We start from the raw sequence: 57,671 nt of genomic DNA, 5'->3' as shown, positions 1-57,671 counted from the left end.
CAGCTGGTGGTTGCCGGAGCAGGGTTACCAGGTACTGCTGCTGGACTATCGCGGTTATGGGCTGTCGGAAGGCAAGCCCTCATTGCCGGCGATTTATCAGGACGTGGATGCGGCGTTCAACTGGCTCGACCAGGCGCCCGAAACCCAGGGTCAGCCGCTGATTGTGCTTGGCCAAAGCCTGGGCGGCGCGCTGGCGGTGCATTACCTGGCGGAGCACCCGCAGCGTCAGTCCCAACTCAAAGCGCTGGTGCTCGATGGTGTGCCCGCCAGTTATCGTGACGTAGGACAATTCGCCCTGAGCACCTCCTGGTTAACATGGCCCTTACAGGTGCCCTTGTCTTGGCTGGTGCCCGACGCCGACAGCGCGATCAACGCCATGCCGCAACTGACCGGCGTGCCGAAACTGCTGTTCCACAGCCTGGATGACCCGATCGTGCCCCTGGCCAATGGCATCCGCCTGTACCAGGCGGCGCCACCGCCCAGAGTGTTGCAGCTGACCCGGGGTGGCCATGTGCAGACCTTTGCCGACAAGACCTGGCAAACCGTGATGCTGCGCTATCTGGACGACCCGCAGCACTTCAACGGCCTGCGCCGCCTGGGCGAGATTCCGAACTACCCCATTCCTAAAGTTGATCCATCAGAGAGCCCGCAATGAGCGAAGAACGCAACATGATCCCGCTGATCCTCACCGGTATCGGCACCATCATCGGCACCGTCGGCTGCCTGTGGTACTACGGCTATTTGCACTTCGCCAAGCCTGAGGACGCGTTGCTGCTCAGCGACTTCACCATGCTCAAGACCGTGCCCGGTGAGGACTACAAAATCTCCCTGACCCCGGCCGCTCAAGTGGCGCAGTGCGTCGATGGTGTGCTGGTGATGTTCGATACCGAGCAGAAAGGCCTGAGCGGTGTGTTGGTGAACAACAAGAAGCAGGCCGTGCGCTGCCTGGGCCAGGAAACACCGCAGCTGCAGCAATAGCACTTTTTTCACCCTAAAACGCCGGAAATATCTGGAACCGTTTGTCGTAAAGCGCCACTGACTAGTTTGCCAGTACGACTGGCAGATAGCTTACGAATATGGACTCTGGAGTAGATATGAATGGCATTGGCGCTATAAGCAAGATGTTGGGAATGGCAAGGGGTCAGGAAAGCCTGGGGCAGGATGGCGCTCAAGACGTTGGTGATCAGCAGGGGAAAATGGACTCGGAGCTGCTCAAGAAACTTCTCGAAATGCTGGCGGGCGCCGGTGGTGCTCAGGGAGGTGGCGGATCAGGCTCCGGTGGTTCGGGCGATCAGCCCGACGCTGACCAAATCAGAAAAATGATGAGTGGGCGCCAAGGTATGGAGGCGATGATGCCGGACAGCGACAATGGTCGCCAGATCCCTGTCTGACAAGCAAAAAAAACCCACCGTCAGGTGGGTTTTTTTTCAGTGCCGTTCGATCAGTTCGCCATCGACGAACGCGGCTTGACCGGCTGGTTGTCATTGGAAATGGTCACTTCCACACGACGATTCATGGCGCGGCCCGACACGCTGCCGTTATCGGCAACCGGGTATTCCTTGCCGTAACCCTGGGTCACGATGCGCGAGATATCCACGCCTTGCTGGGCCAGTGCACGTTGTACGGAGGCCGCACGGCGCTCGGACAGGCTCTGGTTGTACGAATCGGAACCGGTGCTGTCGGTGTAGCCCTCGACAATCACTTTACGGTCCGGGTTGTCGCGCAGGAACTGCGCCAGTTTGGTGATATTCACCAGCCCCGTGGATTTCAGGTCGGACTTGTTGGTGGCAAACAGCACGTCGCCAAAGGTCACCAGCGTGCCGCGATCGGTTTGCTTGGCGTTCAGGCTGTCCTGCAATTGCTTGATTTGCGCATCACGGGCGTCCAGCAGAGCGCGGGCACGTTCGTCGCCGGCGTTCTTCAACTTGGCTTCGGACTCGCGCAGCGCGATGGTGTCTTTGGCCACTTCAACACGCTGGTTGGTCAGGTAGGCCAGTTGGTCGACCTTCTTCTGGTCTTCCTTGTCGCGGTAGGCCTTGTCAGCCTTGTCCAGCCAGTCTTGTGCGTCCTTGGTTTCAAGGGCCGCTACCTTGGTGGCGTTCGGGTTGGCCTGCAGGGCCGAGAAATTGGTCCGTGCATTTTCCAGGTTCGCGTTCGGCGGGGTGGAGCACGCGGCCAGAGCAACGCTCATTGCCAGCAGGGCAGGGATCATCAATTGTTTACGCATAATCGTGTCGTCCTTTCAATTCGATATCGGGTGCGGTGCGGTTACGGCAAGCGGCTTATTTCTGCTGGATAGCAGCCGGGCGCATGCCTTCCTTACGCAACTCGTCGACAGCCTTCTGGGAATCCTTCACCGCCTGATCAGCCTTGGCGGCCTGGGCCTTACGCTCTGCAACGCGAGCATCCCACTCGGCTTGTTCGGCCAGGCGGCGGGCTTCTTCATAGTTCTTGTCGTGCATAGCGATTTCAGCTTGCTTGAGCTTGTCCTGGGCCGACTTCATTTCTACGGCCGCATACTCGGTGCCGCCGGCGCTGACTGCGCTGTTCACCGCAGACTGCGTTACTGCGTATTGCTCGGTCGGAGGGTTGCCGGCGCAGCCCGCCAGAACGAAGCTGGTGCCGATTGCCAGCGCGGCCAATTTAAGCCCGCGCAGGTGGTTAAACGAGGATTTGGCAGTGCTGGTCTTCATCGTCTTCAACTCCATTGGATAACTCCTGAAAAACTTCAAAATCCATCTCGATTGGCGAACGGCTTCGGGCCCGGCGGTAATGCTCGAAATACCCTTTCAAACGGCCGTTCCAAGTGATGGCTTACTGGCTGTGACCGACGGCTTTTTTGAATAGTTCAGCGAGGATGGCGATTTGCCTAAAAAAATACCTGACTGATCGGTCAGCGTAAAAAAATGGAACTTTTGCCCCGCGCAGGAGTACGCCGAGCCTCGGGAGAGGCCCGGAATACCAGGGGTTTAACGGGTTTGGTGAATCTCGGTCAGTGCTTGGGTTCGTCGGAACCGGCTGATAAATCATGCAGATAGCGGCGCGATAAGGTCAGGAAGCGGGGCGTAGGGCCGACGTCTTCGTAGAGCGGGTCACCCTCTTCATCGGTGGCGATGACCTGCTGACCCTTGATGTACGGAAAGCTGGCTTCCAGCTCTTCGAGGGCGGCGCCGATCAGCTCGCCGAGCAACGCTTCGGGATGGCGCTTGGGGTACATTTCGGCGATGGCCGCCAGCCGCGCGGCGGCCTCAACATCCAGGTGGATCGCATATTTGGTTTCTGTCAGGCGGCCCTTGGCGTTCTCTTCCCAATGCTGGGCCAGTTCTCGGATTTTCATGGCAACCTCAATAAAGCCCGCGCTGGCGGACGGTGATGAGTGACCGGTCGCCACGCTGACAAGCGTGACGGCTCACAGTTGAGACTAGCTGCAAGTCGCAAGGTTTAAAGTCTTGTCATAAAACCAAGCTGGCGGCACTCTGGCAAACCTGCGCGTCCCGGATTTCTGGCTGGAGATTGGCTGATGAGTGATATCGATGCACGCTTGCGTGAGGATGTTCACCTGCTGGGTGAACTGCTGGGCAATACCATTCGAGAGCAGTACGGCGATGACTTTCTCGACAAGATCGAGCAGATCCGCAAAGGCGCCAAGGCGGATCGCCGTGGAGCCGTTTCCGAGAAAGCCGCCGGTGATGAACTGAGCACCCGCCTCAACCAGTTGCAGGAAGACGAACTGCTGCCGGTGGCGCGGGCGTTCAACCAGTTCCTCAACCTGGCCAATATCGCTGAGCAGTACCAGTTGATCCATCGGCGCGACGAGTCGCAACCGGCGCCCTTCGAGTCCCGAGTATTGCCGGAGTTGCTGGCCCGCCTGCAACGCGAAGGCCACAGCAACGAATCCCTGGCCCGCCAGTTGGGCCGCCTGGAGATCGAACTGGTGCTCACCGCCCACCCCACCGAAGTGGCGCGCCGTACCCTGATCCAGAAATACGACGCGATTGCCGCGCAACTGGCGCTGCAGGATCACCGCGACCTCACCACAGCCGAACGCGAACAGATCCGTCAGCGCCTGCAACGACTGATCGCCGAAGCCTGGCACACCGAAGAAATCCGCCGTACCCGGCCCACCCCGGTGGATGAAGCCAAATGGGGCTTTGCCGTCATCGAGCATTCGCTGTGGCACGCCATCCCCAGTTATCTGCGCAAGGCTGACCAGGCCTTGCATGCCGCCACTGGCCTGCGCCTGCCGCTTGAGGCGGCGCCGATTCGCTTTGCTTCCTGGATGGGCGGTGATCGCGACGGCAACCCGAATGTCACCGCGCCGGTCACCCGCGAAGTGCTGCTGCTGGCGCGCTGGATGGCCGCCGATTTGTACTTGCGCGATATCGACCACCTGGCCTCCGAGCTGTCGATGCAAAAGGCCAGCCCGGCGTTGCAGGCCAAGGTCGGTGACAGCGTCGAACCCTACCGCAGCCTGCTCAAGCAGCTTCGCGAACGTCTGCGTGCCACGCGCCAGTGGGCCCATACCGCGTTGGGCAGCAACACGCCTGCACCGGCCGAGGTGCTGCAGAACAACCGCGACCTGTTGGAGCCGCTGGAGCTGTGCTACCAGTCGCTGCATGAGTGCGGCATGGGCGTGATCGCCGATGGCCCGTTGCTCGACTGCCTGCGCCGGGCCGTGACCTTTGGCTTGTTCCTGGTACGCCTGGATGTTCGGCAGGACGCCAGCCGCCATTGCGCGGCCATGACCGAAATCACCGATTACCTGGGCCTGGGTCGCTATGAGGACTGGGACGAAGCTGCACGTATCAGCTTTTTGATGAAGGAACTGGCCAACCGTCGACCGCTGCTGCCGGGTTATTTCAAGCCCTCGGCGGATACCGCTGAAGTGTTGAATACCTGCAAGGAAATCGCTGCCGCACCAGCGGGTTCGTTGGGTTCGTACGTCATCTCCATGGCCGGCGCGGCGTCGGATGTGCTGGCCGTGCAACTGCTGCTTAAAGAGTCGGGCGTGCAACGGCCGATGCGCGTCGTGCCGCTGTTCGAAACCCTGGCCGACCTGGATAACGCCGGCCCTGTGATCGAGCAGCTGTTGTTGCTGCCAGGTTACCGCGCGCGGTTGCAGGGCCCGCAGGAAGTGATGATCGGCTACTCCGACTCGGCCAAGGATGCCGGCACCACCGCCGCCGCCTGGGCGCAGTATCGGGCGCAGGAGCGGCTGGTGGATATCTGCCGCGAGCAACAGGTGGAACTGCTGTTGTTCCATGGTCGCGGCGGCACCGTCGGGCGTGGCGGCGGCCCGGCCCACGCGGCAATCCTGTCGCAGCCGCCGGGTTCGGTGGCGGGGCGGTTCCGCACCACTGAGCAAGGCGAGATGATCCGCTTCAAGTTCGGCCTGCCGGACATCGCCGAACAGAACCTCAATCTGTACCTGGCGGCGTGCTGGAGGCGACATTATTGCCGCCGCCACCACCGGAGCCAGCGTGGCGACATTTGATGGACGAATTGGCGGCGGATGGTGTCAGTGCCTACCGCGCCGTCGTGCGGGAAAATCCGCAATTCGTCGAGTATTTCCGCCAGTCCACGCCGGAGCGGGAACTCGGCCGTTTGCCATTGGGCAGCCGCCCGGCCAAGCGTCGTGCCGGCGGTATAGAAAGCCTGCGGGCCATTCCGTGGATCTTCGGCTGGACCCAGACCCGCCTGATGCTGCCAGCGTGGCTCGGCTGGGAAGCTGCGTTGAGCAAGGCCCTGGCGCGCGGCGAAGGCCAATTGCTGGGGCAGATGCGCGAGCAGTGGCCATTCTTCCGTACCCGCATCGATATGCTGGAAATGGTGTTGGCCAAGGCCGACGCCGATATCGCGCGTTTGTACGATGAGCGCTTGGTGCAGTCCGACCTGTTGCCATTGGGAGCGCATTTGCGCGACCTATTGTCGCAGGCCTGTGGCGTGGTGCTCGGCCTGACCGGCCAGTCGCAACTGCTGGCCCATAGCCCCGACACCCTGGAGTTCATCCGCCTGCGCAACACCTACCTCGACCCCTTGCACTTGTTGCAGGCCGAGTTGTTGGCACGTTCGCGTCAACAGGAAGCGGCACAGGACAGCCCTCTGGAACAGGCGCTGCTGGTCTGCGTGGCCGGTATCGCCGCCGGTTTGCGCAACACCGGCTGAGGTTTTTTGCGTGTTCTCAACGGCTTGCAGCTAAACCGCGACGACCGCCCCGAAACGGGCGGTCGTTGTTTGAACGGTTGGGTTGCACCCAGGCACACCCTACCTATGGCGCATACGCAGCACGGGTTCCTGCGACTTTTGGCGGCTTGTGTGGTTAAGGCCTGCTGTGTATCTTGATCAGCCTTTGGCCGTTTGTGCGGCCCGAATCCTATTTTTACGAGCCGTATTTCTACGAGATTTGCCCCCACGTGGCGAATCCGAGCGTCATCTCTATAAAAAATTGAGGAGCACATCGATGCGCGTCATTCTGCTGGGAGCTCCCGGGGCCGGTAAAGGTACTCAGGCAAAGTTCATCACCGAAAAATTCGGCATTCCACAAATCTCCACCGGCGACATGCTGCGTGCGGCCGTCAAGGCCGGCACCGAGCTGGGCCTGATCGCCAAGAGCGTGATGGACAGCGGCGGCCTGGTTTCCGATGACCTGATCATCAACCTGGTCAAGGAACGCATCAGTCAGGAAGACTGCAAGAACGGTTTCCTGTTCGATGGTTTCCCACGCACCATTCCCCAGGCTGAAGCCCTGGTGAAGGCTGGTGTCGAGCTGGACGCCGTGGTCGAAATCGCCGTTGAAGACGAAGAAATCGTCCAGCGCATTGCCGGGCGTCGCGTTCACGAAGGCTCGGGCCGCGTGTACCACGTCGTCTACAACCCGCCGAAGGTTGAAGGCAAGGACGATGTCACCGGTGAAGACCTGGTGCAGCGTAAAGACGACACGGAAGAAACCGTGCGTCATCGCCTGTCGGTCTACCACTCGCAGACCAAGCCGCTGGTGGACTTTTACCAGAAGCTGTCCGCTGCCCAGGGCAAGCCGAAGTACAGCCACATCCCTGGCGTGGGTTCGGTGGAAGCGATCACTGCCAAGGTGCTGCAGGCACTGAGCTGATCCTTCGATCCGCTTCATACACAACGCCCGCTTGCGGGCCGTTGTTGTTTATACTGGCGCACTTTTTTGACTTGGACACCCACACCGATGAGCATCCTGCTGGCCCTGGATACCGCGACTGAAGCTTGCTCCGTTGCCTTGCTGCACAACGGCAAAGTAACCAGCCACTACGAGGTGATCCCGCGCCTGCACGCCCAGAAGCTGTTGCCCATGATCAAGCAGCTTCTCGAAGACGCCGGCACCACCCTGGCGGCGGTCGACGCCATCGCCTTCGGCCGTGGCCCGGGTGCGTTCACCGGTGTGCGCATCGCCATTGGCGTGGTGCAAGGCCTTGCCTTTGCGCTGGAGCGTCCGGTATTGCCGGTGTCCAACCTGGCGGTACTGGCCCAGCGTGCGTTGCGTGAACACGGTGCCTCGCAAGTGGCCGCGGCCATCGATGCGCGGATGGATGAGGTCTATTGGGGCTGCTATCGCGAAACGGCGGGCGAGATGCGCCTGGTGGGAGTAGAGGCGGTGCAGCCACCGGAGTCGTCGGTATTGCCTGAGGACGCCAGCGGTGATTGGTTCGGGGCTGGCACCGGCTGGGGCTATGGCGAGCGTATCGGCGTGCAGCTGGCTGGCCAGGACGCCACAATGCTGCCTCATGCCGAAGACCTGCTGACCCTGGCGCGTTTTGCTTTCGAGCGTGGCGAGGCGATACCTGCCGATCAGGCCGCACCGGTGTACTTGCGTGACAAGGTTGCGCAGACCAAGGCGGAAAGAGGGATTATTTGACGCCAAAAATGATGGCAATTTGGGCTAAAAGTCGCCAATCGTCAGAATTTGCCGCTGTTTTTAAACCTTTTTCAAATTATGTGTTCTAGTTATCACCAGAGCATTTGCGCGCGACGGACAGTGCTGCCAAAATGCCATTACTGATAGCGAGTTCGCGCCTATGCGTATTGATGGATTTTCCTCACAGTCGTACCCAATCAAGCGTAAGCCACGCAAGGCAAACGTCACGGTAGACGACTCCGTCGAAGATTCGCCGGACTTCATTGAGGTGCAGTCCGACGCGCAGGCCAGTTCTCAAGCACGCATCAGCGGCCTGCCAGCCCGTCAGCAAGATATGGTCTTCCCGCGCTCCATGAGCAAAAGCGTCGCCACCGCCCTGGCCAGCTACCTGACCACCGCCGGCTTTGTCGAATGGGATATGGAAGTGCTGGGCCTCGACATTCATATTTGATGCGCCTGCCTTACTTCATCGGTTGCCCATCCTGGAGCGAAAACGCTTGGCGCGAGTACCTGTACCCCGCCGATGCCCGTTCCAGCGATTATCTCGCCCTCTATTCCCAGGTCTTCAACGCCGTTGAAGGCAATACCACGTTTTATGCCCGACCCTCAGCCGCCACCGTGCAGCGCTGGGCCGAGATCATGCCCGATGATTTTCGCTTCACCGCCAAGTTCCCCGGTGATATCAGCCACGGTGGCGACTTGCGTGAGCAGTTGCCAGCGGCGGAAAGCTTTGTTGGCCTCATGAGCCCATTGGGCGAGCGCGTTTCGCCGTTGTGGCTGCAATTGTCGGCGACTTTTTCGCCGCAGCGCCTGGGCGAGCTGGCCGGTTTTATCGACGGACTGGAGCGCCCGATGGCCGTGGAAGTGCGCCACCCCGAGTTCTTCGCCAAGGGTGATGCCGAGCGCATGCTTAACCGTCTGTTGCGTGACCGTGGCGTGGAGCGTATATGCCTTGACCCGCGTGCACTGTTCAGTTGCACCTCCACCTCGGCGGCGGTGCTGCATGCCCAATCGAAAAAGCCCAAGGTGCCACCACGCCCGGCCGCGCTGACGCTGTTTCCCCAAGTGCGGTTTATCGGCCATCCGGAACTTGAGGCCAACGACCCCTTCCTGGTCCCATGGGTGGAAAAAATCGCCGGTTGGATCGAGGAGGGCCGCACCCCGTACGTGTTCTTGCATACCTCCGACAACCGCCTGGCCGCGCAACTGGCGCTGCGTTTCCACGAAAGGCTGATGGCGCGCCTGCCAGGCCTGCCGGCGCTGCCGACGTTGGATCGCGCTCCCGAAGCGGAGCAACTGGGGTTACTCTAGGCTCTTTTTTCCGCCAGGAGTCAGCCATGGATGCCCAAACCCTTCGCGCCGAAACCTTCAAGGCCCTGCATGAGCGCGACCGCGCGTTCGTGATGCCCAACCCATGGGATGCCGGCTCCGCCGTGATGCTCGCCAGCCTGGGGTTCGAAGCGTTGGCCACCACCAGCGCCGGTTATGCGTTCAGCCTGGCGCGCCCGGATGCCGAAGGCGCGCTGTCCCTGGAAGACACCTTGCTCAACGCCGGCCTGATTGCCCAGGCTACCGCGCTACCGGTTGCGGCTGATCTGGAAAACGGCTTCAGTGACACCCCCGAAGGCTGTGCCCAGACCATCCTGCGTGCTGCGGCCACGGGCATCGTCGGCGGCTCCATCGAAGATGCCACGGGCGTTGCGCACGACCCGATCTACTCCTTCAGCCTCGGCGTCGCGCGCGTGGAGGCCGCCGTTGCCGCTGCCCGCAGCCTGCCATTCCCCTTCACCCTGACCGCCCGCGCGGAAAACTTCCTGCATGGCCGCCTGGATTTGCCCGACACCATTCGCCGCCTGCAAGCCTACGCCGAAGCTGGTGCCGACGTGCTCTATGCGCCCGGCCTGCGCAGCGCCGAAGACGTGCTGGCGGTGGTCAAGGCCGTGGCGCCCAAGCCTGTGAATGTGCTGATGTCCGGCGGGCTCAAACTCAGCGTGGCGCAGTTGAGCGCGATGGGCGTCAAGCGCATCAGCGTTGGCTCGGCGATGGCATTGGCGGCCTATGGCGAGTTTTATCGCGCCGCTCAGGAAGTTTTTGAGTCGGGGACATTCACCTTTACCGAGCGCTCAATGCCGTTCAGCCAGGCCAACCAGTTTTTCAAGGGTTAAGCGGTGCGGTTTTTTAAAATGCTGGGCGTATTGCTGCTGCTTGGCGGCGCTCTGGCGATGGGCGTATGGCGTGGCTGGCTGCCGTTGCCCGATGAATGGAACCCATGGGCACCGCTGGACGTGCGCGCCAGTCCCAACCTGCTGACCCGCTACAAACTGGGACGCCTGCAGGATGATCCCGCGCTGTGCGATCAAGTGTTGGAAACATCCGGTCTGCGTGTGAGCCATCAGGCGGATACGCCTGCCGACGCGGCCTGCCCCTTGCGCAATACCTTGCGCGTACAGAGCGCGGCAGTCGGGTTAAGCAGCAGCTTTCTCGCCAGTTGCCCGCTGGCCGTGGCGTTCGCCCTGTTCGAGCGTCACAGCTTGCAACCGGCGGCTGAGGCGGTGTTTGGTCAGGCGGTGACGCGGGTCGATCACTTGGGCAGCTTTGCCTGTCGCAACATGTATAACCGTGCCGACGGGCGGCTGAGCCAGCATGCCTCGGCCAATGCCTTGGATATCGCCGGGTTTCGCCTGGCGGATGGGCGCAGTATCAGCGTGCTCAAGGATTGGCCGGGGGAGGGTGACAAGGCGCGCTTCCTGCGTCAGGTGCGTGACAGCGCCTGTGATGATTTCAACGTGGTGTTGAGCCCGGATTACAACGCCGCGCACCGCAACCATTTTCATCTGGATATGGGGCGATGGTGGGTGTGCCGCTGAGGGTCAGGCGGCCAGTCGCAGGTTCTGCGTGATCAGTGGGCGTGCCCAGTGATAATCGAAGTCCAGGGCTTTCTGTTGGGCCAGCAGCTCTTCGGTTGGATAAGGCGTGGCGGGCGGTGGCAACAGGTCCAGTTCGAACTCGGCAATCGGCAAGTGCAGCGGGCGTGGCTGCGGCGCCGGGCCTGGCTCAGGCACTGGCTGGCCGGCGGTCAGCACGATGGGGCGAACCCAGGCGCTTTCAAAGTTCTGCTGGCGTTGCTGAGCGACGATCTCTTCTTGCGGGAATGGAATGGCGGCCGGTGGCAGCAACTCGGTGTCGAATTCGGCGATGGGCAGGAACAATGGCTCAGGCGGGGCGATTTCGGTGTCTTTCACATCGCATTCACGCTGGGTGAGGATCTGCGACAGCAGGTCGGCGCCTTCGCTGGGTTCTACCGCCGGATCCACCACAGCCGCTGCTTTAGCCGCGAGCGCGTCCGGCGCGTCGCCAAGTTGCTCGGCCAGCGCCCGGGCGAAGAAGTCCTGCCACACATGGCTCACCCCGCCAGCGCTTGAGTATTGCGCAGGCCGTAGTGGTTGTGGGTCGGCAGTACACCGATGGTTAGGGGGAGAATGTCTGACATTTTTTTCGGTCGACGCTCAGCTCTGGCAAAATACCTGACTGTTGTTTTTATCGGCCGGTATTTGCCGATCCTTAATATTTTTGAGCGTAGCGATTGATGAGCGAACATCCAGCGGCCAGCCGCATCCAGGTCGAGGCTTTGGCCGAAGGTTTCAAGGACCGCGCCGACTATTGGGCGCATCTGCTTGGCTTGCCTTTACAGCTTGCGGATGCGGATTTTTCCCTGCAAGTCGGCGAGCACGGGCTGCAGTTGCAGCAGCTCGGGCCGGATGCGCCAGGGCCGGTTCGCGTGGACTTCGTTGAAGGCGGCGCCGCGCACCGGCGTCTATACGGCGGCGGCAGCGGGCAGATGATCGCCAAGGCCGTGGGCGTGGCCCAAGGTGTGCGTCCGCGGGTGCTGGATGCGACGGCGGGCCTGGGCAAGGACGCGTTCGTGCTGGCCAGCCTGGGTTGCGAGATGAGCCTGATCGAGCGCCAGCCACTGATCGGCGCCCTGCTCGAAGACGGCCTGGCACGCGCTGCGGATGATTTTGAAGTGGCGCCGATCGTGGCGCGCATGAAGCTGCTCAAGGGCAACTCCATCGACGTGATGCGCGATTGGGAAGGTGAGCCGCCCCAGGTGATCTACCTGGACCCGATGTTCCCCCATCGTGAGAAAACTGCCCTGGTGAAGAAGGAAATGCGTCTGTTCCGGCCCCTGGTGGGCGACGACCCGGACGCACCGGCTCTGCTCGCCGCCGCCCTGGCCCTGGCCAGTCACCGCGTGGTGGTCAAGCGCCCGCGCAAGGCGCCGTGCATCGAAGGGCCCAAGCCGAGCCACGCGCTGGATGGCAAGTCCAGCCGCTATGACATCTATGCTAAAAAAGCGCTCAAGCTCTAAGCTGCAAGCTGCAAGCAAATGCGCTGCACACTTGCCGCTTGCAGCTAACCACTTGCAACTGCCCCTCTCCCATACGCCCGCATAAACAACCCCACCACCTCCTGCACGTGTGCTTCGGCGGCTTCTTCACTCAGTTGCCCGCCGCAGCCATACAGCAAACAGAAATTCGCCGTACCCTTGAGCAGACAAAAAAAGTGTTCGGCGGCCCTGAAGGGTTTGTCGATGCTCAGGGTGCCGCTCTGGTCGATCTTGCCGAGCAGGCGCTCCATGCCTTGCAGCATGCGCATGGGGCCGGCCTCGAAAAAGATACGGGACAATTTCGCGTCCTGATTACCGGTGGTCATCATCAGGCGATGCAGGTTTACCGACTCTTCGCTATTAATCAGCCGATGAAAGCCCCGCGCGATGTTCAACAGCACCGTGTGCACGGGCACGTCCGCGGGCAGCTCGAAGAACATCACCGGCAACTGTTCTTCGCACTTGGCCACGACGGCGGCGGTGAACAGCGTCTCTTTGTCGGTGAAGTGGCTATAGACGGTCAGTTTTGATACGCCGGCCTCCAAGGCCACGGCATCCATGCTGGTGTTGGCGTAACCGTTACTCAAAAACAGAAATTTGGCTGCTTCGAGGATTGCCTGGCGTTTTGCCATGTCCTTGGGACGCCCAGGGCTATTGGTGTTGGCGGGATTGTCGGACATTTTCACCTTTAATACTGGACTGGTGAGTTTGGTATTAATAACATACTGACCAGTATAATTATTCCTAGCTCCATTTGCGAAAGGTCCTTCAGCATGCGCAGCACTTTCCTGCCCCTTGCGTTGCCTGTCAGCTTGGTCTTCCTGCTGGCCGCCTGCGGGCATGACGAAGCGGTCCAAACCAGCGTCCGCCCGGCCATGGTGGTGCAGCCGCAGCCATCGGCACAGTCGACGGACAGCTACCCCGGAGAAGTGCGCGCTCGCTATGAACCGGACCTGGCCTTTCGCATCGGCGGCAAAGTCAGCAAGCGGCTGGTGGAAGAGGGGGAGCGCGTCAAGGCCAACCAGGCTCTGGCGGAACTCGATCCCCAGGACGTGCGCCTGCAATTGGAAGCCACCCGCGCCCAGGTGGCCGCAGCCGAGGCCAACCTGAGCCTGGTACGCGCCGAGCGTGATCGCTACAAGACCCTGATGGACCGCCAGATGGTCAGCCGTTCCCAGTACGACAATTCCGAGAATCTCTACCGCGCAGGCGAAGCACGCCTCAAGCAAATCAAGGCCGAGTTCGACGTGGCCAGCAACCAGGCCGGTTACGCCGTATTGCGTGCGCCCCAGGACGGCGTCGTCGCCAAGCGCGCGGTGGAAGTCGGCCAGGTGGTGTCCGCCGGGCAAACCGTGTTCGCCCTGGCCACCGATGGCGAGCGCGAAGTGCTGATCAGCTTGCCGGAACAGGGGTTTGGCCGCTTCAAGGTCGGGCAGCCGGTGTCGGTCGAGTTGTGGAGCCAGCCGGATCAGCGTTTTGCCGGGCGCATCCGTGAACTGTCACCCGCCGCCGATCCCAAATCGCGCACGTTCGCGGCCCGTGTCGCCTTCACCAGTGGCAAGGTGCCGGCCGAGTTGGGCCAGAGTGCGCGCGTATTCATACAGGCCGACGGCGTTATTCCATTGTCGGTGCCTCTGTCTGCCCTGAGTGCGGAGAACGGTGCGTCCTACGTCTGGCGGGTGAAGCCGGACAACACCCTCACACGCATCCCGGTGCGCATCGGCGCCTTCGGCGAAAAAACCGTGCCGGTCCTGGAAGGCTTGACCGCCAGTGATTGGGTGGTCGCCGCAGGCGTGCATGTGCTCCACGAGGGCCAGCAAGTGCGCCCGGTGGATCGCTCCAACCGTTTGGTGAATCTGGCGGCCAAGGAGTAGTCCCGATGGGTTTCAATCTTTCCGAATGGGCGTTGCGTAATCGCCAGATCGTACTGTTCCTGATGATCCTGCTGGCCGTGGTTGGCACTTTGTCCTACACCAAGCTGGGGCAAAGCGAAGACCCGCCCTTTACCTTCAAGGCTATGGTGATCAAGACCAACTGGCCCGGGGCCACGGCCCAGGAGGTATCGCGCCAGGTCACCGAGCGAATCGAGAAAAAACTCATGGAGACCGGTGAGTACGAACGCATCGTGTCGTTCTCCCGCCCTGGTGAATCCCAGGTCACCTTTATTGCCCGTGATTCGATGCGTTCGGCGCAGATTCCCGAGCTGTGGTATCAGGTGCGCAAGAAAATCAGCGACATCCGCCAGACCTTGCCGCCGGATATCCAGGGGCCGTTTTTCAACGATGAGTTCGGCACCACGTTCGGCAATATCTACGCCCTGACCGGCGACGGATTCGACTACGCCGTGCTCAAGGACTACGCCGACCGCATCCAGATTCAACTGCAACGCGTGCCGGATGTGGGCAAGGTCGAGTTGCTTGGCCTACAGGACGAGAAGATCTGGATCGAACTGTCCAACCTCAAGCTCGCCACCCTCGGCTTGCCGTTGGCGGCGGTGCAGCAGGCGTTGCAGGAACAGAATGCGGTCTCCACCGCCGGTTTCTTCGAGACCCCGAGCGAGCGTGTGCAACTGCGCGTGTCGGGCAACTTCAAGACGGTGGAAGAAATTCGCAACTTCCCGATTCGCGTCGGCGACCGCGCCTTCCGTATCGGCGATGTGGCTGAGATCCACCGTGGTTTCAACGACCCACCGGCCCCGCGCATGCGTTACATGGGCGCAGATGCTATCGGCCTCGCCGTGGCCATGCGCGACGGCGGCGACATTCTGGTACTGGGCAAGGCCCTTGAAGGCGAGTTCGCACGCTTGCAGAAGAATCTTCCGGCCGGCATGGAGCTGCGCAAGGTGTCTGACCAGCCGGCAGCGGTGAAAACCAGTGTCGGTGAATTCGTCCAGGTGCTGGCTGAGGCCCTGGCCATCGTGTTGTTGGTGAGCTTCTTCTCCCTTGGCTTACGCACCGGTATGGTGGTGGCCCTGGCGATTCCGCTGGTGCTGGCGATGACCTTCGCCACCATGTATTACCTCGGCATCGGCCTGCACAAGATTTCTCTAGGCGCCTTGGTCCTGGCCTTGGGGTTGCTGGTGGACGACGCGATCATCGCCGTTGAAATGATGGCGATCAAAATGGAGCAAGGCTACGACCGGCTCAAAGCTGCGAGTTTCGCCTGGACCAGCACCGCGTTTCCGATGCTCACCGGTACGCTGATCACGGCCGCAGGCTTCCTGCCGATTGCCACTGCGCAGTCGAGCACCGGCGAATACACCCGCTCGATCTTCCAGGTAGTGACCATCGCACTGCTCGCCTCATGGGTCGCCGCCGTGGTGTTTGTGCCCTACCTTGGGGAAAAACTCCTGCCGGACCTGGCGAAAATTCATGCGGCCAAACACGGCACCGACGGCCCTGACCCCTACGGCACGCCTTTCTACCAGCGTGTAAGGCGTTTGGTGGAGTGGTGCGTGCGTCGGCGCAAAACCGTGATCGTGTTGACCCTGTTGCTGTTTATCGGCTCGGTGGCGTTGTTCCGCTTTGTGCCGCAACAATTCTTCCCTGCTTCCGGTCGCCTGGAGTTGATGGTCGACCTGAAACTGGCCGAAGGCGCCTCCCTGAGCAACACCGCCGACCAGGTCAAACGCCTGGAAGGATTGCTCAAGGCGCACGCGGGCATCGACAACTATGTGGCCTACGTCGGCACCGGTTCGCCACGTTTCTACCTGCCGCTGGACCAGCAGTTGCCGGCGGCCAGCTTCGCGCAATTTGTGGTGCTGGCCAAGACCATTGAAGAACGCGAAAGCCTGCGCCTCTGGTTGATCGAAACGCTCAACGAACAATTCCCCGAACTGCGCGCGCGCGTCACCCGCCTGGAGAACGGTCCGCCCGTGGGCTATCCGGTGCAGTTCCGTGTAACCGGCGAGCACATTGAAGAAGTCCGCGCGCTGGCTCGGAAAGTGGCGGCCAAGGTTCGCGAAAACGCCCACGTAGCCAACGTGCACCTGGACTGGGAAGAACCGAGCAAAATCGTCTACCTGAATATCGACCAGGACCGCGCCAGGGCGCTGGGTGTGAGCACTGCCAACCTGTCGAAATTCCTGCAGAGTTCGCTCACCGGCTCCAGCGTCAGCCAATTCCGGGAGGACAACGAGTTGATCGAAATTCTCCTGCGCGGCACCGTGCACGAACGCACGGAGTTGTCGCTGCTGCCAAGCCTGGCGGTGCCAACGGATAACGGCAAAAGCGTCGCGCTGTCGCAGATTGCCACCCTCGAATATGGATTCGAAGAGGGCATCATCTGGCATCGCAATCGCTTGCCCACGGTGAATGTGCGGGCCGACATCTACGGCAAGGAACAGCCGGCGACCCTCGTGCAGCAGATCTTGCCGACGCTCGCCGATGTACGAGCCGAACTGCCGGACGGCTACCTGCTGGAAGTGGGTGGCACGGTTGAAGATTCAGCGCGTGGGCAAAACTCGGTGAAGGCCGGCGTGCCGCTGTTTATCGTGGTGGTGCTGACCTTGCTGATGCTGCAACTGCGCAGCTTTTCGCGCACGGCGATGGTCTTTCTCACCGCACCGTTGGGGCTGATCGGCGTGACCCTGTTCCTGCTGGTATTCCACCAACCCTTCGGCTTCGTCGCCATGCTTGGTACCATCGCGCTGTCGGGAATGATCATGCGTAACTCGGTGATTTTGGTGGATCAGATCGAGCAAGACATCAAGGCCGGCCTGGCACCTTGGCAGGCAATTATCGAAGCTACGGTCCGACGCTTTCGCCCGATTGTTCTGACGGCACTGGCGGCGGTGCTGGCGATGATTCCGCTGTCGCGCAGTGTGTTCTTCGGGCCAATGGCCGTGGCGATCATGGGAGGGTTGATCGTGGCTACGGCATTGACCTTGCTCTTTCTCCCGGCGCTTTATGCGGCGTGGTTTCGCGTCAAAAAGGAGGCTGGATAATCAGGCTGTCATCTCGGTTGTCGGGGCGTAGATAGTACGCGCCCGTCACCGTTGGCATGCGGCAGAATGAGCACTCTTCCTATGTGAGAGATAGGAAGCTCACTACGCGGGCTAGGAACCTTTCCTTATTGATTGCCACTCAATGTTACCTGGTTGGCAGGTACCTACTGCTCTTGCTCGTCGGCAGAAACAGTAGTGATTGGAATGAATTTAAGGAGTTCGCCATGTGTATAGCTAGTTTGAAGGCTTTTCTGCGTCCGCCCTGCAGGCCAAAACCTCCTGAAAAGTGTAAACCCATGCCTCCTGAGCGTTGTAAGCCCAAGCGTCCTGGGTATTGCAAACCCAAGCCCCTTGAGAGCTTCAGGCCCAAGCCTCCTGAGGACTGCAAACCCAAACCTCCAGAGTATTGCGAACCCAAACCTCCAGAGTATTGCATGCCCAAACCTCCTGAGGAGTGCAATCCCGAGCCCCCTCCGAAGTGTTGCTACATGAAAGCCGTTGAGCTGAGGATTGTCATGAAGTCGGCAATAAATTACTGATTTTGAGGCTCTTTTTACGCAAACGCCTCGAGAATACGAGGCGCTTGTGGGGGGCAGGGCAGATCGGAAGGTTGTTACAGCGCGCCAAACACCTTCTTGGCCAAGCTGGTAGCCGCAGCCGCTGGATTCCTGCGAATCGTTTCTTCCTGCTGCGCAATCATCTTGAACAAACCATCCAGGGCCTGCTCGGTCACGTAGTTCTCAACGTTGGCGCTCTTGGCATCCACCGCGCCAAAGGCCGCGGCCTTGCCGGCCAGGGCGTTGTACTGCTGGGCCACGCCGACTTTGTCGGTGGCGGCCTTGACGATAGGCAGGAACTTGGCGCGAATTTCTTCACGGCTGCTTTTGTTCAGGTACTGGGTGGCGGAATCCTGGCCACCGCTGAGAATGCCCTTGGCGTCGGTCACGCTCATGTTCTTCACAGCGTTGACCAGGATCGGCTGGGCCTGAGTCACGGCGGTTTCCGCTGCCTTGTTCATGCTGGTTTCCAGCTGTGTGACCTGGTCACCCATGCCGAACATTTTCAGCTTGTCGGCGACTTTGCCGAGTTTGCCCGGCAGGCCGATCTTCACTTCGGGGTTGTTGCTGAAACCGCCGGGGGTGCCCAGTTGTTTAACCGCGATCTGCGCGCCTTGGGTGAGGGCGTCCTTGAGACCGCCGCTGGCATCGCCCTGGGACAGGCTGCCAAGGTCCAGGGCCATGGCGTTGGCACCGAGCAACAGGCCGGCACACAGGGCGGTCAGGCGAAGGGAGTTACGGAGCATGGAGGCTTCCTTATGTTCGAATTCAGTGGGCCGCGGCATCAACGCGCAGACGCAGAGGCTGAGGGTCCTGGCCGTTGAGTTGCACGGTGTGCCGCTCGGTGGTGATAAACAGTAGCTTGCCCTCCAGTTCGATGCGAGCACTCACCGAATAACTGTGGCCAGGCTTGACCTGCGCCGGGTCATAGCTGAGGTGGAACGGCAATGGCACCTGGCCTTTGACCGGGCCTTTCTGTTCGGCCAGGGTTACGGCCGGGGCGTCCGCCAGCGAGACGTCCTGCAGGGTGATGCTCAAGATGGCCGTCGGTGGCAGGGCGATGCGTTGTAGGTAGAACACTTCGCCGTCAAGGCTGGCTTTCGGGGCAGGGCTCATGGATTGGCAGGCTCCGAGCAGGGCGCTGAGACCCAGGAGAATGATCTTTTTCATGGTGTCGCTCCTTGTAAACAGCGCCAGCATTCCACCGGCGCCTCAATCAATTTAGCGGGTTTCTTCCGGGTCAGTCGGTTGTTCGGCTGCGCCATCCACTCGGTGCAGCGCCACCTGGCGGATCGACAGGCGAATCTCGGCGGGCAGCACGCGTTTGGCGGCACCTTCGGCCAACTCGCCAAGCAGGTCGTGGTAGCTCAACTTGCCGGCCTCGTCGCGACGCAGTACATCCTGCTCCAGCAAGGTCTGAATAAAATGTCGGAAAAGGCTCTTATCGAAGAACTCCGGCGCATTGAGACCATGCAGGATTGACAGGCGCTGGGCCATGATCGTGCACAAGTCTTCCAGTTCTTCGGCGCTGATGCTGTTCTGGCCGCTGTTGAGCAGCAGCGAGATGGCCATGTAAAAACGCTGCAGGGTCTGGGCGATGCTCTTGGACAGCAGGGTCAGCAACACAAAGTGCCGTGAACTCGGTGCCGGACGCAGGTACAGGTCTTTTTCAAAGCGCAGCAGGCCTTGTTCGACGAACGCTTCGAGCCATTGGTCGATGACCGCGTCAAGTTCTTCCAGCGACCAGCGGATAAACAACTCCGATTGCAGGTACGGATACAGCGCGTGGGTGTAGCGCAGGATCTGCTCGCGGCTCATGCGCGAACTGCTCTGGAAGAAACTCGCCAGCAACGCCGGCAGGGCGAAGATGTGCAGCACGTTGTTGCGGTAGTAGGTCATCAGGACGGCGTTCTGCTCGTCCAGGTACAGGATCTTGCCCAGGGCATCGCTTTGTTCCGACAGCAGGTCCATGTCCTTGACGTGCTTGATCAAGGCCTGGCCGTCGCCTTCCGGCAGGGTGGTGTGCGGTGAGTAGGGCACACGGCGCAGCAGCGCCAGGTACAGGTCCAGCTGGCGAGCCATGGCTTGCTCGTCCAGGGCCAGGCGCGTGGTGGACAGCAGCGCCAGGGCCACCAGGTTCACCGGGTTCACCGCCGCGGCTTCGTTCAAGTGGCGCGCCACCTGTTCGCCGAGGCGGTTGGTGGTTTCGTTGAGCCACGCCGGTTTGTAGTTAGGCCCCAGTTCCTGGGCGCGCCAGTCGGGTTGTTCATGGTCAAGGAACTCGGCCAGCTTGATCGGCTCGCCGAAGTTGACCGCGACCTGGCCGAAACGCTGCTTGAGCGCGCCGACCACTTTGAAAATATCGAAGATCGACTCTTTTTTCTTGCTCGCGCCGCGCAGTTCGCCCAGGTAGGTGCGGCCTTCAAGCACGCGCTCGTAGCCGATGTATACGGGGACAAACACGATGGGCATGCGTGAGGAGCGCAGGAAACTGCGCAGGGTAATCGCCAGCATCCCGGTTTTCGGTTGCAGCATGCGCCCGGTGCGCGAGCGTCCGCCCTCGACGAAGTACTCCACCGGGAAACCCTTGGTGAACAAGGTGTGCAGGTATTCGTTGAACACCGAGGTGTACAGCGGGTTGCCCTTGAAGGTGCGGCGCATGAAAAACGCACCGCCCCGGCGCAGCAGGCTGCCGATCACCGGCATGTTCAGGTTGATGCCGGCGGCGATGTGCGGTGGGGTCAGCCCGTTCTTGAACAGCAGGTACGAGAGCAGCAGGTAGTCGATATGGCTGCGGTGGCAGGGCACATAGATCACTTCATAACCCTGGGCGACCTTTTGCACACCCTCGATGTTATTGACCTTGATACCGTCGTAGATCTTGTTCCAGAACCAGCTCAGCACCACTTCCAAAAAGCGGATCGCGGTGTAGGTGTAGTCCGAGGCAATTTCGTTGCCATAGCGCAGGGCTTGGGCCTTGGCTTTTTCCGGGCTGATTTTTTCGCGCTCGGCTTCATCAAAAATGGCCTGGCGTACCAGCGGCATGTTGACCAGGCCCTTCACCAGGTTGCGGCGGTGGGACAGGTCGGGGCCGATCACGGCGGTCTTGAGGTTACGAAAGTGCACACGCAGGATGCGCTGGGCCATCCGCACAGTGCGTTCGTGCCCTTTATTGTGCTCGATCAATTCACGCAGGTTGATAGGCGCGGAGAATTGCACACGGGTCTTGCGACCCAGTATCAGAATGCTCAACAACCGGCGCAGACGCCCGGTGACGGCCCAGCTGTCGGCAAACAGCAGCTTCCACGGGCTGGACTCGCTCTCGGGCGACTGGCCCCAGAACACGCTGACCGGAATGATTTGTGCATTCTCTTCGGCATGTTCGGTCAGCGTGTTGACCAGGCGGGTCAGGGTCGGCGGCGCGCCGCGCTTGTCCTGGCGGCCGAGCCAGTCGGGCTCCGGCGTGAGGTAGAAGAACGCCGCGGGTTCCATCAGCGGGCCGACCGATACCGGCAGCACCGGGCGTGGCAGGCCGGCTTTGGTGCACTCGGCATCGACCACGGCCAACTCGGTGAGCGAGGGCGATTGCAGGACGTAGAACACCGGCCGGCTGCGGTCCAGGTTAAGGGTTAGGGACGACTGGTTGATCGTCTCCGAGCGGACCCAGAGGTACAACAGTCGGCGCAAGGTGCCAAATACCAGACGGCGGAACGGGGAGCGGGTCATAGGTGAGCTGCTTGAAGTGGAAAAAACCGAGCAGGTGCTCGGGCCGGTAGTGTGCCGTATTCGCCGAAAATCGGCAAAAAAGCAGCGATGTAAACTTGAGTTGATCGTTTTTGCGCCTGTCTTATACTCGGCAGTTCAACGCGAAACGGCTCAACAATAAAAAAACGACGTGGGAGTAAAACAGATGGCAGAGCGCGAAACCGGCAATGTGAAGTGGTTCAACGATGCAAAGGGCTATGGCTTTATCCAGCGCGAAGACGGCAAGGATGTGTTTGTACACTACCGCGCCATTCGCGGCGAAGGCCACCGCTCGTTGGCCGAAGGCCAGCAGGTGGAATACGCGGTTGTGAGCGGTGAGAAGGGGTTGCAGGCGGAGGATGTGGTCGCCTGTAAGGCCGAGCGGCAAGTGTCAAGCTACAAGCTGCAAGCGCTTTGACTTGTAGCTTGTAGCTTGTAGCTGCTTTTAAGCTGTTTTCCAGGTGATCTCTTCTTCCCCATCAACGCTTATGCGCATCCAGCGATCAGCGCTTTCCTCACCTTCCTCTTCGACCCATGTCCCCGGTGCGCAGCGCACTTCCACATTCAGTGCGGCAAAGGCGGCGCGGGCGCAGGCGATGTCGTCGTCCCACGGAGTCTGGTCGCTTTCCAGGTACAGGCTGTTCCATTTGCCGACGGCCTTTGGCAACCAGGTGACGGGCACATTGCCGGCCTTGCACTTGTAGGTCTGGCCCTTCTGGACCCAGTCGGTGCATGGGCCCAAGGCAGCGCCCAGCCAGGCGGCAATGGCCTTGTAGTCGACGTCGGCGTCCTTCAGGTAAATCTCGATATCGGGTTGGCGCATGGATGTTCCTCGTTGCGGGATTCGAAAATCCATTCGCGGATGTAGAAAGTCGGTTATTGAAGCACGAAATAATCGTAGCGCATCGACACGGTGACCTGCAGCGGCTCGGCGGCCTCGATCACCTCGGCGCGGCGCTCGGCACTGGCACGCCAGCCATGGGGTGTCATGGCCAGCAGGTTGGCGCGGTCGCTGGGCTTGGCCAGGCTCAATGTGAACTCCAGGGTTTCGCTGTGCGCCAGGCTCATGCCCTGTGGCACCAGGGCCAGGTGCTTATCGTCGGTGTACTCGCGCACTTCGTCGTACAGGCGCTCGCGCAATTGCATCAGATGGCCACGGGTGGGGCCAACCTTCATCAAGCCGCCGCCGGGGCTGAGCAGGCGCTTGGCCTCCTGCCAGTCCAACGGGCTGAACACACTGGCGAGGAACTGGCAGCTGGCATCGGCCAAGGGCACGCGGGCCATGCTGGCGATCAACCAGGTCAGCGCCGGGTTGCGCTTGCAGGCGCGCTTGACGGCTTCCTTGGAGATATCCAGTGCATAGCCGTCGGCGTGGGGCAGGGCGTCGGCGATTTGCGCGGTGTAGTAACCCTCGCCACAGCCGATGTCCACCCAGCGCTGCGGCGCGCGCTCGGCCGCCAGTTCCGCCAGGCGTCTGGCCACCGGGGCGTAGTGCCCGGCGTTAAGGAAGTCGCGGCGTGCCTCGACCATGGCCAGGTTGTCGCCCGGATCGCGGCTGTTTTTGTGCTGCACCGGCAGCAGGTTCAGGTAACCCTGGCGCGCACGGTCAAAACGGTGTCCGGCCGGGCACACCACGCCATTTTCCACCGCGTTGAGCGGGGCGCTGCAAAGGGGGCAAGCGAGCATCAGGCGAGCAACTTGATCAGGGTCTGGTAGTAGATTTCGGTCAGCACATCGAGGTCGCTGGCGAGGATGCGCTCGTTGACCTGATGGATCGTCGCGTTGACCGGGCCCAGCTCGACCACCTGGGTGCCGAGGGTGGCGATGAAACGCCCGTCCGAGGTGCCGCCGCTGGTGGACGCCTGGGTTTCGCGACCGGTGATCGCCTTGATGCTGGCCGATACGGCGTCGAGCAACGCGCCCGGTTCGGTGAGGAACGGCAGGCCCGACAGTGCCCACTCAACGTGCCAGTCCAGGCCATGCTTGTCGAGAATCGCCGCGACGCGCTGTTGCAGGCCTTCGACGGTGGATTCGGTGGAGAAGCGGAAGTTGAACACCGCCGTCAGGTCGCCGGGAATCACGTTGGTGGCGCCGGTGCCGGCATTGAGGTTGGAGATCTGGAAGCTGGTCGGCGGAAAGAACGTGTTGCCGTTGTCCCAATGCTCCGCGGCCAATTCGGCCAAGGCCGGCGCAGCCAGATGAATCGGGTTCTTCGCCAGGTGCGGGTAGGCCACGTGGCCTTGTACGCCGCGCACGGTCAGGGTGGCACCGAGGGAACCACGGCGGCCGTTCTTGACCACATCGCCCACCAGGGTGGTGCTCGATGGTTCGCCGACGATGCACCAGTCCAGGCGCTCCTTGCGTGCGGCCAGTCGTTCGATCACGGCTTTGGTGCCGTGGTGCGCCGGGCCTTCTTCATCGCTGGTGATCAGGAAAGCGACCGAACCCTTGTGGTCCGGGTAGTCGGTGACGAAACGCTCCGCGGCCACCAGCATGGCCGCCAGGCTGCCTTTCATGTCGGCGGCGCCACGCCCGCAGAGCATGCCGTTTTCGTCGATCAGCGCGTCGAACGGATCGTTCTGCCAGGCCTGCACCGGGCCGGTCGGTACCACGTCGGTGTGGCCGGCAAAGCACAGCACCGGTCCTTCGTGCTTGCCGTGGGTGGCCCAGAAGTTATCCACCTCGAAGATGCGCATCGGCTCCAGCGCAAAACCAGCGTCGCCCAGGCGCTGCATCATCAGCTTCTGGCAATCGGCGTCGATCGGCGTGACCGACGGGCGACGGATCAGGTCGATGGCAAGTTGAAGGGTCGGCGAAAGGTCGGCATGGGCCGTCATGGGAAAACTCCGGAAAGCATGTTTGGAAGAGCAGGGCGGGCAGACAAAACGGCCGTTATCTTATAGCAAAACGCGGCCAGAGGCCGCCGTTTAGTGCATTGCGCCAGTTTTAACTGGCCGGTGCGGGCTCAGGTGCCGCTGCCGGTTTCGGCAGCGACGACAGGAACGCCATGATCAACGCCGCCACGTACGGCAGCGACTGCACCAGCAGCATCACCACCCAGAAGCGCATGTCGTTGCTCGGCAGGCCCTGCACCAGGTAGATCCCCAGCGCCGCGCCCCACAACAGCAGCATGATGAACATTTCTTCGCGGGCTTCGGAAATGGCCACCCAGAAGCCATGGTTATCCGCGTTTTTCGGTGTACGAAAGAACGGAATGCTGGTGGTGAAGAAACCATACAGCACCGCCTTGGCGATGGTGTGGGACAGCGCCAGCCCGGCCAGGGCCGCGCAGAATGCGTCCTTGAGGTTCACACCTACCGCACGGCGGTACAGGAAGATGATCTTGCCCACCTTGAACACGAACAACGCCAAGGGCGGGATCGCGAAAATCAGCAGCGGCGGTCGACCCGCGTCGCACGATGATCATCGCCGCCGACCACAACAGCGCGCCGACGGTGAAGAAAATGTTCATGCCATCGGCCACCCACGGCAACCAGCCCGCCAGGAAGTGATAGCGCTGGCCGCGGGTCAGCTCGGTGTCTTTGCCGCGCAACAGGCTGGCAGTGTGCCGCTTGATGATCTGGATCGCGCCATAGGCCCAGCGGAAACGCTGTTTCTTGAAGTCGATAAAGGTGTCCGGCATCAGGCCCTTGCCGTAGCTGTCGTGGTAATACGCCGCCGACAGACCTTTCTCGAATACCCGCAGGCCGAGTTCGGCGTCTTCACAGATACACCAGTCGGCCCAGCCCAGTTCTTCGAGCACCGAGCGGCGTGTCATGGTCATGGTGCCGTGCTGGATGATCGCGTCGCGGTCGTTGCGGGTGACCATGCCGATATGGAAGAAGCCTTTGTATTCCGCGTAGCAGAGCTTCTTGAAGGTGCTTTCGTTCTGGTCGCGGTAATCCTGCGGCGACTGCACCACGGCGATTTTCGGGTCGGCGAAGTGCGGCACCATGTGCTTGAGCCAGTTGGGCGATACGCAGTAGTCCGAGTCGATCACTGCGATCACTTCGGCATCCTTGGCGGTGTGCGGGATCAGGTAGTTCAACGCACCGCCCTTGAAACCGGCCAGGGGCGCGACGTGGAAGAACTTGAAGCGCGGGCCCAGGGTTTCGCAGTAGTCGCGCACCGGTTCCCAAACCGCCGGGTCCTTGGTGTTGTTGTCGATGATCAGGACTTCGTAGTCCGGATAGTCGAGGGCGGCCAGGGCGTCGAGGGTCTGTTTGACCATCTCCGGCGGTTCGTTGTAGCACGGCACGTGGATCGATACTTTCGGGCGGTAGTCCGAATCCCCTTCAACCGGCAGGAATTCGCGGCGGCGCTTGTGGGTCCACACCGCTTCGGCCAGTTCATGGGCTTCGGTGAGCAGCACGATAAACACGCCCAGGGCGCCGAGCGCCAAGAGGATGCCCACGGTGACACTGAACCAGGTGCTGTATTGCTGACTGTAGTCGTAGCCGATCCACACCAGCACCGAACCGCACAGGAACGCGATAAACGTCAGGAAGGTACGGCCACGTTGGCGCAGGGCCGAGCCGTCGATCATCAGCAGGGTCAGCGACAGCAGCGCGAGCACCACCGAACCGATGGCCAGTACACGCCATTGGGGGATTGCGACGACGGGACCTTCAAAATTGAATTTCTGCTGGCGCGCGGCGTTGAATACGCCCCAATAGGCACCGGCCGAGCCTTCATCGCTGACTTTCCACGGCTGATCGAAAGCCTCGATCACGAAGTAGTTGTAGCCCTGGCGATTGAGCTTGTTCACCAGTGTGCGCAGGTAAATCGCCTGGTCCGCCGGGGACGCTTCATTCCCGCCGCGCATGCGCCCGTTACTTGGCCAGCCTACTTCCGACAGCAGCAGCGGTTTTTTCGGGAACAGTTTCTTCAGGTCCCTGGCACGGTCGAGTACATATTGGCCGGCCTTGTCCATCGGGATGAACTCCCAAAACGGCAGGATGTGCGCGGCGATCAGGTCGACGTGCTTGGCCAGTTGCGGGTTCTTTTCCCAGATGTGCCACTGCTCGGAGGTCGTGACCGGTACTTTGACGGCGGCGCGCACGCGGTCCAGCAGCACGATCAGTGCCTCTGGGGTGATCTCTTCACGGAACAGCGCTTCGTTACCGACCACCACCCGCACGACACTGCGCGAGCTGTTGGCAATTTCGATGGCACGTTGGATTTCGCGTTCGTTGCGCTCCAGGTCCGGGCTGATCCAGATCCCGAGGGTCACGCGCAGGCCGAACTCTTCCGCCAGCTTGGGGATGTCCCCCAGGGTGCCGTCGACCGAATAGGTACGGATGTTGTCCGTCAGCTTGCTCATGATTGCCAGGTCCTGACGCATCTGCTCGTCAGTGGGGTACTGCTCTTTTTGCGGGTACTGGCCTTGCTGGAACGGCGAGTAGGAAAACCCCGAGATCTGCTCAGGCCAGTTGGGAGCGGTGACCGGGCGGTTGATCAGCGCCCAGAAGCCGGTGAACAGTGCGGCAATTGCCAGCACCACCACCAGGTTGAGTCCAAATTTACGCGATGCCATGGTTATGTCGGGTTCCAAAAGGTGTGGAACGAAAAGAGGTGCCGGCCTGCGCCGAACGGCGCGCATCCTACACCGGCCTTTCCCTGACCGTACAGCAAGCAGAGAAAAACCGGACATTGGGCAGCGAAAGTACATCTAAGTTCTTAACTTGTAGCTTAAAACTTGTCGCCGCGTAGCCCATAATGCGCGCCGGTTTTTGGGGTAATGGTCATGAGTACAGAAGATACGCGGTTTGCAGGCGTCGCCCGCTTGTATGGCATTGAAGGCCTGGAACGCTTGAAAGCGGCCCATGTGGCGATCGTCGGCGTCGGCGGCGTTGGCTCCTGGGCGGCGGAAGCCATGGCGCGCTGCGGCGTGGGCGAGATTTCGCTGTTTGACCTGGACGATGTCTGCGTCAGCAACAGCAACCGCCAGTTGCATGCCCTGGACAGCACCGTGGGCAAGCCCAAGGTCGAGGTGATGGCCGAACGCCTGCGGGGCATCAACCCGGATTGCACAGTGCATGCAGTGGCGGATTTCGTGACCCGCGACACCATGGCCGAGTACATCACTGCGAATATCGACTGCGTGATTGACTGTATCGACGCGGTCAACGCCAAGGCCGCGCTGATTGCCTGGTGCAAGCGCCGCAAGATCCAGATCATCACCACCGGCGGTGCCGGCGGACAGATCGACCCCACATTGATCCAGGTGTGCGACCTGAACCGCACCTTCAACGACCCGCTGGCCTCGAAAGTGCGTTCCACGTTGCGTCGCGACTACGGTTTCTCGCGCACCGTGACCCGTCATTACAGCGTGCCGTGCGTTTTTTCCACCGAACAGCTGCGCTATCCCAAGCCGGACGGCAGCATCTGTTTGCAGAAGAGTTTTGTCGGCGACGGGGTGAAGCTCGACTGTGCCGGTGGGTTTGGCGCGGTGATGATGGTCACCGCGACCTTTGGCATGGTGGCGGCGACCAAGGCGGTGGACAAGATTGTGGCTGGGGTGCGCCGGCCTTCAGAGCGGGTCAAACCCGCCTGAATTTCAGCACCTCCCACATTTAGATTTGTGTACGGCTCAACTCGCGCATGCGCTGCAGGACTGCATTCAAGCCGTTGCTTCTGGACGGCGACAGCTGGCGCGAAAGCCCCAGTTGATTGAACCAGTCAGGCAAGTCGACCGCTTGCAACTCAGCCGCCGACAACCCATTGACTCGCGCCAGCAACAACGCCACCAACCCTCGAATCATCCGCGCATCGCTGCTGGCAGCAAACTGCCAACGGCCTTCCAGCAGGCGGCCGACCAGCCACACCAGGCTCTCGCAGCCCTGCACCAGGTTGGCCTCGATCTTATCCTCGTCCGCCAACACCGGCAGGCGCTCTCCCCACTGCATCAGCAGGCGGGCGCGTTGCTCCCAACCGCCAACCGTCTGGAAGGTGTGCAGCGCAGTCACTGCGTCTGTCGGCAGGCTCATCGCAGCATATCCAGCGTGTGATCCAGCGCGTCAAAGAACCGCTCCACATCGGCCGAGTCGTTGTACAGGGCCAGCGACACGCGTATCGCCCCGGTGAGGTTCATCTGCTTGAGCAGTGGCATCGCGCAATGATGGCCGGCGCGCACGGCAATGCCCTGGTCCGCCAGCAGGTAGGCGAGGTCGGCATTGTGCAGGTTCTCGACGGTGAAGCTCGCCAGCGCCACTTGCGGCGAGCCCAGCAGCCGCAGACCATTGCGCGCTTTTAGCCCGCGCAGCAGGTAGTCATGCAGCGCTGCCTCATGGGCGATTATCGCCTGCTGATCCAGCGAACTCAGATAATCCAGGCTGGCGCCCAAACCGATCACACCGGCAATCGGTGGGGTACCGGCCTCGAAGCCCAGCGGCGCAGGGCGGAAACTCGCGCTGTGGTAGTCGGCCTGTTGCACCATCTCGCCGCCGAACTGCCAGTGGCGCAGGTGGTGCAGGGCTTCGTTGCGGCCATACAGCACGCCGACGCCGTCCGGGCCGTAGAGCTTGTGGCTGGAAAACACATAAAAGTCGCAGCCCAGCGCCTGCACATCGTGGCGACCATGGACGATGCCTTGGGCACCATCGATCACGCTCAGCGCGCCATGGGCCTTGGCCAGGGCGAGTAAGGCCTCCAGGGGTTGCCAGGTGCCGAGGACATTGGAGAGTTGGCTCACCGCCAGCAGCCGTGTACGCGAGCCGATCAATTCGGCGGCCGCATTCAGGTCGATCACGCCGTCATCGTCCAGCGGCAATACCACCAGTTTCAGCGCATGACGTTTGGCCAGTTGCTGCCAGGGCAGCAGGTTGGCGTGGTGTTCCAGGGCGCTGATGACAATCTCATCGCCCGCATTGAATAGATGCTCAAGGCCATAAGCCAAGAGGTTCAGCGCTGACGTCGCGCCGTGGGTAAACACGATCTGCCCCGTGTCGCCTGCATTCAACCACTGCGCAGCCTTGCTGCGGCTGTCCTCGAAGGCTTGGGTCGCATGCGCCCCCGGCAAATGCTGGGCCCGGTGCACATTGGCTGCGCCATTGGCGTAGTAATGACTGATGGCATCCAGCAGGACCTGGGGTTTTTGCGTGGTGGCGGCGTTGTCCAGATAGGTCTGGTCTTGCCGTTGCAGGGTGGCGATGGCCGGAAAGTCGGCGCGCCAGGGGGAGGGCACAAGCATGGTGGTCAAGACTCGTATGAACGGGCCGTCCCCTGAAGGCGCGGCCCGTTAGTGGCATCGAGTGGCTGCTTAGTTGTGAGCGTGCAGCGCTTCGTTCAGTTCGATGGCCGATTTGTGGGTTTTGCATTCCACGGCACCGGTCTCGGAGTTGCGGCGGAACAGCAGGTCCGGCTGGCCGGCCAGTTCACGCGCCTTGACCACCTTGACCAGTTGGTTCTTCTCGTCCAGCAGTGCGACCTTGGTGCCGGCGGTGACGTACAGGCCCGACTCCACGGTGTTGCGGTCGCCCAGCGGAATACCGATACCGGCGTTGGCGCCGATCAGGCAGCCTTCGCCGACCTTGATCACGATGTTGCCGCCGCCCGACAGGGTGCCCATGGTGGAGCAACCGCCGCCCAGGTCCGAGCCCTTGCCGACGAATACGCCCGCCGATACACGACCTTCGATCATGCCCGGGCCTTCGGTGCCAGCGTTGAAATTGACGAAACCTTCGTGCATCACGGTGGTGCCTTCGCCCACATAGGCGCCCAGGCGCAGACGGGCGGCATCAGCGATACGCACGCCGGCCGGCACCACGTAGTCGGTCATTTTCGGGAACTTGTCCACCGAAAACACTTCCAGCAGGTCGCCACGCAGGCGTGCTTCCAGCTGGCGTTCGGCCAGTTCATTGATGTCGATCGCGCCCTGGCTGGTCCAGGCCACGTTCGGCAACTGCGGGAACACACCGGCCAGGCTCAGGCCGTGCGGCTTGACCAGGCGATGCGACAGCAGGTGCAGCTTGAGGTAGGCCTCGGGCGTGGAGGTCAGCGCGGCGTCTTCGGCCAGCAGGGTAGCGACCAGCGGCGTGTGGCTTTCAGCCAGGCGGCTCAGCAGGGCGGCCTGGGCTGCGTCGACGCCTTTGAGCGCGTCGGCCATTTGCAGCGCCTGAGTCACGGTGAAGGTGATGGCCTGGTTGCCTTCGGCGTAACCCAGGATGGGTGCGATAGCCGCGACGATTTCAGCTGGCGGGTTGAGCAACGGTTGTGCGTAAAACACTTCCAGCCAAGCACCTTGGCGGTTCTGAGTGCCGACGCCGAAGCCCAGGCTGAACAGGGAATGGGACATGCTGTTACCTCTACAAAAATGGGGAAGGGCTGGCCTACTTGAGGGCCGCCGAATAAGTATCTGGCTTGAAGCCAATCAAGGTTCTGTCACCGAGATCAAGCACCGGGCGCTTGATCATCGAAGGTTGTGCGAGCATCAATTCAATGGCTTTCGACTGATCGAGATCGGCTTTGCGTTCGTCTTCGAGTTTGCGAAAGGTGGTGCCCGCACGGTTCAAAACCACCTGCCAACCGTGCTCGTTGCACCATTGGGTCAAGTGTTCGCGGTCGATACCGGCCGTTTTGTAGTCGTGGAACTCATAGTTCACCGCGTGCTCATCGAGCCAGGTGCGCGCCTTTTTCATGGTGTCGCAGGCTTTTATGCCGAAAAGGTGCAAGGTTTTGCTTGAAGCGGTCAAGGAATTGCCCCCTTTTGGACGGATGCAAACTAAAGGTTACGGATTATGCCATGACCAGCGGCTTTGGGTGCCGCTCGTCCTGCGCTGTGCGACTTTTGTGCAAAAGCCACTGCGTGGCATAGCCCGTAACATAGCCCGGTAATATGGCCCGGTTATGGCACTTCAACGACTAGTTGTTGCCTGATGTGTGTCCTTGCAAGTCGATTGTCCGAGAACCCCGCGTTATGCAAACCGCCTACACCGTTCTTATCCTGCTGATGCTGGTCAGCGTTTCGCGTCTGGTTGGGCGTGTGATTCCGCTTCCGTTGCCGCTGGTGCAGATTGCCGCCGGCGCGCTGCTGGCCTGGCCCACGCTTGGGCTGCATGTGGCGCTGGACCCGGAGTTGTTTCTGTTTCTGTTCCTGCCGCCGTTGCTGTTCTCCGACGGATGGCGCATGCCCAAGCGCGAGTTGTGGCGACTCAGAGGCCCGATCCTGACGTTGGCGGTGGGGCTGGTGCTGTTTACCGTGGTGGGCGCCGGTTACTTCATCCATTGGCTGTTGCCGACGATCCCCTTGCCGGTGGCTTTCGCGTTGGCCGCCGTGTTGTCGCCGACGGATGCCGTGGCGGTGTCGGCCATTTCCCAGAACCGTTTGCCCACCCCGCTGATGCACATGCTCCAGGGCGAAGCGTTGATGAATGACGCGTCGGGCCTGGTGACGTTCAAGTTCGCCTTGGCCGCGGCGTTGACCGGGGTGTTTTCCCTGGCGGATGCGAGCCTGACCTTCGTGCTGGTAGCGGTGGGTGGCCTGGCGGTCGGTGTGGCGTTGAGCTGGCTGGTCGGCCGCTTGCGCGCCTGGATGATCGCGCGCGGTTGGGACGACCCGGCGACCCACGTGGTGTTCATGTTACTGCTGCCGTTTGCTGCCTATGTGTTGGCTGAGCGTTTGGGTGCCTCGGGGATTTTGTCGGCGGTCGCTGCTGGGATGATGCAGAGCTGGCTCGACCTGCTGCCACGCCAGACCAGTACGCGCCTGCTCAATCGCAGTGTGTGGTCGTTGTTGGAGTTTGCCTTCAATGGCTTGATCTTCCTGCTGCTGGGCCTGCAATTGCCGGACATTATCAAGGCGGTGGTGAGCCATGAACCGACGCTTTGGCCAACGCTTTTCTATCGCTGCGTGGATGTGGTCGCGATCTTCCTGGTACTGGTGGTGCTGCGGTTTATCTGGGTACAGAGCATCTGGAGGCTGTCGGGATTGTTGCGTCGCCTGCGTGGGAAAAGTGAGCTGACGTTGGTACCTACCGCCCGATCCTGTTGGCTCTTGACGGTCGGCGGGGTGCGCGGTGCGGTGACACTGGCGGGTGTGATGTCGGTGCCTTTGTTGCTGGCGCCTGGCAAAGACTTTCCTGAGCGCGATCTGCTGATCTTTATTGCGGCCGGCGTGATCCTGCTTTCACTGGTCTGCGCCTGCATTGCCTTGCCGTTGCTACTGCGCGGTCTCGAAAAGAGCCCCGATGAGAAGCGCCATAACGAAGTGCGCGAGGCGTGGAAAAAGACCGCCGTTGCAGCGATTCACGCGCTGGAGGTCGAAGAGCCGGCTGAATCGGAAATGTCCGACGCCGCCCAGGCGGCATTGGCGACCGAACTCAAGGCGCGGCTGATGTCGGAGTATCGTCATCAGTTGGAGGTGTTCAACGATTCGGCCGAAGCCCAGGCACTGGCGCGGCAGATGGACCTGCTTGAGCGAAAACTGCGGCTGAAGGCCCTGCGCGCGCAACGGTTGGAGCTATATAGCTTGAGCCGTCATCACCAGATCGGTGATGACGTTTTGCGGGAGGTGCTGGCGGAGCTGGATATGAGTGAGGCGAACCTGGGGCCACTGAAGTGACCCGGTTGCTTACCGGCGACGCTGAATAAAGTCCCGAATCCGCTCAGCCGCTTCGACGCACTCGGCCAGCGGCGCAACCAGTGCCAGGCGCACACGACCGGCCCCCGGGTTAGCGCCATCCACCTCGCGCGACAGGTACGAGCCCGGCACCACGGTCACGTGCTCTTCCACGAACAAGTCGCGGCAGAAGGCGGTATCGTCGCCATCCACATTTGGCCACAGGTAGAACCCGCCGTCGGGATGTTGCACATCCAGCACCGGTTTGAGGATTGTCAGCACGGCGTCGAATTTCTCGCGGTACAGGTCGCGGTTGGCTTGTACATGAGCCTCGTCCTGCCAGGCGGCGATGCTGGCCAGTTGGGTTTGTACCGGCATCGCGCAGCCGTGATAAGTGCGGTACAGCAAGAAGGCCTTGAGGATGTCGGCGTCGCCGGCGACAAAACCTGAACGCAGGCCGGGCAGGTTGGAGCGTTTGGACAGGCTGTGGAATACCACGCAACGCTTGAAGTCCTGGCGACCCAGTTCGACGCAGGCGCTCAGCAGGCCCGGTGGCGGGGTTTGTTCATCGAAGTACAGTTCGCTGTAGCACTCGTCGGCGGCAATGACGAAATCGTATTCGTCGGCCAGGGCGATGAGTTTTTTCAGGGTCTCTACCGGGATCAGCGCGCCGGTCGGGTTGCCTGGGGAGCACAGGAACAGGATCTGGCAGCGTTTCCAGATGTCCGGCGAAACCGCATCGAAATCCGGGTTGAAGCCGTTTTCGTCCAGGCACGGCAGGTAGTGCGGCTTGGCCCCGGCCAGGAACGCGGCGCCTTCATAGATTTGGTAGAACGGATTGGGGCTCACCACCAGGGCGTCGTCGCCACGGTTGACCACGGTCTGGGTGAAGGCGAACAGCGCTTCACGGGTGCCATTGACCGGCAGGATGTTGCGCGCCGGGTCCAGCCAGCCCTTTGGCACGTTGAAGCGGCGTTCGCACCAGGCACCGATAGCCTCGCGCAGGGCCGGGATGCCCAGGGTGGTGGGGTACACCGCCATCTGGTCGAGGTTGCTGCTCAGTGCCTCGGCCACGAAGGCTGGCGAGGTGTGCTTGGGCTCGCCGATGGACAGCGCAATCGGGCGCTTGTCCGGGTTCGGTGTGACGCTGCCGAGCAGGGCCCGCAGTTTCTCGAACGGGTAGGGCTGCAACTGGTTCAGGGCGTTGTTCATGGGAATCTCGTGCAAGGCGTTAAAAACTGGAATGAGGTTTAGATCGTCAGGCGCGTCAGCTCGACACCGGGTTCCTGAGTCACGCTCAACTGCTGCACGATAGCTTCCTGCAATCGCAGGCACAGCTCAGGATCGGACAGCGGCTGGTTGTCGGCATCGGTGATGAAGAACACGTCTTCCACGCGCTCGCCGAGGGTCGCAATCTTGGCATTCTGTAACGACAAATCGAATTCCAGGAAGATCCCGCCGATACGCGCCAGCAGGCCGGGGCGATCCGGGGCGCTGAGTTCCAGCACCGTGACCGGGCGCTGTGCATCGTTGGAAATGGTCACCTGGGGCGCAAAGGCAAAGTGCTTGAGTTGGCGCGGCACGCGGCGCTGGATGATGGTCGGGTAGTCATCCGGGTTGCGCAGTGCTTCGGTGAGGCCTTCGCGGATCTTTTTCACCCGCGCCGGGTTGTCGCCGATGGACTCGCCTTCGGTGTCGAGCACGATGTAGGTGTCGAGGGTGAACTGGCTGCTGGAGGTAATGACCCGAGCGTCATGGATGTTCAGGTTGAGCTGGTCCATGGCCGCCACGGTCACGGCGAAGAAGTCGTGCTGGTCGGGCGCATAGATGAAGATCTGCGTGCCGCCCTCGAACTCGCGCTGGGTGGTTTCCTTGATCAACACCAGCGGGCCGCCATCGGCCGGCTGTTGCAGGATCGCATCAGTGTGCCAGGCCACATCGCCAGCGGTGTGACGCAGGAAGTAATCGTCACCCAGCTGTGACCACAATTGCTCGACGTCGTCCGGGTCGTTGCCGCCGCGCACCAGAATATCCAGCGCCGCGCTTTGGGTGCGGCGGATCTGCTCTTCGCGGTCCACCGGGTTTTCCAGGCCGCGACGCAGGGCGCGCTTGGTCTCGGTATACAGCTGGCGCAAGAGGCTGGCGCGCCACGAGTTCCACAGCGTCGGGTTGGTGGCGTTGATATCGGAGACGGTCAGCACGTACAGGTAGTCGAGGCGGGTTTCGTTGCCGACGATCTGCGCGAAGTCGTGGATCACCTGCGGGTCGGACAAGTCCTTGCGCTGGGCGGTGGTCGACATGACCAGGTGGTTCTGCACCAGCCAGACGATCAGGCGGCTGTCCCACTGCGGCAACTGGTGGCGCTGGCAGAACGCTTCGGCGTCGACCGCACCGACTTCCGAGTGGTCGCCATGCCGGCCCTTGCCGATGTCGTGGTACAGGCCGGCCAGGTAGATCAGCTCCGGCTTGGGCAGCTTGGCCATCAGCTTACTGGCCAGCGGAAATTTCTCCGACACCTGGGTGTATTGCAGCTTACGCAGGTGTTTGATCAGGTTCAGCGTATGCGCGTCCACCGTATAGATGTGGAACAGGTCGTGCTGCATCTGCCCGACGATAAAGCCGAATTCCGGCAGATAACGTCCGAGGATGCCGTAGCGGTTCATGCGGCGCAGGTTGCGGTGAATGCCGATCTTGCACTTGAACAGCTCGATAAACAGGCTGGTGTTGCGGATATCGTTGCGAAAATCATCGTCGATCAGGTGACGGTTTTCCCGCAGCAGGCGGATGGTGTCGGCGCGCACGCCTTTGATTTCCGGCTGCTGGGCCATCAACACGAAGATTTCCAGCATGGCGAACGGGGTGCGACGGAACACGTTGTCGTTGCGCGCCTCGATATAGCCGTCGTGCAGCTGGAAGCGCGCATTGATCGGCTGCGGCGGCGCTTCGTCTTCGGGGGCCAGGATCACTTCTTCAAAGTGCTGGATAATCAGGTCGCTGAGCTGGGCGATGCTCATGACCACTCGGTAGTACTGCTGCATGAAGCTTTCGATGCTGGTCTTGGCGTCCTCGCTTTCGAAACCCAGCAGGGTCGCGATGGAGCGCTGATGATCGAACAGCAGGCGGTCTTCGGAGCGCCCGGCGAGCATGTGCAGGGCGTAGCGCACCTTCCACAGGAATTCCTGGGACGAGGCCAGCAAGGCGTTTTCGCTCTCCACCAAAAAGCCTTCGCCGGCCAGGGCGCGCAGGTTCAGGGTGCCGTACTGGCGACGGGCGACCCACAAAATCGTCTGGATGTCGCGCAGCCCGCCCGGCGAGCCTTTGACGTTGGGTTCCAGGTTGTATTCGGTGTCGTTGTATTTGTGATGCCGTGTCTTCTGCTCGGCGCGCTTGGCCAGGAAGAAATCCTTGCTGGGCCACATGTGCGCGGTGCTGGTGACATCGAGCATTCGTTGGCGCAGGCGTTCGGGGCCGCAGATGGTGCGGCTTTCCATCAGGTTGGTGACGACCGTCAAGTCGGCGCGGGCTTCTTCGGCGCATTCATCGACCGAACGCACGCTCTGGCCGACTTCCAGGCCGATGTCCCACAGCAGCGTCAGAAAGCGCTCGATGGAATCGCGAAAGATCTCATGATCGGCGCTGTCCAGCAGGATCAGCAGGTCGATGTCGGAATAGGGGTGCAGTTCGCCACGCCCGTAGCCGCCGACCGCCACCAGGGCGATATCGGCGTCTTCGCTCCAACTGAACTGCTCCCAGGCCTTTTGCAGGATGTTGTCGACGAACCAGGCACGGTCTTCGATCAGTCGGCGTATGTCCCGGCCACTGCGAAAGCGCTCATCGAGCACCTCGCGGGCTTGGCGGATGGCCTTCTTGAACGCGGCGATGGGGCTCGCCTTCAGGGCCAGTTCGGCCTGGAACTGGCCACGGTCGAAGAGTTCGGGATCCACCTGGGGCATCGATCGGTTTTCCTTTCTATCTATTCAGTCAGTCACAACACGCTGCGGGAAAACCTGGGCAATCCGTCAGGCTGAAACGCGAGGGATCGTGTCATCGGCGCGCAGGGTGAAGATCTCGTAGCCGGTCTCGGTGACCAGCAGGGTGTGTTCCCATTGGGCCGAGAGCTTGCGGTCCTTGGTGATGGCGGTCCAGCCGTCGCCCAGCACCTTGGTGTCGGCCTTGCCCTGGTTGATCATCGGCTCGATGGTAAAGGTCATGCCTGCCTTGAGCTCCATGCCGGTGCCGGCGCGGCCATAGTGCAAAATCTGTGGTTCTTCGTGAAATACGGTGCCGATGCCGTGGCCGCAGAAATCGCGAACCACCGAGAAACCGTTCTTTTCGGCGTGCTTCTGGATCACTTCGCCGATATCGCCCAGGCGGCAGCCGGGCTTGACGATCTCGATGGCCTTGTACATGCACTCCTGGGTCACCTGGGACAGGCGCTCGGCCCAGACCGGCACGTTGCCGACGTGGAACATGCGGCTGGTGTCGCCGAAGTAGCGGTCCTTGATCACGGTGACGTCGATGTTCAGGGTGTCGCCATCCTTCAACGGCTTGTCACCCGGAATGCCGTGGCAGACCACATGGTTGACCGAGGTGCAGATCGACTTGGGGAAGCCCTTATAGTTGAGCGGGGCAGGGATAGCCTTCTGCACGTTGACGATGTAGTCGTGGCAGATCTGGTTCAGTTCTTCGGTGGTGACGCCGGGCTTGACGTGTTCGGCGATCATTTCCAGCACGTCGGCAGCCAGTTTGCCGGCAATGCGCATGCCGGCGATGTCTTCGGCGGTTTTCAAACTAACGGTCATACAGGCTCTCTCTAGCGCGACGCGCTGAAATCAATATGGTTTACGGGCGTGCGACAAAAGGCTGCAGAATTCGCACAAGCCACAAAAAACGCGATTCTACCAGACGCGGACGGTAAACCATGAGCCCCTGACGATCGCTTCTCTCTATAGGGTGGGGTTAAATCCGCTCTATTCAAAGGGTTGCGTAGAGGTCGCGCACGTCAGATGTGATTGCGTGTTTCGTTTTCGCCCTTCGTGTGGTATAAAATGCGCCGCTTTCCGGGGATGCCCCGAAAAGCTTAAATCCACACACGTGTCGACACGATGACCTGGGTGCCGGAGGCCTTGATGCCGCTGGTTGGTCATTGGGATACGTGGAGGCCAAACCCGACTTATTAAGGAACTATCATGTCCCAAGTCAACATGCGCGATATGCTGAAGGCCGGTGTGCACTTCGGTCACCAGACCCGTTACTGGAACCCGAAAATGGGTAAATACATTTTCGGCGCGCGTAACAAGATCCACATCATCAACCTTGAAAAAACCCTGCCAATGTTCAACGAAGCTTTGACTTTCGTAGAGCGCCTGGCTCAGGGCAAAAACAAGATTCTGTTCGTCGGCACCAAGCGTTCCGCTGGCAAGATCGTTGCTGAAGAAGCAGCACGTTGCGGTTCGCCGTACGTCGATCACCGCTGGTTGGGCGGCATGCTGACCAACTTCAAAACCATCCGTGCTTCCATCAAGCGTCTGCGTGACCTTGAAGTGCAGGCCGAAGACGGTACTTTCGCCAAGCTGACCAAGAAAGAAGCGCTGATGCGCTCCCGTGACCTGGAAAAGCTCGATCGTTCCCTGGGTGGTATCAAGGACATGGGCGGTCTGCCTGACGCACTGTTCGTTATCGACGTTGATCATGAGCGCATCGCGATCACCGAAGCCAACAAGCTGGGCATCCCTGTTATCGGCGTAGTCGATACCAACAGCAGCCCGGAAGGCGTTGACTACATCATCCCAGGCAACGATGACGCAATCCGCGCTATCCAGCTGTACATGGGTTCGATGGCTGACGCTGTAATCCGTGGTCGCAACCACGTTGCTGGTGGTACCGAGCAGTTCGCTGAAGAAGCTCCGGTAGCCGCCGCTGAGTAATTGACGCCCTGGCGTTGACTCAGTAAGCAAAAAGGGGGCTTGGCCCCCTTTTTGCCACCTCGAAAACCGTTTGTCGGCAGCGCAGCTACATCATCTGTAACGTGCAGCAGCCTACAACGGAGATTCGGGAAGAATTGATCCCCCGTTCGATCGGGTGGAATGGTTGAAAACCTATCCAAGAGGAATTTGAAAATGGCAGCAATTACTGCAGCGTTGGTTAAAGAACTGCGTGAGCGTACCGGCGAAGGCATGATGGATTGCAAGAAAGCCCTGGAAAAGGCTGACGGCGACATCGAAAAAGCCATTGATGACATGCGTGCTTCCGGCGCCATCAAGGCTGCCAAGAAAGCAGGCAACGTGGCTGCTGAAGGCGCTATCGCTCTGAAAGAAGACGGCAAATCTGCTGTTCTGCTGGAAGTGAACTCCCAGACCGACTTCCTGGCTCTGCAGGACGACTTCAAGGCATTTGTTGCTGCCAGCGTTGAAAAAGCGTTCGCCGACAAACTGACTGACGCCGCTCCGCTGATCGCCGCTCAAGAAGCTGATCGCCTGGTACTGGTCGGCAAGGTTGGCGAAAACGTCAACATCCGTCGCCTGGTACGCGTTGAAGGTGATGTGGTGGGTGGTTACCTGCACGGCAACAAGATCGGTGTTGCAGTTGTCCTGAAAGGCGGCAACGTTGAACTGGCCAAGGACATCGCTATGCACGTAGCGGCCAGCAACCCTGAGTTCCTGCTGCCTTCGGAAGTTTCTGCCGAAGCCATCGAGCGTGAAAAAGCGGTGTTCCTGCAGCTGAACGAAGAAAAAATCAAAGGCAAGCCAGAAAACATTGTTGAGAACATGGTCAAGGGCCGTATCAGCAAGTTCCTGGCCGAAGCAAGCCTGGTTGAGCAGGCGTTCGTCAAGAACCCTGAAATCAAGGTTGGCGAGCTGGCCAAGAAAGCCGGTGCTGAAATCGTTTCCTTCACCTACTTCAAAGTAGGCGACGGCATCGAGAAGCCGGTCGACAACTTCGCTGAAGAAGTTGCTGCCCAGCTGGCTGCCGCCAAGCAATAAGACGGTTTTCAACTGTCGCCCGAAAGAGGCTGCCCGCTCACGCGCGCAGCCTCTTTTCAAATGGGAAGGCCGATTTTATTTGGATTCCCTTCGGAACTGGCTTACAAAGCCGTGTTCCGATGGCGCTGTGATAGCGTCCAGCTAGAGTGAACGCAAGCCGTAAACGGCTCGCCAAGAATTTTTAAAATACGCCGCAGGAGAGATTCGCAATGGCTCAGCAGGGCAGTGGTTATCAGGCTCGCTATAAACGCATTCTACTCAAGCTCAGCGGCGAGGCTCTGATGGGCTCGGAAGAGTTCGGGATCGATCCCAAGGTGCTCGACCGCATGGCGCTGGAAGTCGGCCAGTTGGTCGGTATCGGCGTACAAGTCGGCCTGGTGATCGGTGGCGGCAACCTGTTCCGCGGCGCGGCACTGAGTGCGGCCGGCATGGATCGGGTCACCGGCGACCACATGGGCATGCTGGCCACTGTGATGAACGCTTTGGCGATGCGCGACGCCCTGGAGCGTGCCAATATCTCGGCTATCGTGATGTCGGCTATTTCCATGGTCGGCGTGACCGATCACTATGATCGCCGCAAAGCCATGCGCCACTTGAACGCCAAAGAGGTGGTGATCTTCGCCGCCGGCACCGGCAACCCGTTCTTCACCACTGACTCCGCCGCGTGTCTGCGTGCCATCGAAATCGATGCCGACGTGGTGCTCAAGGCGACCAAGGTGGATGGTGTGTACACCGCAGACCCATTCAAAGACCCGCATGCCGAGAAGTTCGATCATCTGACTTACGATGAAGTGCTGGATCGCAAGCTGGGGGTCATGGACCTGACGGCTATTTGCCTGTGCCGCGACCACAAGATGCCGCTGCGCGTATTTAACATGAACAAGCCCGGCGCCCTGCTGAATATCGTACATGGCGGCGCGGAAGGGACTCTGATCGAGGAAGGCCAACAATGATCAATGACATCAAGAAAGACGCCCAAGCGCGTATGCAGAAATCCCTGGAGTCTCTGAGCCACGCATTCGGCCAGATTCGTACCGGCAAGGCGCACCCAAGCATCCTGGGCAGCGTGATGGTGCCTTACTACGGCACCGACACTCCACTGAGCGGCGTGGCCAACGTGACCGTTAAGGATTCGCGCACCCTGCAGGTCGTGGCCTTTGAGCGCAACATGCTCGCCGCTGTCGACAAAGCCATTCAGAGCGCCGGCTTGAACCTCAATCCGACCAACCTGGGCGAATTGCTGCTGATTTCCATGCCGGCCTTGACCGAAGAAACCCGCAAGGGCTTCACCAAGCAGGCGCGCAGTGCAGCGGAAGATGCGCGTGTTGCCGTGCGTAACATCCGTCGCGATGCATTGGGTGACCTGAAGAAGCTGGTCAAGGACAAGGAAATCAGTGAAGACGAAGAGCGTCGTGCCGTGGCCGATATCGATAAGCTGACCAAGGACGCCGAGGCCCAGATCACCAAGGCCACGGAAGAAAAAGAAAAGGACCTGATGGCCGTATAAGGAGTCAGGACACCTTCATGGACAAGACCAAGCAGACTGTGCCCTCAGTGGTGCCGCGCCATGTCGCGATCATCATGGATGGGAATAATCGCTGGGCGAAAAAACGCTTTATGCCGGGTGTCGCCGGGCATAAAGCGGGTGTCGATGCGGTACGGGCGGTGATCGAGGTGTGCGCCGAGGCCAAGGTCGAGGTGCTGACCCTGTTTGCGTTCTCCAGTGAGAACTGGCAACGGCCGGCCGACGAAGTCACGGCCTTGATGGATCTGTTCTTCAAGGCGCTGCGTCGTGAGGCCAAGCGCCTGAACGACAACAAGATCAGTCTGCGCATCATCGGTGATCGCTCGCGGTTCCATCCGGAGTTGCAGGCGGCCATGCGTGAAGCCGAGGCCATTACGGCCGGCGCCGACCGTTTTGTGTTGCAGATCGCGGCCAACTACGGCGGCCAGTGGGATATCGCCCAGGCTGCGCAGCGCCTGGCCCGCGAAGTGCAGGCCGGTCATCTGCGCCCTGACGACATCACGCCCGAACTGTTGCAGACCTGTCTGGTGACCGGCGACCTGCCGTTGCCGGACTTATGTATCCGCACCGGTGGTGAACATCGCATCAGCAATTTTCTCTTGTGGCAGCTGGCCTACACCGAGCTGTACTTCTCCGACCTGTTCTGGCCGGACTTCAAACACGATGCCATGCGCACTGCGCTGGCTGATTTCGCTTCCCGTCAGCGTCGTTTCGGAAAAACGAGCGAGCAGATCGAAGCTGGAGCCCGGGTTTAAATGCTTAAACAACGAATCATCACCGCACTGATCCTGTTGCCGATTGCCTTGTGTGGGTTTTTCCTGCTCGAGGGTTCCGGCTTTGCGCTGTTTATCGGCCTGGTTGTCACCCTGGGTGCCTGGGAATGGGCGCGTCTTGCCGGTTTCGCTGCGCAGTTGCCGCGTATAGCCTATGCCGCGGTCGTGGCTGTGTTGCTGTTCCTGATGTATACCCTGTCGAGCATCGTCGTGCCTTGGGTGTTGGGCGCTGCGGTGTTGTGGTGGGCGCTTGCGACCTGCCTGGTGTTGACGTACCCGCGCACCAGCGGGCAATGGTCCAGTGTGGCCAGCAAGTTGGTGATCGGTTTGTTGATTCTGTTACCCGCCTGGCAAGGGTTGGTAGAAATCAAGAATTCACCGATGGGCAACTGGCTGATCATGGCCGTGATGGTGCTGGTGTGGGGCGCTGATATCGGGGCCTATTTTTCTGGTCGGCATTCGGCAAGCGCAAGCTGGCGCCGGCGGTCAGTCCCGGTAAAAGCTGGGAGGGCGTGTATGGTGGTCTCGCCTTGACCTTGCTGATCACCCTGGTGGTGGGTGTAGTGCGTGGTTGGTCGGTAAAGGAAATTTTCCTGGCATTGGTGGGCACGGCCATCGTCGTCTTCATCTCGGTCGTGGGTGACCTCACCGAAAGCATGTTCAAGCGCCAGGCCGGGATCAAGGACAGCAGCAACCTGCTGCCGGGTCACGGTGGAGTGCTGGACCGTATCGATAGCCTCACCGCTGCCATTCCAATCTTCGCCGTCCTGTTATGGATGTCCGCTTCGTGAGCCGCCTGCAACAGGTGACGGTATTGGGTGCGACCGGCTCGGTAGGGCTGAGCACCCTGGATGTGATCGCTCGACATCCTGATCGCTACCAAGTGTTTGCCCTGACCGGCTTCACTCGCCTGAGCGAGTTGCTGGCGCTGTGCGTGCGGCATACGCCGCGCTTTGCGGTTGTGCCTCAAGAGGCTGCGGCGCGAGGGCTGCAGGACGACCTGCGGGCTGCCGGGCTTGCCACGCGGGTGTTGGTCGGGGAGGAGGGATTGTGCCAAGTGTCGGCCGACGCCGAGGTGGATACGGTGGTCGCCGCAATCGTCGGCGCAGCCGGCCTGCGCCCGACCCTGGCCGCCGTCGATGCGGGCAAAAAAATCCTGCTGGCCAACAAAGAAGCCCTGGTGATGAGCGGTGCGCTGTTTATGCAGGCTGTGCGCAAAAGCGGGGCGGTCCTGCTGCCTCTCGACAGCGAACATAACGCCATCTTCCAATGCATGCCCGGAGACTTCGCGCGCGGCTTGAGCCAGGTGGGCGTGCGTCGAATTCTGCTGACCGCGTCCGGGGGGCCGTTTCGCCAAACCCCGCTGGCGGAGTTGGAGCATGTGTCGCCTGATCAGGCGTGTGCGCACCCCAACTGGTCCATGGGCCGCAAAATCTCGGTCGATTCGGCCAGCATGATGAACAAGGGCCTGGAGCTGATCGAGGCGTGCTGGCTGTTCGATGCGCGACCTGACCAGGTCGAAGTGGTGATACACCCACAAAGTGTGATTCATTCCCTGGTCGACTACGTGGACGGTTCGGTATTGGCTCAGTTGGGCAATCCCGATATGCGCACGCCGATCGCCAACGCGCTGGCCTGGCCGGAGCGGATTGATTCGGGTGTGGCACCATTGGACCTGTTTGCCATTGCGCGTCTGGATTTCCAGGCGCCGGACGAGCAGCGTTTTCCTTGTCTGCGCTTGGCCAAAGAGGCTGCGCAGGCGGGTAACAGTGCGCCGGCGATGCTCAATGCGGCCAACGAAGTGGCGGTGGCGGCGTTTCTCGAACGGCGCATCCGCTTTCCGCAGATCGCGAGTATCATCGAGGACGTCCTGAGCATTGAGCCCGTGGTGGCTGTGAATGATCTGGATGCGGTATTCGAGGCGGACACCCAGGCCCGGGCGTTGGCCAGAGACTGGCTGAGCCGCAACGCGCGTTAGTCTGTGAGCGTTTGAGCCTTCGGGCAATGGTTTGGAATGCGGAGAAATTAGATGAGTGCGCTTTACATGATTGTCGGCACCCTGGTTGCTCTGGGTGTGCTGGTTACCTTCCACGAATTCGGCCACTTCTGGGTGGCGCGTCGTTGCGGCGTCAAGGTACTGCGCTTTTCCGTTGGTTTCGGCATGCCGCTGCTTCGCTGGCACGACCGTCGTGGCACCGAGTTCGTGATTGCGGCTATCCCGTTGGGCGGCTACGTCAAGATGCTCGATGAGCGCGAAGGCGAGGTGCCGGCTGATCAGTTGGACCAATCCTTCAATCGCAAGACCGTTCGTCAGCGTATCGCTATCGTCGCCGCCGGCCCGATTGCCAACTTCCTGTTGGCGATGCTGTTTTTCTGGGTGCTGGCCATGCTGGGCAGCCAGCAGGTGCGTCCGGTCATCGGTGCCGTCGAGGCGGACAGTATCGCGTCGAAGGCCGGCCTGGTTGCTGGCCAGGAAATTGTTTCCATTGATGGCGAAGCCACCACGGGCTGGGGCGCGGTCAATCTGCAGTTGGTGCGTCGTCTGGGTGAAAGCGGCACCGTCAATGTCGTGGTGCGTGAGCAGGATTCCAGTGCCGAAACCCTGCGCGCGTTGGTCCTTGACCATTGGCTCAAAGGTGCCGATGAGCCTGATCCGATCAAGTCTCTGGGGATTCGCCCTTGGCGCCCAGCATTGCCACCGGTCCTCGCCGAGCTGGATCCGAAGGGGCCGGCGCAGGCCGCAGGTCTGAAAACCGGCGATCGCCTGCTGGCCTTGGATGGCCAGGCGCTGGGTGACTGGCAGCAAGTGGTCGATCTGGTGCGTGTGCGCCCTGATACCAAAATTGTGTTGAAAATTGAACGTGACGGTGCTCAGCTCGACGTCCCGGTGACCCTGGCTGTTCGCGGGGAAGCCAAGGCGGCCGGGGGTTACCTGGGTGCCGGGGTCAAAAGTCCGGAATGGCCACCCTCGATGGTGCGTGAGGTCAGTTTCGGGCCGTTGGCGGCAATTGGCGAGGGTGCAAAACGCACTTGGACCATGAGTGTGCTGACCCTCGAATCCCTCAAGAAAATGTTGTTCGGCGAGCTCTCGGTAAAAAACTTGAGTGGACCGATAACCATTGCTAAAGTGGCGGGCGCTTCTGCCCAGTCGGGTGTCGCGGATTTCCTGAATTTCCTGGCTTATCTGAGTATCAGCCTGGGTGTTCTGAATTTGTTGCCCATTCCTGTATTGGATGGGGGGCATCTGTTGTTTTATCTGGTCGAGTGGGTGCGTGGTCGCCCGTTGTCGGATCGGGTGCAGGGTTGGGGGATACAGATCGGTATCAGTTTGGTGGTTGGGGTGATGTTATTAGCCCTGGTCAACGATCTGGGTCGACTGTAACGCTTCGCTGAATTGCGAATCTGCCGCATTTTGCGGCAGTTTGTTTATTGCCAGTTGGAATAAGAAAGGACTTCATGAAACGTCTGCTGCTAACTGCGGTTCTCACCGTATTGATGATCGCCGAAGTTCACGCCGAGTCCTTCACCATCTCCGATATTCGCGTCAACGGCCTCCAGCGGGTTTCCGCGGGTAGCGTCTTTGGTGCCTTGCCGTTGAACGTCGGGGAACAGGCTGACGACCGTCGCCTGGTGGAATCCACTCGTGCGCTGTTCAAAACCGGTTTCTTTCAAGACATCCAACTGGGTCGCGAAGGCAACGTCCTTGTCATCACCGTCGTCGAGCGACCTTCCGTCGCCAGTATCGAGATCGAAGGCAACAAGGCGATCTCGACTGAAGACCTGATGAAGGGCCTCAAGCAATCCGGCCTGGCCGAAGGCGAGATCTTCCAGCGCGCCACCCTTGAAGGTGTTCGTAACGAACTGCAGCGCCAGTACGTTGCCCAGGGTCGCTACTCCGCGACCGTGGAGACCGAAGTGGTCCCGCAGCCGCGTAACCGTGTCGGCCTCAAGGTCAACATCAACGAAGGCACCGTCGCGGCCATTCAGCACATCAACGTGGTGGGCAACACCAAGTTTGCTGATGAAGACCTGATCGACCTGTTCGAGCTCAAGACCACCAACTGGCTGTCGTTCTTCAAGAACGACGACAAGTACGCCCGTGAAAAACTCTCCGGTGACCTGGAGCGCCTGCGCTCGTACTACCTGGACCGTGGCTATATCAACATGGATATCGCTTCGACCCAAGTGTCCATCACCCCGGACAAGAAGCACGTCTACATCACCGTCAACGTCAACGAAGGCGAGAAGTACAAGGTTCGCGACGTAAAACTCAGTGGCGACCTGAAAGTGCCTGAAGACCAGGTCAAGTCCCTGTTGCTGGTGCAGAAAGACCAGGTGTTCTCGCGCAAGCTGATGACCACCACGTCCGAGCTGATCACCCGTCGCCTGGGTAACGAAGGCTATACCTTTGCCAACGTCAACGGCGTACCGACGCCGCACGATGAAGACCACACCGTGGACATCACCTTCGTGGTTGACCCAGGCAAGCGTGCCTACGTAAACCGCATCAACTTCCGTGGCAACACCAAGTCCGAGGACGAAGTGCTGCGTCGTGAAATGCGCCAGATGGAAGGTGGCTGGGCCTCGACCTACCTGATCGACCAGTCCAAGACCCGTCTGGAACGCCTGGGCTTCTTCAAGGAAGTCAACGTCGAAACCCCGGCCGTACCGGGTGTGGATGACCAGGTCGACGTTAACTACGCCGTAGAGGAACAAGCCTCCGGTTCGATCACCGCCAGCGTTGGTTTTGCACAGAGCGCCGGTCTGATCCTGGGTGGTTCCATTACCCAGAACAACTTCCTCGGTACCGGTAACCGTGTGTCCATCGGCCTGACCCGAAGCGAATACCAGAGCCGCTATAACTTCGGTTATACCGACCCCTACTGGACTGCTGACGGTGTGAGCCTGGGCTACAACGCCTTCTACCGCACCACCGACTACAAAGACCTCGATGTCGACGTTGCAAGCTATGCGATCGACAGCCTCGGTGCGGGTGTCAGCGTTGGCTACCCAATCAGCGAGACGTCGCGCCTGACATTCGGCCTGACCGCGCAACAGGACGAGATCAAGACCGGTGTGTACACCGTGGATGAGATCTTCGATTTTACCCGTCGCGAAGGTGACAAGTTCGTGAACTTCAAGGCGTCCGCCGGCTGGTCCGAGTCGACGCTGAATAAAGGCGTACTGGCAACCCGTGGCCATTCCCAGAGCCTTACTGCGGAAGTCACCACGCCGGGCAGTGACCTGTCGTTCTTCAAGCTCGACTACCGTGGCCAGTTGTTCCAGCCACTGAGCGATAACTACACCATGCGCCTGCACACAGAGCTGGGCTATGGCGACGGTTATGGTTCGACCAATGGCCTGCCGTTCTATGAGAACTACTACGCGGGTGGTTTCAACTCGGTACGTGGCTTCAAGGACAGCACCCTCGGTCCGCGTGGTACGCCGAGCCGTGGTGTTGGTGTGACCGGTAACCAGGGTACTAATGTCGACACCGACAATAAGCCGCTGCCATTCGGTGGTAACGTGTTAATCCAGGGTGGTGCGGAAATCCTGTTCCCGCTGCCATTCGTGAAAGATCAGCGTTCCCTGCGGACTTCGGTCTTCTGGGATGTGGGTAACGTGTTCGACTCCAAGTGCGAGCAGATCACCAACCCAAGTGGCGTGAAGTCCCAGACCCAGTGCAACGACGTGAGCCTCAGCAACCTGGCGAGCTCCGTGGGCGTGGGCGTGACCTGGGTGACTGCGCTGGGCCCGTTGAGCTTTGCTCTGGCCATGCCGATCAAGAAACCGGATAACGCTGAAACCCAGATTTTCCAATTCTCCCTCGGCCAGACGTTCTAAGCGTCTGACCCAAGATAACGACAACGGATTCTGTAGGAGTTGCATTGTGCGTAAGTTGACTCAATTGGTTCTGCTGGCCACCGTGCTGGTAACCACCCCGGCCTTCGCCGAAATGAAAATCGCCGTCCTGAACTATCAGATGGCCCTGCTGGAGTCCGACGCGGCCAAGAAATACGCCGTGGACGCCGAGAAAAAATTCGGTCCGCAACTGACCAAGCTCAAGACTCTGGAAAGCAGCGCCAAGGGCATCCAGGATCGTCTGGTAGCCGGTGGTGACAAGATGCAGCAAGGCGAGCGCGAGCGCCTGGAGCTTGAATTCAAGCAAAAGGCTCGTGACTACCAGTTCCAGTCCAAGGAGCTCAACGAAGCCAAGGCTGTTGCCGACCGCGAAATGCTCAAGCAGCTCAAGCCTAAGCTCGACAGCGCCGTGGAAGAAGTGATCAAGAAAGGCGCCTTTGACCTGGTGTTCGAGCGTGGCGCAGTAATCGACGTCAAGCCTCAATACGACATCACCCGTCAGGTGATCGAGCGCATGAACCAGCTGAAGTAAGCCATGACCGCGACTATCAAGCTCGGCGAGTTGGCCGAGTTCCTGGGGGCTGCCTTGCGTGGCTCCCCGGAGAAGGAAATTACTGGGCTAGCCACCTTGCAGGAGGCTGGCCCAGCTCAGTTGAGCTTCCTCGCAAACCCTCAATACCGTAAATACCTCACCGACAGCCACGCTGCAGCTGTATTGCTGAAGGCCGCTGATGCTGAAGGGTTTGCCGGGGATGCGCTGGTGGTGGCTGACCCCTACCTGGCGTACGCGCGGGTGTCGCACCTGTTTGATCCGAAACCCAAGGCCGCCGGCGGTATTCATCCATCGGCGGTCATCGCCGACGATGCCTACGTTGACCCTGCGGCGAGCATTGGCGCGTTTGCGGTGATCGAGAGTGGCGCGCGCATTGCGGCAGGTGTAACGGTTGGTGCGCATTGTTTTATTGGTGCGCGCTGCGAAATCGGTGCGGACGGTTGGTTGGCCCCTCGCGTGACCCTTTACCACGATGTGCGTATCGGTGAGCGTGTGGTGATTCAATCCGGTGCGGTGATCGGTGGTGAAGGCTTCGGCTTTGCCAATGCCAAAGGTGTCTGGCACAAGATTGCCCAGGTCGGCGGTGTATTGATCGGCGATGACGTGGAAATTGGTGTCAATACGGCTGTCGACCGCGGGGCCTTGGCCGATACCGTGATCGGTAACGGTGTGAAACTCGACAACCAGATCCAGATCGCCCACAACGTTCAGATTGGCGATCACACCGCCATGGCGGCGTGCGTGGGGATTTCCGGCAGCACCAAAATCGGCAAGCACTGCATGCTCGCCGGTGGCGTAGGTCTGGTGGGGCATATCGACATTTGCGACAACGTATTCATCACCGGCATGACCATGGTTACTCACTCGATTACCGAGCCTGGGGCCTACTCTTCCGGTACCGCCATGCAGCCTGCGGCTGAATGGCGTAAAAGCGCAGCGCGTTTGAGGCAGCTCGACGACATGGCTAGACGTCTCAAACAGCTGGAAAAGCGTGTTGGGGACGTGACCCCTGGCGGTAATGCTTCATCAGAAGGCTGATACCATTTCCATATCAAGTGCGCACAGCCGCTAGACTTGCCTCCTTGATTTGCTAGCGGGCGTGCGTTTAGTCGCCCGCCCCCAATCTTTATTACAGGCTTCCCCCCGAAATGATGGACATCAACGAGATTCGCGAATACCTGCCTCACCGTTACCCGTTCCTGCTGGTGGATCGCGTAGTGGACCTCAATGTCGAGGAAAAGCGCATTCGTGCCTACAAGAATGTCAGCATCAACGAACCGTTCTTCAATGGTCACTTCCCTGCGCATCCAATCATGCCGGGCGTATTGATCATCGAAGCAATGGCCCAGGCTGCCGGTATCCTTGGTTTCAAAATGCTCGACCTCAAGCCTGCCGATGGCACGCTTTACTATTTCGTAGGCTCGGACAAATTGCGTTTTCGCAACCCGGTTACCCCGGGTGACCAGTTGATCCTGGAAGCCAAGTTCATCAGCTGCAAGCGCCAGATCTGGAAGTTCGAGTGCCAGGCCTCGGTGGATGGCAAGCCTGTGTGCTCCGCCGAGATCATCTGCGCGGAACGCAAACTATGAGTTTGATTGACCCTCGCGCAATCATCGATCCGTCGGCCGTACTGGCCGCCGACGTTGAGGTCGGCCCTTGGTCGATCATCGGCGCAGGTGTGGAAATCGGCGAGGGGACTGTCATCGGGCCGCATGTGATCCTCAAAGGTCCGACCCGCATTGGCAAACACAATCGTATCTACCAGTTCTCGTCGGTAGGCGAAGACACCCCGGACATGAAGTACAAGGGTGAAGAAACACGTCTGGTAATCGGTGACCACAACATCATTCGTGAAGGCGTGACCATTCACCGTGGCACGGTGCAGGATCGTGCCGAAACCACCCTGGGCGATCACAACCTGGTAATGGCCTATGCCCATATCGGCCACGACAGCGTGATCGGCAACCACTGCATCCTGGTCAACAACACGGCGTTGGCTGGTCATGTGCACGTTGATGATTGGGCGATCCTGTCCGGTTTCACCCTGGTGCATCAGTACTGCCATATCGGCGCCCACAGCTTTTCCGGCATGGGTACCGCCATCGGCAAGGATGTTCCGGCGTTTGTGACGGTGTTCGGCAACCCTGCTGAGGCTCGCAGCATGAACTTCGAGGGCATGCGCCGTCGCGGGTTCAGCGAAGACGCCATCCATGCGCTGCGCCGTGCCTACAAGGTGGTGTACCGCCAGGGGCTGACGGTGGACCAGGCATTGGCCCAACTGACCGAGTCGGCGGCGTTGTTCCCGGAAGTCGCGGTGTTCCGTGACTCGATCCAGGCGTCGACTCGCGGCATCACCCGCTGATCATGGGCAGTCTGCTTATTGCACTGGTGGCCGGGGAAGCTTCCGGCGATATTCTCGGCGCGGGTCTTATGCGCGCCATCAAGGTTCAGCATCCGGCAGTGGAATTCATCGGTGTCGGTGGGCCATTGATGCAGGCCGAAGGCCTCACGTCCTACTTCCCCATGGAACGCCTGTCGGTCATGGGCCTGGTGGAAGTGCTGGGTCGGCTGCGTGAGCTGCTGGCCGGCGCAAGCTGCTGATCCAGACGCTGATCGAAGAAAAGCCCGACGTCTTTATCGGAATCGATGCGCCGGACTTCACCCTTAATATCGAACTCAAGTTGCGTCAGGCCGGGATCAAGACCGTGCACTACGTCAGTCCCTCTGTGTGGGCCTGGCGGCAGAAGCGTGTGCTGAAGATCCGCGAAGGCTGTGACCTGATGCTGACGTTGCTGCCCTTCGAGGCCCGATTCTACGAAGAGAAGGGCGTGCCGGTGCGGTTTGTCGGGCATACCTTGGCCGACACCATACCTTTGCAGGCAGACCGCGCAGCGCGCGTGCCGAACTCGGCTTACCCGACGGTCCGCTCGTCGCATTGATGCCGGGCAGTCGCGGCGGTGAAGTCGGCCGTTTGGCCAGCGTGTTTTTTGATGCTGCCGAGCGCCTGCAGGCCCTGAAGCCAGGTGTGCGTTTTGTGCTGCCCTGCGCCAGCCCGCAACGCCGTGCGCAGATCGAAACGTTGCTGGAAGGGCGCAACCTGCCGTTGACGCTGCTCGATGGCCAGTCGCACCTGGCCCTGGCGGCCTGTGATGCGGTGTTGATCGCCTCCGGTACCGCGACCCTGGAGGCGTTGCTGTACAAGCGCCCGATGGTCGTGGCCTATCGCCTGGCGCCATTGACGTTCTGGATCCTCAAACGCATGGTCAAGAGCCCGTACATCTCCCTGCCCAATTTGCTGGCTCAGCGCCTGTTGGTGCCGGAGTTATTACAGGACGATGCAACGCCAGACGCCCTTGCACAGACCCTGCTCCCGTTGATCGACGGCGGCGAAGAGCAGACCCGTGGATTTGACGAGATTCATCGCACCCTGCGCCGTGATGCCTCGAATCAGGCGGCGGACGCCGTGTTGACCTTGATCGGCAACAAACAGGAAGCCTTATGAAGATGCAAATGGGCCTGGATTTCAGCCTGGTTGCCCAAGCCCACGAACTGGTGGCCGGTGTTGATGAGGTCGGGCGCGGGCCTTTGTGCGGCGCCGTCGTCACAGCGGCGGTGATCCTCGACCCGAACCGTCCGATCCTCGGCCTCAACGATTCGAAAAAACTCACCGAAGCGCGCCGCGAAAAGCTCTACGACGAGATCTGTGAAAAAGCCCTGAGCTGGCACATCGCCCGGGCCGAAGTCGAAGAAATCGACCAATTGAATATCCTCCACGCCACCATGCTCGCCATGCAGCGCGCCGTGGAAGGCCTGCATATCACGCCAAAAATGGCGATGATCGACGGCAACCGTTGCCCGAAACTGGCCATGCCATCCGAGGCGGTGGTCAAGGGTGATAGCAAGGTTCCAGCCATCGCGGCCGCATCGATTCTGGCCAAGGTCAGCCGTGACCGTGAAATGGCCGCGTTCGAGTTGATCTACCCCGGCTACGGCATCGGCGGCCACAAAGGCTACCCAACGCCCGTTCATCTGGAAGCCCTGGCCCGCCTTGGCCCCACGCCTATCCACCGGCGCTCCTTTGCTCCGGTGCGCCAGGCTTATGAGCTGCGCGAGAACCTCAGCGAGGTTTAGTCGCGAGGCTGATGTTTTTGCCAAGGCCCGGTACAATCCGGGCCTTGTTGTTTCCACGTATAAAGACAGGATCACTATGCCGGCTTCATTCGTTCACCTGCGCCTGCACACTGAGTACTCCCTGGTCGACGGCCTGGTACGGATCAAACCGTTGGTTAAAACCCTGGTGGGCATGAACATGCCTGCGGTCGCGGTGACCGATCAGAACAACATGTGTTCCCTGGTCAAGTTCTACAAGAATGCCATGGGCGCCGGTATCAAGCCGATCTGCGGCGCCGACCTGTGGCTGTCCAACAAAGACCCGGATAATGCCTTGAGCCGCATCAGCCTGCTGGCGATGAACGGTGTGGGCTATCGCAACCTCACCGAGCTGATTTCCCGTGGCTTTATCGATGGTCAGCGCAACGGTTCGGTCATCATCGAGCGCGAATGGGTTGCCGAGGCCAGCGAAGGCCTGATCATGCTGTCGGCCGCCAAAGAGGGCGAGGTCGGTCTCGCGTTGCTGGGCGGCAACCCTCAGGAAGCCGAAGTGCTCGCGAAGGAGTGGATGCAGGTCTTTCCCGACCGTTTCTACCTGGAAGTGCAACGCACCAACCGCCCCAATGATGAAGAGCACCTGCACGCCGCCGTGGCCCTGGCCGACAAACTGGGCGCGCCGCTGGTCGCGACCAACGATGTGCGCTTTATCAAGAAGGAAGATTTCGAAGCCCACGAAACCCGCGTGTGCATCGGTGAAGGCCGTGCCCTGGATGACCCGCGTCGCTCCAAGAATTACAGCGAAGAGCAGTACCTCAAAAGCGCTGAGGAAATGGCAGAGTTGTTCAGCGACCTGCCCGAGGCCCTGGAAAACTCCGTCGAAATCGCCAAGCGCTGCAACATTGAAGTGAAGCTGGGCAAACACTTCCTGCCCAACTTCCCGATCCCCGATGGCATGACCATCGACGAGTATTTCCGCAAGGTGTCGTTTGACGGCCTGGAAGAGCGTCTCTCGGTCCTGTTGCCCAAGGACACCACCGAAGATTACGAGGCCAAGCGCCAGGTCTACGTCGACCGGCTGAACTTCGAGCTGGATATCATCATCCAGATGGGCTTCCCCGGTTACTTCCTGATCGTGATGGACTTTATCCAGTGGGCCAAAAGCAACGGTGTGCCGGTCGGCCCGGGCCGTGGGTCAGGTGCCGGCTCGCTGGTGGCCTATGTGCAGAAGATCACCGACCTTGACCCGCTGGAATATGACCTGCTGTTCGAACGGTTCCTGAACCCGGAACGGGTCTCCATGCCCGACTTTGACGTCGACTTCTGCATGGACGGTCGCGACCGTGTGATCGAATACGTGGCCGAGAAATATGGTCGCAACGCGGTCAGCCAGATCATCACGTTCGGTTCCATGGCCGCAAAAGCGGTAATCCGCGACGTGGCGCGGGTGCAGGGCAAGTCCTACGGCCTGGCGGATCGCCTGTCGAAGATGATCCCGTTCGAAGTCGGCATGACCCTCGAAAAGGCCTACGAGCAGGAAGAAATCCTGCGCGACTTCATCAAGGTCGATGAGGAAGCCGCCGAAATCTGGGAAATGGCGCGCAAGCTCGAAGGCGTAGTGCGTAACGTCGGTAAACACGCCGGTGGCGTGGTGATCGCGCCGACCAAGCTCACTGACTTCTCGCCGATCTATTGCGATGAAGAAGGCGACGGCCTGGTCACCCAGTTCGACAAGGACGACGTGGAGGCGGCCGGCCTGGTGAAGTTCGACTTCCTGGGCCTGCGGACCCTGACGATCATCGACTGGGCGCTCAAGACCATCAACCGCGACCGTGCCAAGGTTGGCGAGGCGCCGCTGGATATCGCGTTTATTCCGCTGGACGACAAACCGACCTACAGCCTGCTGCAAAAGGCTGAAACCACGGCGGTGTTCCAGCTTGAGTCGCGCGGCATGAAAGAGCTGATCAAAAAGCTCAAGCCCGACTGCCTGGAAGACTTGATCGCACTGGTGGCCCTGTTCCGTCCGGGCCCGCTGCAATCAGGCATGGTTGATGACTTTATCAACCGTAAGCACGGCCGCGCCGAACTGGCGTACCCGCACTCCGACTACCAGTACGAAGGCCTCAAGCCGGTACTGGCGCCGACCTACGGCATCATCCTGTATCAGGAACAGGTGATGCAGATCGCCCAGGTAATGGCGGGTTATACTCTCGGCGGCGCGGACATGCTGCGTCGAGCCATGGGTAAGAAGAAACCCGAGGAAATGGCCAAGCAGCGCGGCGGTTTCATTGAAGGGTGTGCCACCAACAATATCGATGCCGACCTGGCCGGCAACATTTTCGACCTGGTGGAGAAATTCGCCGGTTATGGCTTCAACAAATCCCACTCCGCCGCCTACGGCCTGGTGTCGTACCAGACCGCCTGGCTGAAGGCCCACTACCCGGCGCCGTTCATGGCGGCGGTACTCTCGGCGGATATGCACAACACCGACAAGGTCGTGACCTTGATCGAAGAAGTGCGCACCATGAAACTGCGCCTCGACGCGCCGGACGTGAACGCCTCGGAGTTCAAGTTCACGGTGAACGACGAAGGTCGCATCATCTATGGCCTGGGCGCGATCAAGGGCGTGGGCGAAGGCCCGGTGGAGGCGATCACCGAAGCGCGTCAGGACGGACCGTTCAAGGACCTGTTCGACTTCTGCGCGCGGGTTGACCTTAAACGTATCAACAAGCGAACCCTCGATGGCTTGATCCGCAGCGGCGCGTTGGACCGTCTTGGCCCATATTTTCATGACGAGCCGAAGGCGTATCAAGCGAATATCGACCGCAACCGCGCGGTGCTGCTCACCGCCATGGAAGAGGCGATCAAGGCCGCCGAACAAACCGCCCGCACCCATGACAGCGGTCACGCCGACCTGTTTGGCGGGCTGTTCGTCGAAGAAGACGCGGATGTGTACGCCAACCACCGCAAGGCTAAGGATCTGACCCTCAAGGAGCGTCTCAAGGGTGAGAAAGATACCTTGGGTCTGTACCTCACCGGGCACCCGATTGACGAGTACGAAGGCGAGATCCGCCGTTTCGCCCGTCAGCGCATCATCGACCTCAAGCCTGCGCGCGACACTCAAACCGTCGCCGGCATGATCATCGCCCTGCGGGTGATGAAGAACAAAAAAGGCGACAAGATGGGTTTCATCACCCTTGACGACCGTTCGGGCCGCATCGAGGCGTCGCTGTTTGCCGACGCCTTCCATTCGGCGCAGTCGCTGTTGCAGACCGATGCCATGGTGGTGGTGGAAGGCGAGGTCAGTAATGATGACTTCTCCGGCGGCCTGCGCCTGCGCATCAAGCGGGTGATGAGCATGGAAGATGCGCGCACCAACCTGGCCGAGAGCCTGCGCTTGAAGGTGAAAACCGAAGCGCTCAAGGGCGATCAGCTACGCTGGTTGGGTGACCTGCTCAAGCGTCACCGTGGTGCGTGCCCGGTGACCATGGAGTACACCGGCAACGACGCCAAGGCGATGTTGCAGTTCGGCGAGACCTGGCGAATTGATCCGGCGGATGGCTTGATTCAAGCATTGCGTGACCAGTTCGGCCGTGACAACGTCTTCCTCCAATACCGTTGACGGTCTCGCGATAGCATTTCGCCTGATCTTGACTGAACATTTAATCTCGACCTAAACGCGCCTCTCCCTTAAGGTAGGGCGCGAATAGACAACCGGCTGGCCAGGCTCACCCTGGCCGTCGACCCAAGACGGACGCTTATGAACCCGAATTTTCTTGATTTCGAACAGCCGATCGCTGACCTGCAAGCCAAGATCGAAGAACTGCGCCTGGTCGGCAATGACAATTCGCTGAATATCGGCGATGAGATCGCTCGCCTGCAAGACAAGAGCAGCACGCTCACCGAGGACATCTTCGGCAAGCTGACCAGCTGGCAGATCGCGCGTCTGGCTCGCCATCCGCGCCGTCCGTACACCCTGGACTACATCCAGCATATCTTTACCGAGTTTGACGAGCTGCATGGCGACCGCCACTTCTCGGACGACGCGGCCATCGTCGGCGGTATTGCTCGCCTGGACGACCAGCCGGTGATGGTGATCGGTCATCAGAAAGGCCGTGAAGTACGCGAAAAAGTACGTCGCAACTTCGGTATGCCGCGCCCTGAAGGCTACCGTAAGGCGTGCCGCCTGATGGAAATGGCCGAACGCTTCAAGATGCCGATCCTGACTTTCATCGACACACCGGGTGCTTACCCAGGCATCGACGCCGAAGAGCGCAACCAGAGCGAAGCGATTGCCTGGAACCTGCGTGTCATGTCCCGCCTGAAGACTCCGATCATCGCCACTGTGATTGGTGAGGGTGGTTCCGGCGGTGCATTGGCCATTGGCGTCTGCGACCAACTGAACATGCTGCAATATTCGACCTACGCGGTGATCTCGCCGGAAGGTTGCGCCTCGATCCTGTGGAAAACCGCCGAAAAGGCGCCGGACGCTGCCGAAGCCATGGGCATCACCGCAGATCGCCTCAAAGGCCTGGGAATCGTCGACAAAGTGATCGCCGAGCCACTGGGCGGCGCGCACCGCGACCCGGCTGCTGCTGCCGCGACCATCCGTGCCGAGTTGGGTTCGCAACTGGCGATGCTCAAAAAGCTGGATAACGAAGCGTTGCTGGCCCGTCGTTACGAGCGCCTGATGAGCTACGGTCTCTAACGTCGCAGCGGTACTCATGTGGGAGGGGGCTTGCTCCCGATAGCTGCTAGGTAAGGCTATCGGAGCAAGCCCTCCCACATTTGCTTTG

At 60.5% G+C, this 57,671-nt stretch carries 47 protein-coding genes and 5 pseudogenes (1 of these 52 running past the window's edge); 33 read left to right on the top strand and 19 right to left on the bottom strand.

The annotated features are described in order from the left end of the window. From JWR98_RS20790 to JWR98_RS20780, 3 genes are all read left to right on the top strand, one after another. A protein-coding gene (locus tag JWR98_RS20790; protein WP_078731843.1) for an alpha/beta hydrolase crosses the window boundary here: on the top strand, window positions 1–655 show its 3' portion. Its footprint begins 251 nt before the window's first position; the window shows 655 of its 906 coding nt (coding positions 252–906); the start codon falls outside the window, past its left edge; the stop codon is at window positions 653–655. Continuing rightward, window positions 652–978: a PA3694 family proteiin gene (locus JWR98_RS20785; protein ID WP_053137353.1), complete on the top strand. Its 327-nt coding sequence runs from the start codon at window positions 652–654 to the stop codon at window positions 976–978. Before JWR98_RS20790 ends, JWR98_RS20785 begins: the two co-directional genes overlap by 4 nt. 116 nt (window positions 979–1,094) lie before the next feature. Then, window positions 1,095–1,391, top strand: coding sequence for a hypothetical protein (locus tag JWR98_RS20780; protein ID WP_225908801.1), 297 nt, complete (start codon window positions 1,095–1,097; stop codon window positions 1,389–1,391). 50 nt (window positions 1,392–1,441) lie between these two features. Here the strand turns inward: JWR98_RS20780 and lptF are convergent, their stop codons facing one another. The 3 genes from lptF to JWR98_RS20765 form a co-directional block, all read right to left on the bottom strand. Next, window positions 1,442–2,227 (bottom strand): lipotoxin F family OmpA-related lipoprotein LptF, encoded by a 786-nt coding sequence (gene lptF, locus JWR98_RS20775; RefSeq protein ID WP_078731844.1) that lies wholly within the window; start codon window positions 2,225–2,227, stop codon window positions 1,442–1,444. 55 nt (window positions 2,228–2,282) lie between these two features. Beyond that, window positions 2,283–2,708: a DUF4398 domain-containing protein gene (locus JWR98_RS20770; protein WP_042944289.1), complete on the bottom strand. Its 426-nt coding sequence runs from the start codon at window positions 2,706–2,708 to the stop codon at window positions 2,283–2,285. Window positions 2,709–2,992: 284 nt separating this feature from the next. Beyond that, window positions 2,993–3,337: a pilin assembly protein gene (locus JWR98_RS20765; RefSeq protein ID WP_078731845.1), complete on the bottom strand. Its 345-nt coding sequence runs from the start codon at window positions 3,335–3,337 to the stop codon at window positions 2,993–2,995. Between the two features lie 183 nt (window positions 3,338–3,520). On the opposite strand from JWR98_RS20765, the pseudogene ppc reads away from it, so the two are divergent. From ppc to JWR98_RS20730, 7 genes and pseudogenes are all read left to right on the top strand, one after another. Beyond that, window positions 3,521–6,165: pseudogene (gene ppc, locus JWR98_RS20760) on the top strand (phosphoenolpyruvate carboxylase). Between the two features lie 295 nt (window positions 6,166–6,460). Further along, the gene (adk, locus tag JWR98_RS20755) at window positions 6,461–7,108 is read left to right on the top strand and encodes an adenylate kinase (protein WP_003172225.1); all 648 of its coding nucleotides are present in this window, start codon (window positions 6,461–6,463) and stop codon (window positions 7,106–7,108) included. 87 nt (window positions 7,109–7,195) lie between these two features. Next, a complete protein-coding gene (tsaB, locus tag JWR98_RS20750; protein ID WP_205491091.1) occupies window positions 7,196–7,882 on the top strand; it encodes a tRNA (adenosine(37)-N6)-threonylcarbamoyltransferase complex dimerization subunit type 1 TsaB in 687 nt (228 codons plus the stop codon). A 160-nt stretch (window positions 7,883–8,042) separates the two neighbouring features. Continuing rightward, window positions 8,043–8,333 (top strand): hypothetical protein, encoded by a 291-nt coding sequence (locus tag JWR98_RS20745; RefSeq protein ID WP_078731848.1) that lies wholly within the window; start codon window positions 8,043–8,045, stop codon window positions 8,331–8,333. Continuing rightward, window positions 8,333–9,193: a DUF72 domain-containing protein gene (locus JWR98_RS20740; RefSeq protein ID WP_205491078.1), complete on the top strand. Its 861-nt coding sequence runs from the start codon at window positions 8,333–8,335 to the stop codon at window positions 9,191–9,193. Before JWR98_RS20745 ends, JWR98_RS20740 begins: the two co-directional genes overlap by 1 nt. Before the next feature lie 26 nt (window positions 9,194–9,219). Next, complete coding sequence (locus tag JWR98_RS20735; protein ID WP_078731850.1) at window positions 9,220–10,047, top strand: isocitrate lyase/PEP mutase family protein; 828 nt, start codon at window positions 9,220–9,222, stop codon at window positions 10,045–10,047. A gap of 3 nt (window positions 10,048–10,050) precedes the next feature. Continuing rightward, complete coding sequence (locus JWR98_RS20730; RefSeq protein WP_078731851.1) at window positions 10,051–10,749, top strand: extensin-like domain-containing protein; 699 nt, start codon at window positions 10,051–10,053, stop codon at window positions 10,747–10,749. A 3-nt stretch (window positions 10,750–10,752) separates the two neighbouring features. Here JWR98_RS20730 and JWR98_RS20725 read toward each other — a convergent pair. Further along, a pseudogene (locus JWR98_RS20725) lies at window positions 10,753–11,372 on the bottom strand (energy transducer TonB). 96 nt (window positions 11,373–11,468) lie between these two features. Here JWR98_RS20725 and JWR98_RS20720 point away from each other — a divergent pair. Further along, entirely contained in the window at window positions 11,469–12,251 is a 783-nt protein-coding gene (locus JWR98_RS20720; protein WP_078731853.1) for a class I SAM-dependent methyltransferase, read from the top strand. A gap of 44 nt (window positions 12,252–12,295) precedes the next feature. Here the strand turns inward: JWR98_RS20720 and JWR98_RS20715 are convergent, their stop codons facing one another. After that, a complete protein-coding gene (locus JWR98_RS20715) occupies window positions 12,296–12,949 on the bottom strand; it encodes a TetR/AcrR family transcriptional regulator (RefSeq protein ID WP_078731854.1) in 654 nt (217 codons plus the stop codon). Window positions 12,950–13,042: 93 nt separating this feature from the next. Between JWR98_RS20715 and JWR98_RS20710 the strand changes: the two genes are divergently transcribed. Together JWR98_RS20710 and JWR98_RS20705 are read left to right on the top strand one after the other, a co-directional pair. Beyond that, complete coding sequence (locus tag JWR98_RS20710) at window positions 13,043–14,143, top strand: efflux RND transporter periplasmic adaptor subunit (protein WP_078731855.1); 1,101 nt, start codon at window positions 13,043–13,045, stop codon at window positions 14,141–14,143. 5 nt (window positions 14,144–14,148) lie between these two features. Then, on the top strand, window positions 14,149–17,214 hold the full coding sequence (locus tag JWR98_RS20705; RefSeq protein WP_205491077.1) for an efflux RND transporter permease subunit: 3,066 nt from the start codon (window positions 14,149–14,151) through the stop codon (window positions 17,212–17,214). Window positions 17,215–17,827: 613 nt separating this feature from the next. Here JWR98_RS20705 and JWR98_RS20695 read toward each other — a convergent pair. Genes JWR98_RS20695 through plsB form a run of 3 tightly spaced genes read right to left on the bottom strand, consistent with a single transcriptional unit; the run spans window position 17,828 to window position 21,497 of the window. Then, window positions 17,828–18,517, bottom strand: coding sequence for a DUF4197 domain-containing protein (locus tag JWR98_RS20695; RefSeq protein WP_078731858.1), 690 nt, complete (start codon window positions 18,515–18,517; stop codon window positions 17,828–17,830). A gap of 22 nt (window positions 18,518–18,539) precedes the next feature. After that, window positions 18,540–18,941, bottom strand: coding sequence for a YbaY family lipoprotein (locus tag JWR98_RS20690; protein WP_205491076.1), 402 nt, complete (start codon window positions 18,939–18,941; stop codon window positions 18,540–18,542). 51 nt (window positions 18,942–18,992) lie between these two features. Then, a complete protein-coding gene (gene plsB, locus JWR98_RS20685) occupies window positions 18,993–21,497 on the bottom strand; it encodes a glycerol-3-phosphate 1-O-acyltransferase PlsB (RefSeq protein WP_205491075.1) in 2,505 nt (834 codons plus the stop codon). Between the two features lie 184 nt (window positions 21,498–21,681). On the opposite strand from plsB, the gene JWR98_RS20680 reads away from it, so the two are divergent. Next, the gene (locus JWR98_RS20680; protein ID WP_205491074.1) at window positions 21,682–21,933 is read left to right on the top strand and encodes a cold-shock protein; all 252 of its coding nucleotides are present in this window, start codon (window positions 21,682–21,684) and stop codon (window positions 21,931–21,933) included. Between the two features lie 27 nt (window positions 21,934–21,960). On the opposite strand, the gene JWR98_RS20675 is transcribed toward JWR98_RS20680, so the two are convergent. From JWR98_RS20675 to JWR98_RS20660, 4 genes and pseudogenes are all read right to left on the bottom strand, one after another. Beyond that, on the bottom strand, window positions 21,961–22,338 hold the full coding sequence (locus JWR98_RS20675; RefSeq protein ID WP_003172246.1) for a hypothetical protein: 378 nt from the start codon (window positions 22,336–22,338) through the stop codon (window positions 21,961–21,963). A gap of 53 nt (window positions 22,339–22,391) precedes the next feature. Next, window positions 22,392–23,201 (bottom strand): putative RNA methyltransferase, encoded by an 810-nt coding sequence (locus JWR98_RS20670; protein WP_205491073.1) that lies wholly within the window; start codon window positions 23,199–23,201, stop codon window positions 22,392–22,394. After that, the gene (gene dapE, locus JWR98_RS20665; protein WP_003172250.1) at window positions 23,201–24,352 is read right to left on the bottom strand and encodes a succinyl-diaminopimelate desuccinylase; all 1,152 of its coding nucleotides are present in this window, start codon (window positions 24,350–24,352) and stop codon (window positions 23,201–23,203) included. Before dapE ends, JWR98_RS20670 begins: the two co-directional genes overlap by 1 nt. A 109-nt stretch (window positions 24,353–24,461) precedes the next feature. Then, window positions 24,462–27,051: pseudogene (locus tag JWR98_RS20660) on the bottom strand (glycosyltransferase). A 210-nt stretch (window positions 27,052–27,261) separates the two neighbouring features. Between JWR98_RS20660 and tcdA the strand changes: the two are divergent. Continuing rightward, complete coding sequence (tcdA, locus tag JWR98_RS20655; protein WP_003172252.1) at window positions 27,262–28,071, top strand: tRNA cyclic N6-threonylcarbamoyladenosine(37) synthase TcdA; 810 nt, start codon at window positions 27,262–27,264, stop codon at window positions 28,069–28,071. Window positions 28,072–28,090: 19 nt separating this feature from the next. On the opposite strand, the gene JWR98_RS20650 is transcribed toward tcdA, so the two are convergent. The 4 genes from JWR98_RS20650 to JWR98_RS20635 all read right to left on the bottom strand — a co-directional run bounded on the left by JWR98_RS20650 (window position 28,091) and on the right by JWR98_RS20635 (window position 31,207). Continuing rightward, complete coding sequence (locus tag JWR98_RS20650; RefSeq protein ID WP_003172253.1) at window positions 28,091–28,504, bottom strand: SufE family protein; 414 nt, start codon at window positions 28,502–28,504, stop codon at window positions 28,091–28,093. After that, a complete protein-coding gene (locus JWR98_RS20645) occupies window positions 28,501–29,706 on the bottom strand; it encodes an aminotransferase class V-fold PLP-dependent enzyme (RefSeq protein WP_205491071.1) in 1,206 nt (401 codons plus the stop codon). The genes JWR98_RS20650 and JWR98_RS20645 overlap by 4 nt, the downstream gene beginning before the upstream one ends. 69 nt (window positions 29,707–29,775) lie before the next feature. Further along, on the bottom strand, window positions 29,776–30,810 hold the full coding sequence (gene dapD / locus JWR98_RS20640) for a 2,3,4,5-tetrahydropyridine-2,6-dicarboxylate N-succinyltransferase (RefSeq protein ID WP_078823513.1): 1,035 nt from the start codon (window positions 30,808–30,810) through the stop codon (window positions 29,776–29,778). 34 nt (window positions 30,811–30,844) lie between these two features. Further along, complete coding sequence (locus JWR98_RS20635) at window positions 30,845–31,207, bottom strand: ArsC family reductase (protein ID WP_003172256.1); 363 nt, start codon at window positions 31,205–31,207, stop codon at window positions 30,845–30,847. A 224-nt stretch (window positions 31,208–31,431) separates the two neighbouring features. Between JWR98_RS20635 and JWR98_RS20630 the strand changes: the two genes are divergently transcribed. Beyond that, complete coding sequence (locus JWR98_RS20630) at window positions 31,432–33,075, top strand: Na+/H+ antiporter (protein WP_078731868.1); 1,644 nt, start codon at window positions 31,432–31,434, stop codon at window positions 33,073–33,075. Window positions 33,076–33,084: 9 nt separating this feature from the next. On the opposite strand, the gene dapC is transcribed toward JWR98_RS20630, so the two are convergent. The 3 genes from dapC to map form a co-directional block, all read right to left on the bottom strand. Next, window positions 33,085–34,284, bottom strand: coding sequence for a succinyldiaminopimelate transaminase (gene dapC, locus JWR98_RS20625; RefSeq protein WP_205491069.1), 1,200 nt, complete (start codon window positions 34,282–34,284; stop codon window positions 33,085–33,087). A gap of 38 nt (window positions 34,285–34,322) precedes the next feature. Then, entirely contained in the window at window positions 34,323–37,025 is a 2,703-nt protein-coding gene (locus tag JWR98_RS20620; protein WP_078731870.1) for a [protein-PII] uridylyltransferase, read from the bottom strand. A 66-nt stretch (window positions 37,026–37,091) separates the two neighbouring features. Continuing rightward, entirely contained in the window at window positions 37,092–37,874 is a 783-nt protein-coding gene (gene map, locus JWR98_RS20615; RefSeq protein WP_003172262.1) for a type I methionyl aminopeptidase, read from the bottom strand. Window positions 37,875–38,261: 387 nt separating this feature from the next. Here map and rpsB point away from each other — a divergent pair, with 387 nt between their 5' ends. The 17 genes and pseudogenes from rpsB (at window position 38,262) to JWR98_RS20530 (ending at window position 57,583) form a co-directional block, all read left to right on the top strand. Next, window positions 38,262–38,999: a 30S ribosomal protein S2 gene (rpsB, locus tag JWR98_RS20610; protein WP_003172263.1), complete on the top strand. Its 738-nt coding sequence runs from the start codon at window positions 38,262–38,264 to the stop codon at window positions 38,997–38,999. 192 nt (window positions 39,000–39,191) lie between these two features. Further along, complete coding sequence (tsf, locus tag JWR98_RS20605) at window positions 39,192–40,055, top strand: translation elongation factor Ts (protein ID WP_003172264.1); 864 nt, start codon at window positions 39,192–39,194, stop codon at window positions 40,053–40,055. Window positions 40,056–40,264: 209 nt separating this feature from the next. Further along, a complete protein-coding gene (pyrH, locus tag JWR98_RS20600; protein WP_003172271.1) occupies window positions 40,265–41,008 on the top strand; it encodes a UMP kinase in 744 nt (247 codons plus the stop codon). Then, window positions 41,005–41,562, top strand: a complete 558-nt coding sequence (gene frr / locus JWR98_RS20595) for a ribosome recycling factor (RefSeq protein WP_003172273.1) — start codon at window positions 41,005–41,007, stop codon at window positions 41,560–41,562. The genes pyrH and frr overlap by 4 nt, the downstream gene beginning before the upstream one ends. Before the next feature lie 17 nt (window positions 41,563–41,579). Further along, window positions 41,580–42,335 carry a polyprenyl diphosphate synthase gene (uppS, locus tag JWR98_RS20590; protein ID WP_003172274.1) on the top strand — a complete coding sequence of 252 codons (756 nt, stop codon included), beginning with the start codon at window positions 41,580–41,582 and terminating at the stop codon, window positions 42,333–42,335. Then, window positions 42,336–43,144: pseudogene (locus JWR98_RS20585) on the top strand (phosphatidate cytidylyltransferase). Beyond that, entirely contained in the window at window positions 43,141–44,331 is a 1,191-nt protein-coding gene (gene ispC / locus JWR98_RS20580) for a 1-deoxy-D-xylulose-5-phosphate reductoisomerase (RefSeq protein WP_205491067.1), read from the top strand. The pseudogene JWR98_RS20585 and the gene ispC overlap by 4 nt, the downstream one beginning before the upstream one ends. A 51-nt stretch (window positions 44,332–44,382) precedes the next feature. Next, the gene (rseP, locus tag JWR98_RS20575) at window positions 44,383–45,735 is read left to right on the top strand and encodes a sigma E protease regulator RseP (protein WP_205491065.1); all 1,353 of its coding nucleotides are present in this window, start codon (window positions 44,383–44,385) and stop codon (window positions 45,733–45,735) included. Window positions 45,736–45,809: 74 nt separating this feature from the next. Continuing rightward, entirely contained in the window at window positions 45,810–48,197 is a 2,388-nt protein-coding gene (bamA, locus tag JWR98_RS20570; RefSeq protein WP_078731875.1) for an outer membrane protein assembly factor BamA, read from the top strand. Between the two features lie 46 nt (window positions 48,198–48,243). Beyond that, on the top strand, window positions 48,244–48,747 hold the full coding sequence (locus JWR98_RS20565; RefSeq protein ID WP_003172279.1) for an OmpH/Skp family outer membrane protein: 504 nt from the start codon (window positions 48,244–48,246) through the stop codon (window positions 48,745–48,747). Between the two features lie 3 nt (window positions 48,748–48,750). After that, entirely contained in the window at window positions 48,751–49,806 is a 1,056-nt protein-coding gene (lpxD, locus tag JWR98_RS20560; protein WP_078731876.1) for a UDP-3-O-(3-hydroxymyristoyl)glucosamine N-acyltransferase, read from the top strand. A gap of 110 nt (window positions 49,807–49,916) precedes the next feature. After that, entirely contained in the window at window positions 49,917–50,357 is a 441-nt protein-coding gene (gene fabZ, locus JWR98_RS20555) for a 3-hydroxyacyl-ACP dehydratase FabZ (RefSeq protein ID WP_003172281.1), read from the top strand. After that, window positions 50,354–51,130, top strand: coding sequence for an acyl-ACP--UDP-N-acetylglucosamine O-acyltransferase (gene lpxA, locus JWR98_RS20550; RefSeq protein ID WP_003172282.1), 777 nt, complete (start codon window positions 50,354–50,356; stop codon window positions 51,128–51,130). Before fabZ ends, lpxA begins: the two co-directional genes overlap by 4 nt. Window positions 51,131–51,132: 2 nt before the next feature. Further along, window positions 51,133–52,270 (top strand): annotated as a pseudogene (gene lpxB, locus JWR98_RS20545) (lipid-A-disaccharide synthase). Between the two features lie 2 nt (window positions 52,271–52,272). Beyond that, window positions 52,273–52,899: a ribonuclease HII gene (gene rnhB / locus JWR98_RS20540; protein ID WP_179119893.1), complete on the top strand. Its 627-nt coding sequence runs from the start codon at window positions 52,273–52,275 to the stop codon at window positions 52,897–52,899. Between the two features lie 76 nt (window positions 52,900–52,975). Continuing rightward, complete coding sequence (gene dnaE, locus JWR98_RS20535) at window positions 52,976–56,497, top strand: DNA polymerase III subunit alpha (RefSeq protein WP_078731879.1); 3,522 nt, start codon at window positions 52,976–52,978, stop codon at window positions 56,495–56,497. 138 nt (window positions 56,498–56,635) lie between these two features. After that, entirely contained in the window at window positions 56,636–57,583 is a 948-nt protein-coding gene (locus JWR98_RS20530; RefSeq protein ID WP_003172288.1) for an acetyl-CoA carboxylase carboxyltransferase subunit alpha, read from the top strand. Window positions 57,584–57,671: the final 88 nt, after the last annotated feature.

It is taken from the genome of Pseudomonas lactucae, assembly GCF_016937615.1.
In the GTDB taxonomy this organism is placed as follows: domain Bacteria; phylum Pseudomonadota; class Gammaproteobacteria; order Pseudomonadales; family Pseudomonadaceae; genus Aquipseudomonas; species Aquipseudomonas lactucae.
This window is presented reverse-complemented; position numbering and strand designations above follow the sequence as displayed.

Coding starts and splice junctions, on each gene's coding strand:
- JWR98_RS20785 (WP_053137353.1), top strand. CDS start 652: ATGAGCGAAGAACGCAACATGATCCCGCTGATCCTCACCGGTATCGGC.
- JWR98_RS20780 (WP_225908801.1), top strand. CDS start 1,095: ATGAATGGCATTGGCGCTATAAGCAAGATGTTGGGAATGGCAAGGGGT.
- lptF (WP_078731844.1), bottom strand. CDS start 2,227: ATGCGTAAACAATTGATGATCCCTGCCCTGCTGGCAATGAGCGTTGCT.
- JWR98_RS20770 (WP_042944289.1), bottom strand. CDS start 2,708: ATGGAGTTGAAGACGATGAAGACCAGCACTGCCAAATCCTCGTTTAAC.
- JWR98_RS20765 (WP_078731845.1), bottom strand. CDS start 3,337: ATGAAAATCCGAGAACTGGCCCAGCATTGGGAAGAGAACGCCAAGGGC.
- adk (WP_003172225.1), top strand. CDS start 6,461: ATGCGCGTCATTCTGCTGGGAGCTCCCGGGGCCGGTAAAGGTACTCAG.
- tsaB (WP_205491091.1), top strand. CDS start 7,196: ATGAGCATCCTGCTGGCCCTGGATACCGCGACTGAAGCTTGCTCCGTT.
- JWR98_RS20745 (WP_078731848.1), top strand. CDS start 8,043: ATGCGTATTGATGGATTTTCCTCACAGTCGTACCCAATCAAGCGTAAG.
- JWR98_RS20740 (WP_205491078.1), top strand. CDS start 8,333: ATGCGCCTGCCTTACTTCATCGGTTGCCCATCCTGGAGCGAAAACGCT.
- JWR98_RS20735 (WP_078731850.1), top strand. CDS start 9,220: ATGGATGCCCAAACCCTTCGCGCCGAAACCTTCAAGGCCCTGCATGAG.
- JWR98_RS20720 (WP_078731853.1), top strand. CDS start 11,469: ATGAGCGAACATCCAGCGGCCAGCCGCATCCAGGTCGAGGCTTTGGCC.
- JWR98_RS20715 (WP_078731854.1), bottom strand. CDS start 12,949: ATGTCCGACAATCCCGCCAACACCAATAGCCCTGGGCGTCCCAAGGAC.
- JWR98_RS20710 (WP_078731855.1), top strand. CDS start 13,043: ATGCGCAGCACTTTCCTGCCCCTTGCGTTGCCTGTCAGCTTGGTCTTC.
- JWR98_RS20705 (WP_205491077.1), top strand. CDS start 14,149: ATGGGTTTCAATCTTTCCGAATGGGCGTTGCGTAATCGCCAGATCGTA.
- JWR98_RS20695 (WP_078731858.1), bottom strand. CDS start 18,517: ATGCTCCGTAACTCCCTTCGCCTGACCGCCCTGTGTGCCGGCCTGTTG.
- JWR98_RS20690 (WP_205491076.1), bottom strand. CDS start 18,941: ATGAAAAAGATCATTCTCCTGGGTCTCAGCGCCCTGCTCGGAGCCTGC.
- plsB (WP_205491075.1), bottom strand. CDS start 21,497: ATGACCCGCTCCCCGTTCCGCCGTCTGGTATTTGGCACCTTGCGCCGA.
- JWR98_RS20680 (WP_205491074.1), top strand. CDS start 21,682: ATGGCAGAGCGCGAAACCGGCAATGTGAAGTGGTTCAACGATGCAAAG.
- JWR98_RS20675 (WP_003172246.1), bottom strand. CDS start 22,338: ATGCGCCAACCCGATATCGAGATTTACCTGAAGGACGCCGACGTCGAC.
- JWR98_RS20670 (WP_205491073.1), bottom strand. CDS start 23,201: ATGCTCGCTTGCCCCCTTTGCAGCGCCCCGCTCAACGCGGTGGAAAAT.
- dapE (WP_003172250.1), bottom strand. CDS start 24,352: ATGACGGCCCATGCCGACCTTTCGCCGACCCTTCAACTTGCCATCGAC.
- tcdA (WP_003172252.1), top strand. CDS start 27,262: ATGAGTACAGAAGATACGCGGTTTGCAGGCGTCGCCCGCTTGTATGGC.
- JWR98_RS20650 (WP_003172253.1), bottom strand. CDS start 28,504: ATGAGCCTGCCGACAGACGCAGTGACTGCGCTGCACACCTTCCAGACG.
- JWR98_RS20645 (WP_205491071.1), bottom strand. CDS start 29,706: ATGCTTGTGCCCTCCCCCTGGCGCGCCGACTTTCCGGCCATCGCCACC.
- dapD (WP_078823513.1), bottom strand. CDS start 30,810: ATGTCCCATTCCCTGTTCAGCCTGGGCTTCGGCGTCGGCACTCAGAAC.
- JWR98_RS20630 (WP_078731868.1), top strand. CDS start 31,432: ATGCAAACCGCCTACACCGTTCTTATCCTGCTGATGCTGGTCAGCGTT.
- dapC (WP_205491069.1), bottom strand. CDS start 34,284: ATGAACAACGCCCTGAACCAGTTGCAGCCCTACCCGTTCGAGAAACTG.
- JWR98_RS20620 (WP_078731870.1), bottom strand. CDS start 37,025: ATGCCCCAGGTGGATCCCGAACTCTTCGACCGTGGCCAGTTCCAGGCC.
- map (WP_003172262.1), bottom strand. CDS start 37,874: ATGACCGTTAGTTTGAAAACCGCCGAAGACATCGCCGGCATGCGCATT.
- rpsB (WP_003172263.1), top strand. CDS start 38,262: ATGTCCCAAGTCAACATGCGCGATATGCTGAAGGCCGGTGTGCACTTC.
- tsf (WP_003172264.1), top strand. CDS start 39,192: ATGGCAGCAATTACTGCAGCGTTGGTTAAAGAACTGCGTGAGCGTACC.
- pyrH (WP_003172271.1), top strand. CDS start 40,265: ATGGCTCAGCAGGGCAGTGGTTATCAGGCTCGCTATAAACGCATTCTA.
- frr (WP_003172273.1), top strand. CDS start 41,005: ATGATCAATGACATCAAGAAAGACGCCCAAGCGCGTATGCAGAAATCC.
- uppS (WP_003172274.1), top strand. CDS start 41,580: ATGGACAAGACCAAGCAGACTGTGCCCTCAGTGGTGCCGCGCCATGTC.
- rseP (WP_205491065.1), top strand. CDS start 44,383: ATGAGTGCGCTTTACATGATTGTCGGCACCCTGGTTGCTCTGGGTGTG.
- bamA (WP_078731875.1), top strand. CDS start 45,810: ATGAAACGTCTGCTGCTAACTGCGGTTCTCACCGTATTGATGATCGCC.
- lpxD (WP_078731876.1), top strand. CDS start 48,751: ATGACCGCGACTATCAAGCTCGGCGAGTTGGCCGAGTTCCTGGGGGCT.
- fabZ (WP_003172281.1), top strand. CDS start 49,917: ATGATGGACATCAACGAGATTCGCGAATACCTGCCTCACCGTTACCCG.
- lpxA (WP_003172282.1), top strand. CDS start 50,354: ATGAGTTTGATTGACCCTCGCGCAATCATCGATCCGTCGGCCGTACTG.
- rnhB (WP_179119893.1), top strand. CDS start 52,273: ATGCAAATGGGCCTGGATTTCAGCCTGGTTGCCCAAGCCCACGAACTG.
- dnaE (WP_078731879.1), top strand. CDS start 52,976: ATGCCGGCTTCATTCGTTCACCTGCGCCTGCACACTGAGTACTCCCTG.
- JWR98_RS20530 (WP_003172288.1), top strand. CDS start 56,636: ATGAACCCGAATTTTCTTGATTTCGAACAGCCGATCGCTGACCTGCAA.